This window comes from Acinetobacter legionensis, from assembly GCF_048551735.1.
Taxonomy (GTDB): Bacteria; Pseudomonadota; Gammaproteobacteria; order Pseudomonadales; family Moraxellaceae; genus Acinetobacter.
In genome coordinates, this window is sequence record NZ_JBIMBV010000003.1 from 173014 (window position 1) to 230684 (window position 57671).

The 57671-nt window shown below is 39.4% G+C and carries 46 protein-coding genes (1 of these 46 running past the window's edge); 31 read left to right on the forward strand and 15 right to left on the reverse strand.

Translation table 11 applies throughout. The features are described 5' to 3' along the window. From ACG9ZL_RS04115 to ACG9ZL_RS04130, 4 genes are all read right to left on the reverse strand, one after another. Positions 1 to 449: the start of a hypothetical protein gene (locus ACG9ZL_RS04115; protein WP_419359179.1), read on the reverse strand. It extends 718 nt beyond the left edge of the window; 449 of the gene's 1167 nt are visible here — the first part of the coding sequence; the start codon lies at positions 447 to 449; the stop codon falls past the left edge of the window. 710 nt (positions 450 to 1159) lie between these two features. After that, positions 1160 to 2443, reverse strand: coding sequence for a ribonucleotide-diphosphate reductase subunit beta (locus ACG9ZL_RS04120; protein WP_004722861.1), 1284 nt, complete (start codon positions 2441 to 2443; stop codon positions 1160 to 1162). Between the two features lie 141 nt (positions 2444 to 2584). Next, positions 2585 to 2716 (reverse strand): preprotein translocase subunit YajC, encoded by a 132-nt coding sequence (locus ACG9ZL_RS04125; RefSeq protein ID WP_004722859.1) that lies wholly within the window; start codon positions 2714 to 2716, stop codon positions 2585 to 2587. A gap of 95 nt (positions 2717 to 2811) precedes the next feature. Continuing rightward, positions 2812 to 5682: a ribonucleoside-diphosphate reductase subunit alpha gene (locus ACG9ZL_RS04130; protein WP_419359180.1), complete on the reverse strand. Its 2871-nt coding sequence runs from the start codon at positions 5680 to 5682 to the stop codon at positions 2812 to 2814. Positions 5683 to 6237: 555 nt separating this feature from the next. On the opposite strand from ACG9ZL_RS04130, the gene bfmR reads away from it, so the two are divergent. Together bfmR and bfmS are read left to right on the forward strand one after the other, a co-directional pair. Next, the gene (bfmR, locus tag ACG9ZL_RS04135) at positions 6238 to 6951 is read left to right on the forward strand and encodes a response regulator transcription factor BfmR (protein ID WP_004722855.1); all 714 of its coding nucleotides are present in this window, start codon (positions 6238 to 6240) and stop codon (positions 6949 to 6951) included. 64 nt (positions 6952 to 7015) lie between these two features. Then, positions 7016 to 8644, forward strand: coding sequence for a sensor histidine kinase BfmS (bfmS, locus tag ACG9ZL_RS04140; protein ID WP_419359181.1), 1629 nt, complete (start codon positions 7016 to 7018; stop codon positions 8642 to 8644). Between the two features lie 671 nt (positions 8645 to 9315). On the opposite strand, the gene ACG9ZL_RS04145 is transcribed toward bfmS, so the two are convergent. After that, on the reverse strand, positions 9316 to 9666 hold the full coding sequence (locus tag ACG9ZL_RS04145; RefSeq protein WP_336952954.1) for a hypothetical protein: 351 nt from the start codon (positions 9664 to 9666) through the stop codon (positions 9316 to 9318). 888 nt (positions 9667 to 10554) lie between these two features. Between ACG9ZL_RS04145 and ACG9ZL_RS04150 the strand changes: the two genes are divergently transcribed. The 16 genes from ACG9ZL_RS04150 to ACG9ZL_RS04225 all read left to right on the forward strand — a co-directional run bounded on the left by ACG9ZL_RS04150 (position 10555) and on the right by ACG9ZL_RS04225 (position 28360). Further along, a complete protein-coding gene (locus ACG9ZL_RS04150) occupies positions 10555 to 11103 on the forward strand; it encodes an NADH-quinone oxidoreductase subunit A (protein WP_004722844.1) in 549 nt (182 codons plus the stop codon). A 7-nt stretch (positions 11104 to 11110) separates the two neighbouring features. Beyond that, positions 11111 to 11788 (forward strand): NuoB/complex I 20 kDa subunit family protein, encoded by a 678-nt coding sequence (locus tag ACG9ZL_RS04155; protein ID WP_004722842.1) that lies wholly within the window; start codon positions 11111 to 11113, stop codon positions 11786 to 11788. Positions 11789 to 11874: 86 nt separating this feature from the next. Beyond that, positions 11875 to 13662, forward strand: a complete 1788-nt coding sequence (gene nuoC / locus ACG9ZL_RS04160; RefSeq protein WP_336952953.1) for an NADH-quinone oxidoreductase subunit C/D — start codon at positions 11875 to 11877, stop codon at positions 13660 to 13662. A 14-nt stretch (positions 13663 to 13676) separates the two neighbouring features. Further along, on the forward strand, positions 13677 to 14186 hold the full coding sequence (gene nuoE / locus ACG9ZL_RS04165; RefSeq protein WP_004722839.1) for an NADH-quinone oxidoreductase subunit NuoE: 510 nt from the start codon (positions 13677 to 13679) through the stop codon (positions 14184 to 14186). Further along, a complete protein-coding gene (gene nuoF, locus ACG9ZL_RS04170) occupies positions 14183 to 15514 on the forward strand; it encodes an NADH-quinone oxidoreductase subunit NuoF (RefSeq protein ID WP_004722838.1) in 1332 nt (443 codons plus the stop codon). Before nuoE ends, nuoF begins: the two co-directional genes overlap by 4 nt. Positions 15515 to 15525: 11 nt before the next feature. After that, a complete protein-coding gene (gene nuoG, locus ACG9ZL_RS04175; protein WP_419359183.1) occupies positions 15526 to 18210 on the forward strand; it encodes an NADH-quinone oxidoreductase subunit NuoG in 2685 nt (894 codons plus the stop codon). A 2-nt stretch (positions 18211 to 18212) separates the two neighbouring features. Next, complete coding sequence (gene nuoH / locus ACG9ZL_RS04180; protein WP_336952951.1) at positions 18213 to 19226, forward strand: NADH-quinone oxidoreductase subunit NuoH; 1014 nt, start codon at positions 18213 to 18215, stop codon at positions 19224 to 19226. A gap of 18 nt (positions 19227 to 19244) precedes the next feature. Further along, positions 19245 to 19787 (forward strand): NADH-quinone oxidoreductase subunit NuoI, encoded by a 543-nt coding sequence (gene nuoI, locus ACG9ZL_RS04185; RefSeq protein WP_004722835.1) that lies wholly within the window; start codon positions 19245 to 19247, stop codon positions 19785 to 19787. Continuing rightward, positions 19787 to 20305, forward strand: coding sequence for an NADH-quinone oxidoreductase subunit J (gene nuoJ / locus ACG9ZL_RS04190; protein ID WP_336952992.1), 519 nt, complete (start codon positions 19787 to 19789; stop codon positions 20303 to 20305). Before nuoI ends, nuoJ begins: the two co-directional genes overlap by 1 nt. Further along, positions 20305 to 20613: an NADH-quinone oxidoreductase subunit NuoK gene (gene nuoK, locus ACG9ZL_RS04195; protein WP_004722831.1), complete on the forward strand. Its 309-nt coding sequence runs from the start codon at positions 20305 to 20307 to the stop codon at positions 20611 to 20613. Before nuoJ ends, nuoK begins: the two co-directional genes overlap by 1 nt. Further along, positions 20610 to 22499, forward strand: coding sequence for an NADH-quinone oxidoreductase subunit L (nuoL, locus tag ACG9ZL_RS04200; RefSeq protein ID WP_419359185.1), 1890 nt, complete (start codon positions 20610 to 20612; stop codon positions 22497 to 22499). Before nuoK ends, nuoL begins: the two co-directional genes overlap by 4 nt. 7 nt (positions 22500 to 22506) lie before the next feature. Next, the gene (gene nuoM / locus ACG9ZL_RS04205; RefSeq protein ID WP_336952990.1) at positions 22507 to 24111 is read left to right on the forward strand and encodes an NADH-quinone oxidoreductase subunit M; all 1605 of its coding nucleotides are present in this window, start codon (positions 22507 to 22509) and stop codon (positions 24109 to 24111) included. Positions 24112 to 24113: 2 nt separating this feature from the next. Continuing rightward, positions 24114 to 25670, forward strand: coding sequence for an NADH-quinone oxidoreductase subunit NuoN (nuoN, locus tag ACG9ZL_RS04210; protein ID WP_336952948.1), 1557 nt, complete (start codon positions 24114 to 24116; stop codon positions 25668 to 25670). Positions 25671 to 25791: 121 nt separating this feature from the next. Next, positions 25792 to 26427 carry a uracil phosphoribosyltransferase gene (gene upp, locus ACG9ZL_RS04215; RefSeq protein ID WP_004722821.1) on the forward strand — a complete coding sequence of 212 codons (636 nt, stop codon included), beginning with the start codon at positions 25792 to 25794 and terminating at the stop codon, positions 26425 to 26427. 61 nt (positions 26428 to 26488) lie between these two features. After that, positions 26489 to 27562, forward strand: coding sequence for a hypothetical protein (locus tag ACG9ZL_RS04220; RefSeq protein WP_419359187.1), 1074 nt, complete (start codon positions 26489 to 26491; stop codon positions 27560 to 27562). A gap of 57 nt (positions 27563 to 27619) precedes the next feature. After that, positions 27620 to 28360, forward strand: a complete 741-nt coding sequence (locus tag ACG9ZL_RS04225) for an excalibur calcium-binding domain-containing protein (protein WP_336952946.1) — start codon at positions 27620 to 27622, stop codon at positions 28358 to 28360. A 48-nt stretch (positions 28361 to 28408) separates the two neighbouring features. Here the strand turns inward: ACG9ZL_RS04225 and gigC are convergent, their stop codons facing one another. Next, a complete protein-coding gene (gigC, locus tag ACG9ZL_RS04230) occupies positions 28409 to 29290 on the reverse strand; it encodes a LysR family transcriptional regulator GigC (RefSeq protein WP_419359189.1) in 882 nt (293 codons plus the stop codon). Positions 29291 to 29372: 82 nt separating this feature from the next. Here gigC and ACG9ZL_RS04235 point away from each other — a divergent pair, with 82 nt between their 5' ends. Continuing rightward, positions 29373 to 30134, forward strand: a complete 762-nt coding sequence (locus tag ACG9ZL_RS04235; protein WP_419359191.1) for a ferredoxin--NADP reductase — start codon at positions 29373 to 29375, stop codon at positions 30132 to 30134. Between the two features lie 113 nt (positions 30135 to 30247). Here the strand turns inward: ACG9ZL_RS04235 and thiO are convergent, their stop codons facing one another. Together thiO and hemB are read right to left on the reverse strand one after the other, a co-directional pair. After that, a complete protein-coding gene (thiO, locus tag ACG9ZL_RS04240; protein WP_419327556.1) occupies positions 30248 to 31369 on the reverse strand; it encodes a glycine oxidase ThiO in 1122 nt (373 codons plus the stop codon). A gap of 158 nt (positions 31370 to 31527) precedes the next feature. Further along, a complete protein-coding gene (hemB, locus tag ACG9ZL_RS04245) occupies positions 31528 to 32541 on the reverse strand; it encodes a porphobilinogen synthase (RefSeq protein WP_171500326.1) in 1014 nt (337 codons plus the stop codon). A gap of 99 nt (positions 32542 to 32640) precedes the next feature. On the opposite strand from hemB, the gene ACG9ZL_RS04250 reads away from it, so the two are divergent. From ACG9ZL_RS04250 to ACG9ZL_RS04270, 5 genes are all read left to right on the forward strand, one after another. Next, positions 32641 to 33174: a thioesterase family protein gene (locus tag ACG9ZL_RS04250; RefSeq protein WP_419327557.1), complete on the forward strand. Its 534-nt coding sequence runs from the start codon at positions 32641 to 32643 to the stop codon at positions 33172 to 33174. A gap of 324 nt (positions 33175 to 33498) precedes the next feature. After that, on the forward strand, positions 33499 to 34656 hold the full coding sequence (locus tag ACG9ZL_RS04255) for an HlyD family secretion protein (RefSeq protein WP_004819348.1): 1158 nt from the start codon (positions 33499 to 33501) through the stop codon (positions 34654 to 34656). Between the two features lie 6 nt (positions 34657 to 34662). After that, positions 34663 to 36189: a DHA2 family efflux MFS transporter permease subunit gene (locus ACG9ZL_RS04260; protein ID WP_419327558.1), complete on the forward strand. Its 1527-nt coding sequence runs from the start codon at positions 34663 to 34665 to the stop codon at positions 36187 to 36189. 144 nt (positions 36190 to 36333) lie between these two features. Further along, positions 36334 to 36627, forward strand: a complete 294-nt coding sequence (locus tag ACG9ZL_RS04265; protein WP_004819352.1) for a cold-shock protein — start codon at positions 36334 to 36336, stop codon at positions 36625 to 36627. 305 nt (positions 36628 to 36932) lie between these two features. Then, entirely contained in the window at positions 36933 to 37271 is a 339-nt protein-coding gene (locus tag ACG9ZL_RS04270) for an endonuclease domain-containing protein (protein WP_419359210.1), read from the forward strand. A 189-nt stretch (positions 37272 to 37460) separates the two neighbouring features. On the opposite strand, the gene metH is transcribed toward ACG9ZL_RS04270, so the two are convergent. Further along, positions 37461 to 41150 (reverse strand): methionine synthase, encoded by a 3690-nt coding sequence (gene metH, locus ACG9ZL_RS04275; protein ID WP_419359192.1) that lies wholly within the window; start codon positions 41148 to 41150, stop codon positions 37461 to 37463. Between the two features lie 739 nt (positions 41151 to 41889). On the opposite strand from metH, the gene ACG9ZL_RS04280 reads away from it, so the two are divergent. Together ACG9ZL_RS04280 and ACG9ZL_RS04285 are read left to right on the forward strand one after the other, a co-directional pair. Next, positions 41890 to 43512 carry an inorganic phosphate transporter gene (locus ACG9ZL_RS04280; RefSeq protein ID WP_336952934.1) on the forward strand — a complete coding sequence of 541 codons (1623 nt, stop codon included), beginning with the start codon at positions 41890 to 41892 and terminating at the stop codon, positions 43510 to 43512. A gap of 200 nt (positions 43513 to 43712) precedes the next feature. Next, positions 43713 to 45185 (forward strand): capsule assembly Wzi family protein, encoded by a 1473-nt coding sequence (locus ACG9ZL_RS04285; RefSeq protein ID WP_234622535.1) that lies wholly within the window; start codon positions 43713 to 43715, stop codon positions 45183 to 45185. 595 nt (positions 45186 to 45780) lie between these two features. On the opposite strand, the gene ACG9ZL_RS04290 is transcribed toward ACG9ZL_RS04285, so the two are convergent. Then, on the reverse strand, positions 45781 to 46197 hold the full coding sequence (locus ACG9ZL_RS04290) for a GNAT family N-acetyltransferase (RefSeq protein ID WP_419359194.1): 417 nt from the start codon (positions 46195 to 46197) through the stop codon (positions 45781 to 45783). A gap of 147 nt (positions 46198 to 46344) precedes the next feature. Between ACG9ZL_RS04290 and cysD the strand changes: the two genes are divergently transcribed. The 3 genes from cysD (at position 46345) to ACG9ZL_RS04305 (ending at position 49575) form a co-directional block, all read left to right on the forward strand. Then, positions 46345 to 47253 carry a sulfate adenylyltransferase subunit CysD gene (gene cysD, locus ACG9ZL_RS04295; protein WP_419359212.1) on the forward strand — a complete coding sequence of 303 codons (909 nt, stop codon included), beginning with the start codon at positions 46345 to 46347 and terminating at the stop codon, positions 47251 to 47253. A 153-nt stretch (positions 47254 to 47406) separates the two neighbouring features. Further along, the gene (gene cysN, locus ACG9ZL_RS04300; protein WP_419359196.1) at positions 47407 to 49020 is read left to right on the forward strand and encodes a sulfate adenylyltransferase subunit CysN; all 1614 of its coding nucleotides are present in this window, start codon (positions 47407 to 47409) and stop codon (positions 49018 to 49020) included. A gap of 369 nt (positions 49021 to 49389) precedes the next feature. Continuing rightward, a complete protein-coding gene (locus ACG9ZL_RS04305) occupies positions 49390 to 49575 on the forward strand; it encodes a hypothetical protein (protein WP_419359198.1) in 186 nt (61 codons plus the stop codon). Positions 49576 to 49668: 93 nt separating this feature from the next. Here ACG9ZL_RS04305 and ACG9ZL_RS04310 read toward each other — a convergent pair whose 3' ends face one another. Further along, on the reverse strand, positions 49669 to 50217 hold the full coding sequence (locus tag ACG9ZL_RS04310; RefSeq protein ID WP_336952928.1) for a DUF2239 family protein: 549 nt from the start codon (positions 50215 to 50217) through the stop codon (positions 49669 to 49671). 434 nt (positions 50218 to 50651) lie between these two features. Here ACG9ZL_RS04310 and ACG9ZL_RS04315 point away from each other — a divergent pair, with 434 nt between their 5' ends. After that, positions 50652 to 51644: an NAD(P)H-quinone oxidoreductase gene (locus ACG9ZL_RS04315; protein WP_419327562.1), complete on the forward strand. Its 993-nt coding sequence runs from the start codon at positions 50652 to 50654 to the stop codon at positions 51642 to 51644. Between the two features lie 83 nt (positions 51645 to 51727). Here the strand turns inward: ACG9ZL_RS04315 and ACG9ZL_RS04320 are convergent, their stop codons facing one another. Both ACG9ZL_RS04320 and ACG9ZL_RS04325 read right to left on the reverse strand, forming a co-directional pair. Then, complete coding sequence (locus tag ACG9ZL_RS04320) at positions 51728 to 51880, reverse strand: hypothetical protein (protein ID WP_419327563.1); 153 nt, start codon at positions 51878 to 51880, stop codon at positions 51728 to 51730. Between the two features lie 153 nt (positions 51881 to 52033). After that, positions 52034 to 53044, reverse strand: coding sequence for a zinc-binding alcohol dehydrogenase family protein (locus tag ACG9ZL_RS04325; RefSeq protein WP_419327564.1), 1011 nt, complete (start codon positions 53042 to 53044; stop codon positions 52034 to 52036). A 926-nt stretch (positions 53045 to 53970) separates the two neighbouring features. Here ACG9ZL_RS04325 and ACG9ZL_RS04330 point away from each other — a divergent pair. Further along, entirely contained in the window at positions 53971 to 54471 is a 501-nt protein-coding gene (locus ACG9ZL_RS04330; protein WP_336952925.1) for a hypothetical protein, read from the forward strand. A gap of 96 nt (positions 54472 to 54567) precedes the next feature. On the opposite strand, the gene ACG9ZL_RS04335 is transcribed toward ACG9ZL_RS04330, so the two are convergent. After that, on the reverse strand, positions 54568 to 55908 hold the full coding sequence (locus ACG9ZL_RS04335; RefSeq protein ID WP_004722773.1) for a CitMHS family transporter: 1341 nt from the start codon (positions 55906 to 55908) through the stop codon (positions 54568 to 54570). A 395-nt stretch (positions 55909 to 56303) separates the two neighbouring features. Continuing rightward, a complete protein-coding gene (gene paeA / locus ACG9ZL_RS04340; RefSeq protein WP_336952922.1) occupies positions 56304 to 57632 on the reverse strand; it encodes a polyamine export protein PaeA in 1329 nt (442 codons plus the stop codon). Positions 57633 to 57671: the final 39 nt, after the last annotated feature.

The following is a 57671-nucleotide window of genomic DNA, read 5'->3' on the forward strand; positions in this document are numbered from 1 at the left end:
TGTGAATAGAGTTTTTTTAGTAAATCTAGTGGAATTTCGATAGAAAGAAGCCGTATTGATGTTTTGTTTTTGGTTTTCAGCTTAGTATTCTTGATTTTAAATTTTTGGGTAATGCCACCGCCATATTGGAAATCATTCAAGGTCACAAACGAAGGAACCTTGATGTCCGTAACCTCAAGATCAGTGTTTATATCACTACTCATATCGAATTCAACATAAGGTAATATCAATTTCCCCGTGTCTATATACTCTTGTAGAGATAAATGGGCATCATAATATTCAGGGTAAAATCTATGCCTTACATCCGTGATCACGATTGAATCAGGAGTGCTCAGAAAGTGTCTAATAGTTTCATATAAATCTTCAAAAACTGTTGTTTTTTTTCGTGCAAGATTTTTCAAACATAACTCTAAAAAGTGATCTTCTGAAAATTCGTATCTCAATTCCATATTATCTTCCTTACCAATTTCAAATATAACTAAAAGAATATTTAGATTGATTTTTATTAAAATTATTTAATAAAAATCAAGTAAATTACTTTCAATATTCTTGCTACTTTTAACTTCGGTTATTTATGGGAGGATTACCATTGCTTTTTATACTTATCTTTGACCTCTGATAACTCATTTTCTAACTCTATCCTGAGCTTCTTAAAGTTTTATATCACGAATAGGTTAATTAATACTACTTCTAAATGGAACTAATCAATCATTTAGAGATATGTCTTTTATGAAAAAATTTCTCATTATTTGAAAGAATTTTTTTTAACATATTCTTTAAATGAGGGTACATTTATTAATCCAAATTTCACTAATTCTAAAAATATATTCAAATTGAGTTTTCAATCTTGTAAGGTTGATGTATTAAAAAATGCTGGTAATAAAGAGCTATTCGTTAAAAGCTATCTTGATCAAAGACAAAGATTGTATTTAAAGATTTCAGAGAAAATTTGGGGAGATTTTTGGAAATAAGATTTTCTAAATGAATTCTATACACATAAGGATTTGTAATTATATTCCAAGCTTAATTTTCAATAAAAAATAGAGCCATTAGGCTCTATTTTTTTATGCTTTAGCATAGCTGATTAAATTTGTAACAATCTCGAAATATGTGTCAAAAATCTCGCATTATCTGTCATTCAGCGGTTTTGTGTCACTTTTTACCAGCTCAACGCACCACCAGTTTGATAATCAGTTACACGCGTTTCAAAGAAGTTCTTCTCTTTACGCAAGTCCATCATCTCAGACATCCACTGGAATGGGTTATTTACACCAGCAAACTGTTCAGGTAAACCTAACTGTGCCAAACGACGGTTACAGATGAATTTCAAATACTCTTCCATCATTGCTGCGTTCATACCCAATACACCACGTGGCATTGTGTCACGCGCATATTCGATTTCAAGCATGGTACCTTCAAGAATCATTTGAATGATTTCTTCTTGGAATTCAGCAGTCCACAAGTTTGGATTTTCGATCTTGATTTGGTTAATCATGTCGATACCAAAGTTCAAGTGCATAGACTCATCACGTAAGATGTATTGGAATTGCTCAGCAACACCATTCATCTTGTTACGACGACCCATAGACAAGATCTGGCTGAAACCACAGTAGAAGAAGATCCCTTCAAGTACGCAATAGAATGCGATCAAGTTACGCAATAAGATTTGATCGTTTTCAGGTGTACCTGTTTGGAAGGTTGGATCACATAAAGACTGAGTATATTTCAAGCCCCACGCTGCTTTACGAGCAACTGACGGAACTTCACGGTACATGTTGAAGACTTCGCCTTCATCCATACCTAAAGATTCGATACAGTATTGGTAAGCATGCGTGTGAATCGCTTCTTCAAATGCTTGACGCAAGATATATTGACGGCATTCAGGGTTGGTAATGTGACGGTAAATTGCCAACACTAAGTTGTTTGCAACCAAAGAATCCGCAGTAGAGAAGAAACCTAATGAACGCATCACGATGGTACGCTCATCTTCGGTTAAGCCATTTTCAGACTTCCAAAGTGCGATATCGTGGTTCATGTTAACTTCTTGTGGCATCCAGTGGTTTGCACACCCGTCTAGATACTTTTGCCAAGCCCACTCGTATTTGAATGGTACAAGTTGGTTTAAGTCAGCGCGACAGTTGATCATGGCTTTATCATCAACTTGTACACGTTGTGCACCCATTTCAAGCTCTTCTAAGCCAGGTGCAACGTCTAACTTTTCTAAGGCGTGAGATGCTCTTGCCAACGAATCGGTTGGATTTGTTGATCTTGCTGTATAGGTTCCAGCGGATTGTGTAGTTGCCACATTCTGCGATGACTGCTTTGTATCAGATACCACTTGCGAATCAGTCGTTTTTTTCTGTTCGACGGGCGCAGGCTGGTGAGCTTGTGCAGCTTGTTTCTGTTCATCATCTTCAAAATCGTCCCAACTTAGGATAGACATCGTTGTTCTCTCTTCGTTGTTAATATCTATGTTCGACATCTCACAATGGAAGATGTCACTACTATACGCTTATTCTGTGCAAGCAAAATTAAGTTTTGCCGATAGTTGTTTTGTTCTTGTTCGAAAGAACAGATATCCACACTACTTATTTTGCTTACGCTTTTGCTGCTTACGGATCGCAAAGAATGCATAGACCGCAGGCACGTAAAAAACTAAAAAGGCTAAGATCAGCACGATTACGCCTAACTCATAGTTATGACTTAAATGGAACATTTCTTCGCCTTTTATAATTTCAGATTTTTTGAATCCCCCTAAGTCCCTCTTTTAAAAGGGGGACTTTATTCCCCTTAAGGATTGGGGAGGATTACTTACTGACAAGCTTCACAATCTGGATTATCGATTGAACATGCTTGTGGTACTGGTGCTGCTTGAGCGAAACCATCTTCTTCAGCAGGCGCTTCAGGTTTAGTTTCTTGAGCAACCGCAGCCACTGGTGCAGCAACAGTTGTTGCTTTTACTGCGTTTAAAGCACCCGTGTTAATGGTTGATTTTTCCGCAGAGGTTGCACCTAATGCACGGAGGTAATAAGTGGTTTTAAGACCACGTAACCAAGCCATCTTATAAGTGATGTCTAGTTTCTTACCATTTGCACCAGCGATATAAAGGTTCAATGACTGTGCTTGGTCGATCCATTTTTGACGACGTGATGCAGCATCTACGATCCAACGTGTATCGACTTCAAATGCAGTCGCAAAAATTGCTTTTAACTCTTCAGGGATACGTGCAATTTTTTGTACTGAACCCTCAAAGTGTTTCAAGTCGTTAACCATCACAGAGTCCCAAAGACCACGATCTTTTAACGCACGTACCAAGTACGGGTTGATCACTGTAAATTCACCAGAAAGGTTAGATTTTACATAAAGGTTTTGGAAGGTCGGTTCGATAGACTGTGAAACGCCACAAATATTTGAAATGGTTGCTGTAGGGGCAATCGCCATTACATTTGAGTTACGCATACCATCTTTTTGAACTTTAGTACGTAATGTATCCCAGTCCAAACGTTGAGTGCGGTCAACTTCAAACATACGCTCTGGACGTGATTTTGCAACGATATCTAAAGAGTCGATTGGCAAGATACCTTGATCCCACAATGAACCTTTAAATGTTGAATACACACCACGTTCAACAGCAAGGTCGCTTGATGTTTGAATCGCGTAGTAGCTGATCACTTCCATTGATTCATCAGCAAAATCTACCGCTGCATCAGAACCATAACCCATACCCAATTCATATAAAGCATCTTGGAAGCCCATGATACCCATACCGACAGGGCGGTGTTTCATATTTGAATTACGTGCTTGTTCAACTGCGTAGTAGTTGATGTCAATTACGTTGTCGAGCATACGAACAGCAGTTTTAACTGTACGCGCTAATTTTTCACGGTCTAATGCGCCACCTTGAACATGTTGTACAAGGTTGATCGAACCTAAGTTACATACTGCGATTTCATCTTTATTGGTATTTAAAGTGATTTCAGTACATAAGTTAGATGAATGCACTACACCCACGTGTTGTTGTGGTGAACGTAAGTTACATACGTCTTTGAATGTGATCCAAGGATGACCTGTTTCAAACAACATCGATAACATTTTGCGCCATAAGTCTTTCGCACGGATTTTCTTATGTAGCATGTTGTTTTCTTTTGCAATGCCTTCGTAGTAAGCATAGCGCTCAGCAAATTCACCGCCAGTTAAATCATGCAAATCAGGCGTTTCAGATGGTGTGAACAGTGTCCATTCAGCATCTTCAATCACACGTTGCATAAACAAATCTGGAACCCAGTTAGCCGTGTTCATGTCATGGGTACGACGACGGTCATCACCAGTGTTTTTACGAAGCTCTAGGAATTCTTCAATGTCCAAGTGCCAAGTTTCTAGGTATGCACATACTGCACCTTTACGTTTACCACCTTGGTTTACTGCAACAGCAGTATCGTTAGCAACTTTAAGGAAAGGTACAACACCTTGTGACTTACCGTTAGTACCTTTGATATATGAGTTCAAGGCACGTACTGGTGTCCAGTCATTACCTAAACCGCCTGCCCATTTAGAAAGAAGGGCATTGTCACGCATCGCACCATAGATGTCATAAAGATCATCTTGAATGGTGGTTAAGTAACAGCTTGACAATTGTGGACGTAATGTACCTGAGTTAAACAGGGTCGGTGTAGACGCCATATAATCGAAGCTAGACAATAAGTCATAGAACTCGATTGCACGATCTTCACGCTGTTCTTCATTTAATGCAAGTCCCATTGAAACACGCATAAAGAACAATTGCGGAAGTTCGAAACGTACATCATTTGAGTGAATGAAGTAACGGTCAAATAAAGTCTGTAAACCTAAATAGGTAAATTGGTTTGAGCGTTCTGGTTTGATTGCAGCTGCCAATTTTGCAAGGTCAAAGTTTAAAAGCTCAGGAGAGAGAAGCTCAAGCTCGATACCTTTGTTTAAATAAGTTTCGAGCGCATCGCCTTCGATAGTATCTGTCGCTAAACCTAAGAATTTTAAACCTGTCGCAACCAAGTCATCACGTAATAGACGTGCAGTTACATAAGTATAGTTTGGTTCTTGTTCGATACGGGTACGTGTCGCCATCATCATCGTGGTTGAGATGTCTGACTGTTTTACACCGTTATATAAGTTTTTAACTGTTTCATCGACAATGGCTTGAACATTGATGCCTTCTAAGCCTTCACTTGCTTTTTCAATCGTGGCTTGAAGTTTGCTCAAATCTAGAGGCTGAAGCTGACCGTTCGCATCTGTGATTTGTAAGGTTGGGTGATGATGAGCACCAGTTTGTTTACGTGCATCAGAACGTTGTTCACGATAGATTACATATGCACGTGCAACTTTTTGTTCACCTGTACGCATAAGCGCCAATTCAACTTGGTCTTGAATTTCTTCAATATGAATTGTTCCGCCAGAAGGTAAACGACGATTAAAAGTATTCATCACCATCTCTGTTAGCTGAGTGATGCGATCATGAATACGGCTTGAATCTGCACTTTGTTGACCTTCTACAGCCAAAAAAGCTTTACCAATTGCTACAGAGATTTTATCTGCATCAAAAGCGGCAACATCACCAGTGCGTTTAATCACTTGTAGTTGACCTGGGGTTGTAATGGCGTTCATTGTCAGCGTAGCTCCATTGTCATCATTGTTATGTTTATGGACCATTTGAATCGTACAAACTGCAAAATTTGTTGTCACGATGTTTGAGGACTAAACACAATACTTAGTGGTTTAATTTAATTTAGAACACAAGATACGGTAATTTTAAGGGTAGATCAATATTGACATTTCAAGAATATTTTATCCGTGAAAAGTAAATTTTTATTTGCATCTTTTTGCCTCAAAGTGTCATTTTTGTTATATGCCTTATGAGACAAGCACATAGCATAGCAAAGACTCAGTAGAGTGCTTATAGATAAGTGTGTGGATAACTAAAAAAACGATAAACTGATGAGACAGAATATGAACAATGAAATATTTTGTATAAAAATTAGTCCAGCTATTGATTGTCTTAGAGAAATTTAAAAATGATGTGTATTGAATTTATAAAACTGCCTACAATTCAATAGTTAATAAAAATATAACAAATTGATACGCTCATGTATCAGTTTGGTGAATGAGGTCTTGTTTACATTGTAAACGTGTGTATATTGCAAAACATAGTGTGTTGAATCTGCGAGCTTTGTAGCAGACTCCAAAATCAAATATAGGGGCAAATAGATGAGCCAAGAAGAAAAGTTACCAAAGATTCTGATTGTTGAAGATGACGAGCGCCTAGCTCGCTTAACTCAGGAATACTTAATTCGTAATGGATTAGAAGTTGGGGTAGAACCAGATGGTAACCGTGCGATTCGCCGCATTATTGCTGAACAACCAGACTTGGTTGTATTGGATGTGATGTTGCCGGGTGCAGATGGTTTAACCGTTTGTCGTGAAGTTCGTCCACATTATCATCAACCGATTTTGATGTTGACTGCACGTACCGAAGATATGGACCAAGTTCTTGGTCTAGAAATGGGTGCAGATGACTACGTTGCAAAACCTGTTCAACCGCGTGTACTGCTTGCGCGTATCCGTGCGCTATTACGTCGTACAGATAAAGCGCCTGAAGATGAAGTTGCACAACGTATTGAATTTGACGATCTTGTGATCGACAATGGCGGTCGTTCAGTGACACTCAATGGTGAGTTGGTTGACTTCACCAGTGCTGAATATGATTTACTTTGGTTGTTGGCATCCAATGCAGGCCGTATCTTATCGCGTGAAGACATCTTTGAACGTCTCCGTGGTATTGAATATGATGGTCAAGACCGTTCGATTGACGTACGTATTTCACGTATTCGTCCAAAAATTGGTGATGATCCTGAAAACCCGAAACGTATTAAAACTGTACGTAGTAAAGGTTATTTGTTTGTTAAAGAGACTGGTTTATAAACGATGGGTCGGTCATCCAAGATGCTTGTCCATCACCGGACAAGCATAAAGAAGGTTAGTTTGCGTGTCTAAACACAGTATATTTTTGCGCATCTATGCAGGATTAGTCATTCTTGTTGTGTTGGTTGCCTTGTTTGGATATTTACTTGTCCAAATAATTAATTATCAACGTGCGCAGGAATATCGTGAGTCTCTCACAGATGGAATTTCATTTGTGATTAGTGAGGGTGTGGCACGTCAGCAAACTGAGCAGCAGCGTCTAGATTGGATTTCAGATGCTTCTGATTTGTTAGAGCTTCCCATTTATTATCTCGAAGCAAGAAAGGTTGATTTATCTCGTACTGAAGAAAAACGCATAGAAAATCAAAAAGCGGTGGTGCGTTATGATGCAGAACAAGGGATTGCTTATCTAGTTTTAGGGATCAGAAACGATCCAAAGCATTATTTATATATCAAAGTCGACCAAATCGGCGAACGCCAAATGAAGGCGCTTCCTGTGTTCATTCTGGATTATTTGGTTTATTATCCCGGTCAAGAACAAGAATATCTTAAAAAAATTCAACAACATTTTTCCTATCATGTAGGTGTTGAAAAGATTTCTCAGCTCAATCTCGATTCAGAGCAAATTGGACGTTTAAGATCAGATCAAAGTGTAATTTTATGGCGTGACAGTGCAACTGTACGTGGTACAACCATTTCGATTGTTTCTCCATTGTCAAATTCGCCTACAGATGTCTTGGTGCTGGGACCTGTTCCAATGTTTAACTGGATGCCTGTTAAATTGGCTGCTGGAATAACATTGTTGAGTATGTTCTTGCTGTGTTTGGGGGTTTATGGCTTGATTGTGCCAATGCAACGCAAGTTGAAACAGGTGAATGAAGCCTTGGATGTGATGAGAACAGGGGATATGTCGCAACGTGTACCTGTTGAAGGTTATGACGAGATGGCAAGTCTGGCCACCAGTTATAACAGCATGTCTGATCATATACAGCGTTTGATTGAAGCACAGCGTGAGTTAATGCGTGCCGTATCGCATGAGTTACGTACACCTGTAGCGCGAATCCGTTTTGGTATGGAAATGCTGGCAGACGAAGATGACCATGAGTATCGTTTGCAACAGGTCGAGATGATTGATAAAGACATCGAAGCGTTAAATACACTGATTGATGAAATCATGACTTATGCGAAATTAGAGCAAGGTACACCTTCTTTAGATTTTGAAAAAATTGTATTGATTGATGTATTAAAGCAGGTTGCAGTAGAAACAGAAGCATTAAAAACCCAAAAGATTATCCACCTCAACCCACTTTCATCTGATGTGATTGTCGATGCAGAACGTCGTTATTTACATCGAGTTGTACAAAACTTGGTGGGGAATGCGATACGTTATTGTGATCATCAGGTCAATATTAGTGGTGGTGTTAATCACCAGACTAGTATGGCTTATGTCTGTGTGGAAGATGATGGCCCTGGGATTCCAGAGGAAGACCGTAAACGTGTATTTGAGGCATTTGCACGTTTAGATGATAGCCGTACCCGTGCTTCAGGTGGTTATGGTTTAGGACTTTCAATTGTGAGTCGTATTGCGTATTGGTTTGGTGGGACGATTGAAGTTGATCAAAGCTCAGATTTGGGTGGTGCAAGATTTACCATGTCTTGGCCGGTAGAGCGCTTTAAAAAGAAAAAAGTTTAGACGTTAAATCGTGCCATTAAAATATATGATTAAGATCCATTCGATTTATTTTATCAGTCATCTTTAAAGCCATCATTTAAGATAAAACCACTTTCATCCTTTCCTTTATTCAGAGGAAGGGATGGGGCTTTCAATATGATTTAATTTCCTATAATTATTTTTGATTTATAGTTAAACCACCTAATTATTTATACCAGTGATTTTTATCGGCTGATTGATCAGAAATGAAGCTTATGTTTTTGTATATACTTTTAGAAACTATTGGTTATCAATTGGTTTGCTGTACTTTTGAATCATAGATGGTTGTTCTATCGTGTGGCGACATGGATGTCTCTCCTTGTGCCGAGGAATACGGGGGGGGGTATAGGATGAACCCCTTGCTTATGAGCAAAAACAAAGCACTGCTTTGTTTGTGGCGTAAGGTTTGGCATCCCCTACGCAAAGGTATTTAAACTTTGAATGTAATATGAGGTATTGCAAGCTTTTTTATAATTAAAAAATTTTTTATGTAATTGATTTATTTAGAAAATATTAATTAATAGAAATTCTATTCTAGTGCTTGAGTTTTTTGACAGGCTGACTATATAAAAAAATCTATTATTAAACTCAATAAAAAAACCACCGAAAATTTTCGGTGGTTTTTTATGTCTGGCTGTTGCTCAGTCTAGATCCTATTGTTGAAGCGTTGCATCAGGCGCAATGATTGGCTTGCTGTCTCGCAATGCTTGTAATGCATCATGATTAAAATCAATCAATAAGCTGTTTTGTTCAGCGTCAATTTTATAACTGCTAATGATTTTTTGATCACCTTGAATGGTGTCAATACGATATTCATCCGCGATATTTAAAATCCCTTCTAGATTTGTCGTGGTTGCGGCAAGATCTTGGCGGAAAAGCTCATACACATCTCTTAGATCAAAAATGGCATTTTGTGCATCAACGTGTTTTTTGACATAATTTTCAATATGACGAATCAGTAATTGTGCAAATAAAAAATAGTTTGGCTTGCTGCTGAATTCCATCTTGTTTTACCCCTAAATTTTTGATTTAAAGTTGTTCATATTGAATAGCATATACATAAAAGTGGTTCAATGTGTATAGGCTCTGTAGACAATTCGTCTAAGTTTGCGACAACGAACACCTTTTTCTATAATTGGGTGCTAAATATACAATTTACTGATTTAAGCGACGATAAGTTATTCACCTTTCAACTGGCTTTAGTTTTGGAAAACTTGGGTTTGTTGTATATGCGAAAAATGACATGATCGACAGTGCTGACTGTTTTGAAAATTCAAATCAGAAAATCATAAGAGGGCACAAGGTAGGTCAAAAGTAGGCATTGGGCATTTGGCGTTGGATGGTTTAAAGCGGGTTATTTCATTGAAATAAGTTAGTTTTGATAATAGTGAAGTATAAAAAATTATAAATAACTTTGTAATATTTAAAAATTATCACAATAAGATAATTTTTATCACTTGATTGATCTAATGTGACTATTTTACCACATAGAATGTAACAAAATATTTTAGATGGTAAATCCTTATATTTGTAGAAATTAGCCAATTAAATCGCAGAAATACATGCATAAATCATGGCTTTTACTTGGGCTGAATCGGATTAAGCTACTGATTTGTCATTTTTAATTCATGATTAAAAAATAAACTTCGGAAAAACTAATAAGAATAGGGATAGAAATTTGATAAAACGATAAGTCAGCGCTGTATCGCTGTGAATCAGGAAAAAATATGGTTTTTGTCTAAAAAATCATCCGAAAGACTTAGAGCTATTAACTAGCAACAGATGACATCAATCGGGTACAATTGACCAGATTTATTTTGTGTTTGGTGTATTTGCAAGGCCAATACATACATTCTTTGTTAAATAATAGGCCTGCCAGGAGTTATCCCCGCATGAGTGCCATTACTCCATACGATTGGGCAATCATTGCCTTCGTGATCGGCGTGACATTTTTATGTGTCTTTATGCTCACCGTTCCTTTGCTCCTTGGGGGTAAATCATGGGGACGTGCGAAGCAAGAGCAATTTGAATCAGGTGTGGTTAGTGCTGGTGGTGCACGTATCCGCTTGTCTGCGAAGTTCTACCTTGTTGCAATCTTCTTTGTTGTATTCGATTTGGAAGCCCTCTATTTATATGCATGGGCGACATCTGTACGTGAAGTAGGTTGGGTTGGGTTTTCAGCTGCAGCTGTATTTATTTTAGTTTTACTCGTTGGTTTGATTTATGAATTATCTACAGGTGCATTGAACTGGTCACCTTCAGATAAACGTAAAATCGCAGGGATTAAACCTAAAATTGGTTCACCAAATATGGACCTTGCAGAAATTACTCGCTTCAATTCAATTGAAGAGTTGGTGATGGATCCTACAGGAACTATTCCAGCTCAATCTTCTGGTCGTGTGAAAGATAAAACACCGACCATGTCTCTGAACAAGGAGTAACTCGGGAATGAAATATACTTTAACCCGTGCGAATCCAGAAGCTGAACAATATCCGCTTCAAGATCGTCAAATTGTGACAGATCCACTTGAAGAAGAAGTGAATAAAAATGTGTTCATGACTCGCTTAGAGGATGTGGTACACACAGCTGTAAACTGGGGCCGTAAAAACTCAATATGGCCTTTTAACTTTGGTACATCTTGCTGCTACGTTGAATATGCAACCACGTTAACCGGTGTGCATGACTTGTCACGCTTTGGTGCCGAGGTTATTCGTGCTTCGCCACGTCAGGCAGATTTGATGATTGTTGCAGGGACTTGCTTTGTTAAAATGGCGCCTGTAATTCAACGTTTGTATGAACAAATGCTTGAGCCTAAATGGGTGATTTCAATGGGTGCTTGTGCAAACTCTGGTGGTATGTACGACATCTATTCTGTTGTACAAGGTGTGGATAAAATCATTCCTGTTGACGTGTACGTTCCAGGTTGCCCACCACGTCCAGAAGCATTGATTCAAGCCTTGATGTTATTGCAAGACCAAATTCAATTAGAACGTCGTCCGCTCTCTGCGGTAATCGGTGATGATCTTCAGCCAGTGTATAAGCCAAAGATGATGCCAGAACGCGACCGTAAGAACGCTGAACGTATTGCAGTGAAAAACTTACGCTCTATGGATGAAATTGAGTAATTTTTTCTGATGAATATTTGACATATCTGATGGATATGGTCATCAGGGAATTTGACAGAATTTGTATTAAATAGGAAGCCAAGCCAATGGCTGAAACTGAAATTGCTATGCCAGAATCGACTCCAGTTGATTCCCGCCCAGCATTTGCAATTGTAGAAGATCTCAAAGCCAAATTTGGCGAGAACTTTTACGTGCAACCGACGTTTGAAGATTTTCCGACGGTCTGGGTTGAGCGCGCACGTGTACAAGAAGTTCTAATGTACTTGCGTAAAGTACCACGTCCTTATGTGATGCTGTTTGACTTATCTGCGGTCGATGAACGTTTGCGTAACAACCGTGATGGTTTACCTGCATCTGATTTCACAGTGTTCTATCACTTACTTTCATTAGAACGTAATAGTGATATTCGTATCAAAGTGGCGTTGAGTGAGAACGATATTAACGTTCCAACGGCGACCAATATTTGGCCAAATGCCAATTGGTACGAGCGTGAAGCTTACGATATGTTTGGGATCAATTTCGAAGGGCATCCAATGCTTCGTCGTATCTTGTTGCCAACCTATTGGGAAGGTCATCCACTGCGTAAAGAATATTCTGCACGTGCGACTGAATATACACCGTATATGCAAGACAAGGCTAAACAAGATTTCGAACAAGAACATCTTCGTTTCGTTCCAGAAGATTGGGGTCTAACACGCGGTAACGCGGATGAAGACTTTATGTTCTTGAACTTAGGTCCTAACCATCCATCTGCGCATGGTGCATTCCGTGTGATTTTGCAGCTTGATGGCGAAGAAGTGAAAGATTGTGTGCCTGATATTGGCTATCACCACCGTGGTGTGGAAAAGATGGCTGAACGTCAAACTTGGCATTCATTTATTCCATATACAGACCGCGTTGACTACTTAGGTGGTTGTGCGCAAAACATGCCTTATGTCATGGGTGTTGAACAACTTGCAGGGATTACCGTTCCTGATCGTGCACAATGTATCCGTGTCATGATGTCTGAATTATTCCGTATCAATAACCATTTATTGTATATCGGTACTGCGATTCAGGATGCTGGTGGTATGACACCAGTATTCTATATGTTTGCGGATCGTCAAAAAATCTATGACGCAATTGAAGCGATCACAGGTTTCCGTATGCACCCAGCATGGTTCCGTATTGGCGGGACAGCACATGACCTTCCAAACAACTGGCAAAAACTGATTCGTGAAATTCTCGAATGGATGCCAAAACGTTTGAAGGAATATCATACTGCTGCGCTGAAAAACTCAGTATTTGTGGGGCGTACCCGTAATGTTGCGCAATACGATGCTAAATCGGCATTGGCTTGGGGTGTAACAGGTACAGGTTTACGCGCAACAGGTATTGATTTTGATGTTCGTAAATATCGTCCATACAGTGGTTATGAAAATTACGACTTTGAAGTGCCGTTAGAGTATGAAGGCGATGCTTACGCACGTGTGATGGTTCACTATCGCGAAATTGAAGAGTCATTAAAAATCGTCAAACAGTGTTTGGATAATATGCCTTCTGGTCCTTATAAAGCGGATCATCCATTGGCAGTTCCACCACCAAAAGATAAGACTTTACAAGATATTGAAACTTTGATTACGCATTTCTTGAGCGTGTCATGGGGTCCTGTAATGCCAGCTGGTGAAGCCTCTGTAATGGCAGAAGTGGTGAAAGGTGCATCTAACTATTACTTGACTTCAGATAAGTCAACGATGAGTTACCGTACACGTATTCGTACACCTACTTTTACCCACTTGCAGCAAATTCCTTCCGTGATTAACGGCAGTCTTGTATCTGACTTGATCATTTATTTAGCGACAATTGACGTCGTTATGGCTGACGTGGATCGCTAAGGGGTAAACGCATTATGATGATTTTGACTGATAAAAAGCCACGTGTGAATGTTGAAGGGATTCTGACTAGCGAAGAAATCCATGAAATTGAACATCACATGGGTCACTACCCATACCCACGCGCAGCGTCTTTGGATGCTTTAAAGTGTGTACAGCGCCGTAATGGTTGGGTGGATGACGCGCAGTTACATGCAATTGCTCAATTATTGACAATTACAACTGCGGATTTAGAAGGTGTTGCAACATTCTATAACCGTATATACCGTCAGCCTGTAGGTCGTCACGTAATTTTATTATGTGATTCGATTGCATGTTTCTTGATGGGTGCGGAAACTTTAGCAGAAGCTTTCCAACGTGAACTGGGTATCCAATTTGGTCAAACGACAGCTGATGGTCGTTTTACTTTATTGCCGATCTGCTGTCTAGGGAACTGTGACAAAGGTCCAACCCTGATGATTGATGAAGATACACACGGTTTGGTTGAAGTGACTTCTGTGAAACAGTTATTGGAGAAGTATGTATGAATACCGAACCAAGACCAATTTATGGCGAAGGAAACCCTGAAACTCACCCATTAACATGGCGTTTGAGTAAACAGGAATTTGTTCGTAGTGCTGATGACTATGAAGCTTTAGAAGGCTATGCAGGCTTTAAAAAAGCGCTTTCTATGCCACCTAAAGACGTTCTTGAAGTCATTAAAGCAGCGACTGTAAAAGGTCGTGGTGGTGCAGGTTTCCCAGCAGGGATTAAATGGTCATTGATGGCACCCAATGATGGTGGTCCTCGTTACCTAATCTGTAATGCCGATGAAATGGAACCGGGAACATTCAAAGACCGTTTATTGATGGAAAAACTTCCACATCAATTGATCGAAGGGATGTTGATTGCAGGTTATACCCTCGAAGCGACTCAGGGTTATATCTTCATTCGCGGTGAATACATTGAAGCTGCACAATACTTAAATGAAGCTTTAGAACAAGTGCGTGCTAAAGGTTATTTGGGTGACAACATCTTAGGCACAGGTTGGAATTTTGACCTGCATGTGCATACCGGCGCGGGTCGTTATATCTGTGGTGAAGAAACTGCATTGATTAACTCACTCGAAGGTCGTCGTGCAAACCCACGTACTAAGCCGCCATTCCCACAAGTTGCAGGTGCATGGGGCCGTCCGACTATCGTAAACAACGTAGAAACCTATAACAACTTACCAGCAATTATGTTGCGTGGGCCTGAGTGGTATATCGGTTTGTCTGCGGGTAAATCTAAAGATCCAGGCACTAAAATTTATGGTGCATCAGGTAAAGTGACTTTCCCTGGTCTTTGGGAATTACCGTTTGGTACGACTGCACGTGAAGTGATTGAAGACTATGCTGGCGGTATGCGCGATGGTCTTAAACTGAAAGCATGGTTACCGGGTGGGGCATCGACTGACTTCTTGGCTGCTGAACACATTGATCTTCCAATGGATTCAGAAAGCATTATGAAAGCAGGTTCTCGTCTAGGTACATGTTTGTTAATGGTCGTTGATGAAACCCAGTGTATGGTTTCTGCAACGCGTAACTTAGAAGAATTCTTTGCACGTGAATCATGTGGATTCTGTACGCCATGCCGTGATGGTTTACCTTGGGCGGTCAAAGCACTTGTCGCAATTGAGAAAGGTGAAGGGAAGATGGAAGACATTCAACATCTTCAAGAACTGACTCGCAAATTGTGGATTGGTAAAACATTCTGTGCTCACGCACCAGGTGCGATGGAACCATTGATGGGTGCACTCAAATATTTCCGTAGCGAGTTTGAAGCTAAAGTGACAGATCGTCCTGTAGCCCAAGCCAGCCACGTAGAACAAGTTTAAGGAATTCGACTATGGCTACAATTCATGTCGATGGAAAATCGTATGAAGTCAATGGCTCGGAAAACTTGCTACAAGCATGTTTGAGTCTTGGCATCGACATCCCATATTTTTGTTGGCATCCAGCTTTAGGTTCTGTCGGTTCTTGCCGTCAATGTGCTGTTACTCAATATGCGAATCCAGAAGATACTCGTGGTCGCTTAGTAATGTCATGTATGACTCCTGCATCTGACAATACCTTTATTTCGATTGAAGACAAAGAAGCAAAAGATTTCCGTGAATCGATTGTGGAATTCTTAATGACCAACCACCCACACGACTGTCCAGTCTGTGAAGAGGGTGGTCACTGTCATTTACAAGATATGACAGTAATGACGCAACATGATCGTCGTCGTTATCGTTTTACCAAACGTACGCATCACAACCAAGAGTTGGGTTCTTTCATTGCACATGAGATGAACCGTTGTATCGCATGTTACCGTTGTGTTCGTTACTACAACGATTATGCCGGTGGTACAGACTTTGGTGTTTATGCCAATGCATCACGTGTCTACTTCGGTCGTCCAGAATCAGGCACTTTAGAGTCTGAGTTCTCTGGTAACTTGACTGAAGTGTGCCCAACAGGTGTATTTACCGATAAAACTCATTCAGCACGTTATAACCGTAAGTGGGACATGCAGTATGCGCCTAGCGTATGCCAAGGCTGTTCTTCTGGTTGTAACATCTCTCCGGGTGAGCGTTATGGCGAATTACGTCGTGTAGAAAACCGTTTCAATGGTGACGTTAACCAATATTTCCTTTGCGATAAAGGTCGTTTTGGTACGGGTTATGTGAACCGTGAAGATCGTCCACGTCAGCCGCAATTCCGTGCTGCAACAGAAGTTAAAACTGTTTCTGTTGATGTGGCACTGGATTCAGTGATTGAAAATGTTCAAGGCAAAAAAGTCTTGGGTATTGGTTCTCCACGTGCATCATTAGAATCAAACTACGCGTTGCGTGAGTTGGTTGGCCAAGAAAATTATTCAACAGGTCTTTCTCAAAAAGAACAGAGCTTGGTTGAACTTGCTGCATCGATTATGCAAGCTGAGGGCGTTTACAACCCGAGTATGCGTGAAATCGAAAGCTATGATGCAGTCTTGATCTTGGGTGAAGACTTAACACAAACTGCACCACGTATGGCATTGTCTGTTCGCCAAGCTGCGAAAAATAAAGCCAAACAAATGGCTGCAGACCGCCGTACCCAAGATTGGTTAGCTGAACCGGTAAAACGTATTGGTCAGGATGCAAATTCTCCAATCTATATCTTGGCTGCAACACAAACACGTTTAGCTGATATTGCTGAGGGTGAAGTTGTTGCTTCTCCAAATGATATTGCACGTTTAGGTTTTGCGATTGCTGCCGGTGTAAACGGTGATGCGATTCTTGGTTTAGATGATGATGCTAAAGCATTTGCACAAACCATTGCGGATACGTTAAAAGCTGCGAAAAAACCATTAATCATCTCGGGTACGAGCTTACAAGATGCTGCCATCATGGAAGCTGCTGCACAAGTTGCACAAAACCTAGGTGGAAATGCCGGCTTAACCTTGACAGTTCCAGAAGTGAACTCGATGGGTATGGCTTTGTTTGGTGGTTTAAGCTTAGAACAAGCATTTGCTCAAGATTATGAGTCAATCATTATCGTTGAAAATGATTTGTTCCGCCGTTTACCTGCTGTACAAGTTCAGGCTGCTCTAGACAAAGCGCAAAGTGTGATTGTGCTTGATCACTCTGAAACTGAAACCGTAAAAGCGGCTGATGTCGTCTTGTCTGCTGCAAGCTTTGCAGAAGGCGATGGGACAGTGGTCAGCCAAGAAGGTCGTGCGCAACGCTTCTATCAAGTTTATGACCCAAGCTATTACAAACCAGAATATGCCATCAAAGAATCTTGGCGCTGGTTACATGCCATTGAAACGGGTGTGAAAGGTAAAGCGATCTCATGGACATTGCTTGATGATGTAATTGAGTCTGTGGTCAAAAATGTTCCAGTTCTTGAAGCAATTCAAGATGTTGCACCTGATGCGGGTTACCGTGTTCATGGCTTGAAAATTGCTCGTGAACCACGTCGTTATTCAGGTCGTACTGCAATGCGTGCACCATTAAACGTACATGAACCGAAACAACCTGTCGATGTCGATTCCGCATTAACATTCTCTATGGAAGGTTATGTTGGACCGCAAAATGCATCGTCATTGGTTCCATTTGCATGGGCACCGGGTTGGAACTCACCACAAGCTTGGAATAAATACCAGGATGAAGTGGGTGGTCACCTTAAAGGTGGTGATTCAGGCGTCCGTTTATTTGATCGCTTAGTAAAACGTCCTGCACGTAGCTATGTGGCGCCAACTGCGGTTGTGGCAAATCCAGAGAGTTTCCGTCTAGTTCCAATGCATCATATTTTCGCTTCAGGTGAATTTACGATTAAAACGCCGGTGATGGAATCGCGTATTCCAGAAGCGACTTTTGCCGTGGGCGAGCAAGATGCAGCACGTTTAAATGTTCAAGATGGTCAACAACTGACAGTTAAAGCAGGCGAAACGACGATTAGTCTTCCTGTGCATGTAATTGAATATTTACCAACAGGTTATATCGGTTATCCAGTCGGCCAAGCACCAACAGTTTCACTTGCTGAACCTGTATCTGTAACGGTAGGAGTGTAATCATGAATGAATCTTTACGCGCACTACCGACATGGGCACAAGACTGGCCAATCGCTTATTCAGTGATTCAAGCCATCGTAATTTTGTTGGTTGTGGTTTTACTGGCCGCTTTGATGTCATTTATTGAGCGTCGTTTGCTGGGTTTATGGCAAGACCGTTATGGACCAAACCGTGTTGGTCCTGGCGGGATGTTCCAGATCGTTGCTGACATGTTGAAAATCATGTTCAAAGAAGACTGGACACCAAAGTTTGTAGATAAGTTAACCTTCCGTTTAGCACCAGCAGTAGCAATGGCGACTGCAGTACTGTCATTCATGGTTATTCCTGTTTCACCTTACTTAGGTGTTTCAGACATGAGTATCGGTCTATTGTTTTTTATGGCAATGGCAGGTATTGCAGTATATGCGGTGTTATTTGGTGGTTGGGCATCCAACAACAAATATGCACTATTAGGTGGTCTACGTTCAGCAGCACAAACCATTTCTTATGAAGTCTTTTTAGGGATTTCATTGATGGGTGTGGTGGCAATTGCGGGTTCATTTAACTTGCGTGAAATCGTAGAAGCACAACGTGATGTATGGTTTGTGATTCCACAATTCATTGGTTTCATGATCTTCGTGGTTGCTGGGGTTGCGGTAACGCATCGTCATCCATTTGACCAACCAGAAGCTGAACAAGAATTGGCAGAAGGTTACCATGTCGAATATGGTGGTATGAAATGGGGGATGTTCTTCGTTGCTGAATACGTCAACATCATTCTAATTTCTGCACTGATCGTGACTTTATTCTTTGGCGGTTGGTTAGCACCATTTAATTTAAATATTCCATTCATTCCAGATGCGTTCTGGTTCATTGCGAAAACAGCATTCTTTGTAATGATGTTTGTCTTGGCACGTGGTTCTTTAATGCGTCCACGTTATGACCAAGTTATGAATTTTGGTTGGAAAGTGTGTTTACCACTTGCATTGGTCAACCTTTTGGTGACTGGTGCTGTGATTCTGATGAATCAGGCCTAGGACAGCAGGGAGTACAAAATGTATAAAATTCTAGCTGGCGTAGGATCAATTGTTCGTTCGTTGTGGATGGTATTTAGCCATGTCACACGCAAACGCGATACGATTTTATATCCAGAAGTGCCAGCCGAACAAATCGTACCTCCACGCTATCGTGGTCGTATCGTATTAACACGTGACCCAGACGGTGAAGAGCGTTGTGTTGCGTGTAACTTATGTGCGGTTGCATGTCCTGTTGGTTGTATTTCATTGCAGAAAGCTGAAAAAGATGATGGACGTTGGTATCCAGAATTTTTCCGCATTAACTTCTCACGTTGCATTTTCTGCGGTATGTGTGAAGAAGCATGTCCAACAACTGCCATTCAGTTAACACCAGATTTTGAGTTAGGCGAATATGTCCGTCAGGATCTTGTTTATGAGAAAGAAAATTTACTCATTTCAGGACCAGGTAAATACCCAGACTACAATTTCTACCGTGTAAGTGGTATGGCAATTGATGGTAAAGAAAAAGGTCAAGCGCAACGTGAAAGTGCGCCTGTAGATGTACGGAGCTTATTACCATGATGTGGCCATTTTATTTAATGGCTCTTGTGGCCATTGTTTCGACGATTCGTGTTGTGACCAACACCAATCCAGTACATGCTTTATTAAGTTTGATCGTTTCTTTACTTGCTGTTGCAGGGATCTTCTTAATCATTGGTGCACCATTTGCAGCTGCACTTGAAGTGATTGTTTATGCGGGCGCGATCATGGTGTTGTTCGTATTCGTAGTAATGATGCTCAACCTTGGTCAACATACAGTTGATCAAGAGCGTAAATGGTTGACTTCAGATGCTTGGGCCTATCCAGCACTCATGAGCTTCTTAATCGGCTTATGTTTGGTTTGGGTATTAGGTTCAGACTACACGCAATCTGGTGCAGTACTTGGAACTCAAGTGATTGGACCTAAAGCAATTGGTCAAGCACTCTTTACCCACTATTTATTATTGGTTGAAGTTGCCGCAATGTTATTGCTTGCAGCATTGGTTGCAGCATTCCACTTAGGCAAACGTGAACCGAGTGCAGCAGAGGATAAACAGTAATGGGCAACATTCCTTTAGAACATGGTTTGATCGTCGCAACTATCCTTTTTGCACTGGGTTTTTACGGTGTAATGGTGCGACGCAACCTATTATTTATGTTAATGAGCCTTGAGATCATGATGAATGCAGCAGCATTGGCATTCGTTGTGGCAGGAAGTGCATGGGCACAACCTGATGGTCAAATTATGTTTATTTTGATCCTCACACTTGCTGCGGCAGAGGCTTGTATCGGTCTAGCGATCGTCCTCCAGTTCTATCATCGCTTCCATCATCTGGATGTAGATGCTGCTAGTGAGATGCGCGGATGAGTTATTTATATTTAACGATTTTATTTCCGCTGATTGGCTTTGTACTTTTAGCGGCAGGACGTAATAAACTTCCTGAAAATGTAGCAGCAATTATTGGTGCGGGTTCTGTTGGCCTTTCTGCTTTATTTGCACTGATTGCAGGCATGGACTTTGTTAAGCAGGGTTCAGTTGCGCAAGCACAGCATTTATGGACTTGGTTCAATGTAGGCGGTTTTGCACCGGGTGTAAGTTTGCATCTTGACGGCTTGTCATTATTAATGATGGGCATGGTGACAGGTGTAGGTTTCCTGATTCACATCTTTGCAACTTGGTACATGCGTGGTGAAGAAGACTTCGCACGTTTCTTCTCATACTTCAACTTATTCGTTGCAAGCATGTTGGTGCTTGTATTGGGTGACAACTTAGCGTTGTTATTCTTAGGTTGGGAAGGCGTAGGTCTGTGTTCTTACCTGTTGATTGGTTATTACTACCAAAACCCTGCAAATGGTTTTGCGGCAATTAAAGCATTTACAGTAACGCGTGTTGGTGATGTATTCTTACTGATCGCATTGTTCTTGCTTTACCAACAATTTGGTACTTTACACATCGGCACGATTGTTGCCAATGCTTCACAAGTTCTGGCACTTGATCATAACTTGGCATTGATCACGTCATTGATGTTGTTCTTGGGTGCAGCTGGTAAATCTGCGCAAATCCCATTACAAACATGGTTGGCAGATGCAATGGCTGGTCCGACACCAGTATCTGCATTGATCCATGCTGCAACAATGGTTACCGCTGGTATCTACTTATGTTGCCGTATGTTCTCTGTATTTGAAATGACACCAGAAGTGATGCAGTTCATTTCGATTACAGGTGCTGTAACATTGTTGGTTGCTGGCTTTGCGGCTTTGGTTCAAACAGATATCAAACGTATTCTGGCTTACTCTACCATGAGTCAGCTCGGTTATATGTTTATGGCTGTGGGTGCAGAAGCGTATCAAGCAGGTCTGTTCCATATGCTTGCACATGCATTCTTTAAGGCATTATTGTTCTTGTCTTCGGGTGCAGTGATCTTGGCTTACCATCATGAACAAAACATCTTTAAAATGGGTGGCTTGTTCTACAAAAACAAATTCTTATTTGCTTGCTTCGCGATTGGTGGTGGTGCACTTGCTGCAATTCCATTTATTACGATCGGCTTCTTCTCAAAAGATGCAATCTTGGGTGCTGTTTGGGCGCAAGGTCAATCTGTGGCATTGTATAACTCATTGTATTGGGTGGGTGTTGCGGGTGCATTCTTAACTTCGATTTATACATTCCGTTTAATTTGGGTTGTATTCTTTGGTGAAGAAAAAACACATTATCACGAAATCAAAGGTGCAACGTATTGGGCGCCTTTAGGTATCTTGGCTGTTCTCTCAACAGGTTTGGCTTACTTCTTAAAAGCGCCAGTGATGAACATTTTAAATGCAGCACATATCCCAGCATTTGAAGTTTCTCAAGCGATTGAAGAAGGGATGCATGGTGCAGAACACCTTGCAGTCGGTATCGCATTGGTCGGTTTAGCTGTAGGTGTGGTGTTATTTGCTTTCGCTTATAAAGCGGTGCAAGGTTTTGCAGCCACTTCATTTGGTGCTGGACTTGCAAATATCTGCCGTAATGCATTTGGTTTCGATTCTTTATACAACCTTGTTTTTGTTCAACCTTATTTACTCATTGCGAAAATTTTAGGTCGTGACCCAGTTGATGGTTTATGGCTGTTATTACCTGCAATCGTAAATAGTGGAAATAAATTTACAAGTACCCGTCAAACAGGTTCATTACGTGAATATGCATCAAGTATGTCACTCGGTGTGGTGGTATTGCTGATGATCTTGATCGTGATTCAGGTAGTGGGGAAATAAGATGGAAATCACAAACAATTGGATTTTACCCGCACTGATTCTTGTACCTTTTATTGCAGGTTTCGTGTGTTGGTTGGTCGATAAACTTGATAAACATTTGCCACGTTATATCGCATTAGTCGGTATGCTCGTTACATTGGGCTTAACACTGATTTTGTGGAAACAAGGTGGCTTTAGCTATGAGTTGGGGGCGAAGACTCCAACTTGGGCAGCAGAATTTTATTTACCTTGGATTAAATCACTCGGTATTAACATTCATTTGGCTGTAGATGGTCTTTCATTGCTGATGGTGGGCTTGACTGCATTACTGGGTGTACTTGCAGTGGGTTGTTCATGGGGTGAAATTCAAAAGAATGTCGGCTTCTTCCATTTAAACCTTTTATGGTCTTTGGGTGGGGTAATCGGGGTTTTCCTTGCAATTGATATGTTCTTGTTCTTCTTCTTCTGGGAGATGATGCTGGTCCCTATCTACTTCTTGATCGCACTTTGGGGTCATAAAGGCGCAGACGGTAAATCACGTGTTTATGCTGCAACCAAGTTCTTTATCTACACCCAAGTCGCTGGCTTAATCATGCTCATCGGTATCTTAGGCTTAGTGGTCTATGGTTCTCAGATGTCAGGTACGATTAGCTTCGACTATAACTACTTACTTGCTGTTGCAAATACTTTAGATGCTCAGGCACCACATATTGCCTATGCGTTGATGATCTGTTTCTTTATTGGTTTTGCAGTCAAGTTGCCAGTATTCCCATTACACGGTTGGTTACCAGATGCCCATGCACAAGCACCTACAGCAGGTTCTGTAGACTTAGCGGGGATCTTGATTAAAACTGCTGCGTACGGTTTATTGCGCTTTGTATTGCCATTCTTCCCAGCAGCATCTGCACAATTTGCCGATATTGCGATTATTTTAGGTTTGATTGGTATTTTCTACGGCGCTTGGTGTGCTTTCCAGCAAACAGATATGAAACGCCTGCTTGCTTATACTTCTATTTCGCATATGGGTTTCGTATTACTTGCACTTTATGCCGGTAATATTCTGACATTCCAAGGCTTAATGATCATGATGTTGGCACATGGCTTGTCATCTGCTGCATTGTTCATTATGTGTGGTCAAGTGTATGAACGCTTACATACCCGTGACTTACGTTTGATGGGTGGTATTCGTGGTCAATTCCAGTATTTACCATTCTTCTTGATGTTCTTTGTCTCTGCACTTGTGGGCATTCCAGGTTTAGGTAACTTTATTGGTGAATTCCTGATCTTGATGGGTTCATTCGCTAAGTTCCCTACATTTACCATCATTGCTGCTATTAGCTTGGTCTTTGCTGGTCTTTATGGCTTGATTCTGATCCACAAAGCTTTATTTGGTACGCCAAATGAAGAACAGAAAAAGCATTATGAAAGTCCATTAAAAGACTTGAATGTACGTGAAACAGTAATTCTATTGATCTGTGCATTTGGCTTATTATGGTTAGGTGTATATCCACAAAGCTTCCTTGATATTTCTCACTCAAGTATGGCGTGGTTATCAAATAGCTATATTCCAGTTCAAGAAGTTGTTGATGCGGCACAACAAGTCGTATCTCAACAAAATGTGGAGATCCAATAGTCATGAACTTCACTATGTCATTTTCGGGTCTCATGCCTTTAGCACCAGTTTTTATTGTTGCTTTAACCGCTGTAGTGGTGATGATCCTAACCTCGATCAAGCGTAATCATAATTTGATTGCAACTGCATCGGTGGTGGGTTTAAACCTTGCTGCAATTGATATTTTATTCATGATGTTTGGTGGTTCATTTGCACCATCAAATGTGATGAACATGTTTGTGGTTGATCCATTTACATTGTTTTATCAATTTATTGCAGTAGTTGCTGCACTCGCATGCTGTACGTTATCTCACGCTTATATTGAAACTTATAAAGATAATCGTGAAGAGCTTTATATCTTGATGTTGATCTCTGTAACAGGGGCAATGTTAATGGTGGCAAGTTCTCACTATGCGTCGTTCTTTATTAGTTTGGAGCTTTTGTCAATTCCTGTGTATGGCTTATTGGCATATACGCATCAGCGTGGAAAATCGCTAGAAGCTGGCGTAAAGTATTTGGTACTTTCTGCAACCGCTTCAGCAATTTTGTTGATGGGTATGGCATACGTTTATGCTTATACAGGTACATTGTCATTTACTGACTTCCCAGGTTTGTATGGAAATCAGTTAGCACAAGTGCAACAAATTGCATCTTTGGCTGACTTTATTGAACAGTTAAAAGGTTTCCTTGCTCAACCAATGATTTTGTTGGGTTCAGGATTAATCGTGATTGCGATTGCGTTTAAATTATCATTGGCGCCATTTCATAAATGGACACCAGATGTTTATCAAGGTGCGCCTGCGCCAATCGCTACTTATCTTGCAACTGTTGCTAAAGTCGCAACGATTGGTTTATTAGTACGCTTTATTTTAAGTTCAGGTTTCATTCTTGTACCGTCTATCGTGACTGTATTAACAGTGATCGCTGTGCTTTCGATTTTAGTCGGGAACTTCCTTGCATTACGCCAAGTCAACTTAAAACGAATTTTAGGTTATTCATCAATCGCCCATTTTGGTTATTTATTGATTGCTTTGATTAGTTTAGGTTATGCAAGTTTAGGCAGCGTAAGCGTCTATGTGGTGACTTATACCTTAACTACGATTGGTGCTTTTGGTGCTGTCGCGTTAATGTCGAGCCCATATAACAATGTTGATGAAGCTGAGTCTCTTGCGGATTACCGTGGTTTATTCTGGCGTCGTCCAGTACTGACTGCGACATTAACAGTGATGATGCTTTCTCTTGCAGGGATTCCATTAACCGCTGGTTTCATTGGTAAGTTTATGGTGGTGATTGCTGCTGTAACCACAGAACATTGGTTCTTGGCTGCTATGGTAGTGGTGGGTAGTGGTATTGGTTTGTATTACTACTTACGTGTGATGATCGTGATGTATATGACGCCACCAGATAATCCTCGTATTGATGCTGTTGATCATTGGGGACAAAAAGTGGGTGGTCTTATGGTGCTCGGTGCTGCTGCTTTGGTATTGATCATTGGTGTTTATCCAGATCCAATCATCAGCTTGGCGTTGAAATCAGAAATTTTATCTCCTTTACATTTCTTGATGAGCCAGCAACACTAATCGCAATAAAACCCTGCTATTAACAAAAAAAGCCCTCATTCATTGAGGGCTTTTCTTATCTCAGATATAAAAAACATTTATAATAATGGAAATTTACTTTTATCCTTTTAGGTGTCCTCCCGTGTCTATTCAAGAAATTCGTCATCCACTTATTCGTCATAAATTAGGTTTATTACGCCGTGCTGACATTAGTACTAAGAATTTCCGTGAACTTGCTCAAGAAGTAACCATGCTTTTAACTTATGAAGCAACCAAAGATTTACCTGTGTGTGATCACGAGATTGATGGTTGGAACGGTAAAGTCACAGTGGACAGAATTGCGGGTAAAAAAATCACTGTAGTGCCGATTTTACGTGCTGGTATTGGCATGTTAGAAGGTTTTTTAAATCTTATTCCAAGTGCAAAAGTTTCAGTTCTCGGTTTAGAACGGGATGAAGAAACCTTGGAAGCACGTACTTATTATAAAAAATTGGTTCCAGATGTACAAAATCGTTTAGCTATGATTATTGACCCGATGTTGGCAACTGGTTCATCTTTGGTTGCTGCGATTGACGTGTTGAAAGCAAGTGGTTGTAAAGATATCCGTGTTATGGTGTTAGTTGCAGCACCTGAAGGCATTAAACGTGTGGAAGCAGCTCACCCAGATGTGACGATTTTTACTGCTTCAATTGATCAAGGTTTAAATGAACAGGGATATATCGTGCCAGGTCTAGGAGATGCTGGTGATAAAATTTTTGGCAGTGTGCAAAAAGATTAAAATTTAGTATGATCAAAGGAGGCTATAGGGGCCTCCTTTTTTAATTATAAGAGAATAAAAAATGTTCAGAAAAGGGACAGTAACCTTTTTCGATAATGATTTAGGGCAAGGTCTAATTGAATTAAATGATAATCATCAACAAGTTGTTTTTAAATTAGAAGATTTTTCAAATCAATCCATTCTTCCTCAAATTGGCGAGCGGATTAAGTGTGTTGTTTTAGAACAATATGGTGCAACCTTAGCTAAATTTATTGTGCGGTTTGATTATAAAAATTATGCGAATGATCAAAATAAGTTACCTAATACGCGTCTCCATTCAGAAAATGGCTATGAACAAATTAGAACTATTCGAAAAGCGCTTAAAAAGAGAAGGTTGGTAGCTGATAACGATTTAGCTAATATCAAAACACAAACTCAAACAGAGCAATTGGTTTCAGTAGAAGCTATTCCAGCTATTGACTTAGTTGTAGAGGAGCAACAAGTAATCTTTGTCGAGCCCATACAAACTCTAATTAGTAATCCTATGATAGAAGAAGGTAGCATAAATTTATACCAAAACAATCAAATTGAGCCTGTAGCGCAAACACAAGTTGACCTTTCTATTAAAGTTATCCAAAATACTGAATCCCAAGACGAAATTCATACAGTTAATAACATTAAAACCACTGAAGGAATTTGTGAGGTTATGCTTTCTGATTTGGGAGAGGCGTATCAAAATATTGAAATTGCGGGGGACTCTAAGAAACAAGAGTTGGTTAAGCCTGTAGAGATGTTGGTAGAGGGGCAATGTTTTAAAGAACAAGATTTATATTTTGATAGGCAAATGAATCAGCAGTTGCTTGAAAAAAATATGCGTTTAAATGCGATCCAAAGTTTAATTCAAAAGTTAAAAGTTAAATTTTTATACTCAAAACGCAAACAGCCTATAAAGAAAATTAGACTTGAAAAACGTCTAGCATTGAATCCTTGGGTGGTGACCGTTGCTGTAGTGATATTCATTGGGGTAAGTTCTGTAATGTATGCAAGAGATCGTTATAAGCAGTACAAAATCGAAACTGAAATGAGATTTCAACAATATCAACAACAACAAAAGGACAAGATTAAACAGCAAAAACGCAAGGCATACTCACACTAAACATCTGAAACGAGTTGAATTTATTGTGGTTCAAACTTATTTTAAAAGAGAAGTTTTATGTTTTATTTGGGGCAAATCATTGAATATCATCATGATAAAGGTTACGGACTTTTATTGGATCATAATTCAGCGCAATCTGTCGTATTCTACATCGCTGATTTTCCAAAACTAGGTGGTCAACCGAAAAAAGGGGAAACTATAAAGTATGTAATTATCAATGAGCAAGGAACATTAAAAGCACATCAAATGATTCGTTTGGATGTAGCGATGAGTAATGAATTAAAAAATAAAAACATCAATATTGATAAGCAAAAAAATATATTAAGACGAAGTAAAAGTGAAGGACAGAAATTTGGTTTTATGTCTGTGGTAATTTTAGTGATTGTTTTTGGCTTCGTTTATTTTAGTTTTGCGACATGGAATCAATACCAAACCTATCAGGATGAACAGCATAATAAACTTACCTTGTTAGAACACCAGCAGCAACAAATTATTGAGCAACAACGCAAAGAAATTGGTTATGTCAAACCAGTAAAGTTTAGTGAAAAATCGCAAAATGCTTTAATAAATGGTGATCATAACTTAGTAAGGACTGAACATGCTCAGGTAACAGTGCAATCTAACGCAACTGTAGCGACATCATCAATGGTAAAATCGCCTTATCAATGTGATGGGCGGACACATTGCAGTCAAATGACATCCTATGATGAAGCTGTATTTTTTATTAAAAATTGTCCTAATACGCAAATGGATGGCGATCATGATGGTCAGCCATGCGAAAGACAATTTGGTAAATAACTTTATTAAGCTAAAAATTATATAAAAGCTCCAAGAGGAGCTTTAGTTTTATCCGTGTTCACAGAATTTTAAGAAGGCTCTTAAACCAGGACCTTGGTACTTTTGACGATGTACAAGCATGTACAAAGGACGTGCAAGTTGCCAAAAAGGAGTCTTTAAAATTACCAATTGCCCTTTGTCCAGCAAAGGCTGAATGGCTAATTTAGAAATACATGACATTCCTAAACCACCTGCGACAATTTTTAAAATCGCTTCATTATGACCCAAAGTTAAGCGGATATTGGCATTTTCTAGGTCTTTTAGAATGGCATTGTCAAAAACTTCACGTGTGCCAGAACCTTCTTCACGCAAAATCCATTCAACATGTTGAAAGTCAGACTGTTTTAATTCACGATGTAAATTTGCAAGTGGATGATTAGGTGAACAACATACCGCAAGTTCGTCATCTCGCCAGTGAATACATTGAAGTTGTGGTAAGAAGCATGAACCTTCAATCAATGCTAAATCCAGTTGGAATTGGTTGACGGCTTCAATCATTTGACGGGTATTGCCAACTTGGAGTTGCAAATGTGCTTGAGGTTGAACTTGTAAAAAGTTTGCCATTAAGTCAGGCATTAAATAATCACTGATAGTCAGTGTTGCACCAATGCGTAAATCAATACTTTGTAATTCGCCTTTGGCTGCTTGTTCAAAAGCTTCACAGCGGCCTAAAATTTCTAAAGCTTGGGGAAGTAAGAAGCGACCAAGATCATTGAGCTGTAAGCGCTTACCAAGACGATCGAAAAGGGGGGCTCCCAGCCCATCTTCTAAATCTGCCAAAGCCATACTTGCCGCACTTTGAGTCAACCGAACCGCATCACTTGCTTTAGTCACGGTGCCTTCTTGAGCGACAGCAACAAAAACCGCCAACTGGCGTAAAGTCATTCGCATAAGTAGAGCCTTAACATTTTAATATTCATAGATTATATAGTCATGCTACCATGAGGACTATGTTTCATGCCACGAAGAAATCATGTCAATTGAAAAATTTAGCATAGAAAAGGTTTTGTCTGTTCAGCGTTGGACCAATACACTTTTCAGTTTCACCATGACTCGACCTGCTCATTTTAAGTTTACCGCTGGGCAATTTGCTCGCATTGGTTTAAAAGTGGGTGATGAATTGGTGGTAAGGGCATATTCCGTGGTTTCATCCCCGTTTGATGAAACACTCGAATTTTTTTCAATCGTTGTTCCTGATGGTGCATTTACCTCCAATTTACAGCATTTACAAGTCGGTGATGAGCTTTATTTGGAAAAAATCCCCTATGGATTCTTAACTTTAGCACGTTATCAATTGCCGTTGCCTAAAGATTTGTGGTTGTTGGCAACGGGCACAGGTTTAGCGCCTTTTATTTCGATGCTACAAGATTTTGAAACTTGGTCAAAGTACGAAAAAATCAACTTGGTGTATAGCGTAAGAACTGAATCTGAATTGGCTTATGTCGATCGGATCCAAGAGATTGCCCAGCTTTTTGGGGAGGGACATACAGGTTTTAAATTTATCCCGATTGTTACGCGTGATCCCAATGCCACCTTGCATGATCGCTTACCAATTTTGATTGAAAATGGTGAATTGGAAAAAGCCGCTGATTTAAAATTCAATGCAGATACCACTCATGTCATGCTATGTGGAAACCCACAAATGGTGGATGACACCAAAGCCGCATTAAAATCCCGTGGTTTAACGATGAATCGTCGGGGTGAAGGTAATATTGCTGTAGAGAATTATTGGTAAATCACTTGTCGGCATCAGCAATTTTATCAATCGTTTTCGATGAGAGAAGCGGCTAAGCGTCTTCTCTTTGATTGTTTCATGCCAGAACCTAACACTTTTTAGCTAAAAGATGATTACTGAGTGAGAGGTGTATATGCAGTTAATCGCTCGGTTGAATAAGCTGTTGAATCAACATGTGTATCTTGATTGAGCATCAATTGTCTTAATAACTGTGCAGAAGCAGGCCCCATACATAAGCCATTACGGTAATGTCCAAAATTTGCCCATAAATTGTTCAGTTTAGGCATTTTTCCTATATATGGAATGCCTGTCGGTGAACTGGGACGTAATCCTGCCCATTGCTTAACAATAGGGAAGTTTGTCAATTCAGGGACCATCTCGATACAGGCTTTATAAATATTTTGCTGTGTTTGTACATTTGGACGCTTATCAAACCCGATATTGTCCATGCTTGAACCACATACGATATGACCATCTAGGCGTGGGATCAAATACATGACATTGTTCATACACATGGTGGGTAGCCAGTTTTCAGGGGTTTTAAATAACATCATTTGTCCTTGAACTGGCTCTACTGGGATCGAAAGCTGTAATTGTTCTGCCCAGCAATTTGACCATGCGCCTGTGGTAATCACAAATTGATCTGCGAAAAAACGTCGCCCATTGGTACTTTCAACAGACTGAATTTTTTGATTTTGAATATTAAATTTTTCGATCCATGTATTTTCATACACTTCAACTTGAGGGTGTTGTTTGAGATAGCTGATCAGTGATTTAAGAAGTCTTGGATTTCTAACATTGGCTAAATGTGGAAAATAAATTGCATGTTGAAATTGTGCTGAAATATGTGGGTTGATGGTTTCAAGCTGCTCTCTTTGCAGGTATTCACAATGCTGCATCGGTTCTTGATGTTGGTCTTTATAACCGAGTCCAAGCTCAAAATCTGCTTCGTCAAAAATTAGCATTCCAGTTTCATGGATTTGAAAGTCTATCCCTGTTTTAGGCTGTAGTTTCTCATTCCATTGTTGGTAAAGTTGTTTGCCATGTTGTGCCAGATGATTGACTTCATTTGGATATCTCCATGGATACATGGGTGACAAAATACCGCCACCCGCCCATGAAGCAGCATGTCCAGCATGTTGTTGATCGAACAGAGTGATGGTGCAACCTTGTTCAACAAGTTCAAGCGCGCTGAGTAAGCCACTTACTCCTGCACCGATAATGGCGATATGCATTGTGTATTCTGTACCAATTTAGAATTTTAATCCCCACCTACAAAAGCAATACTGCTTATCTTTTGAAAGAGGGGACTTTCCTTCCACGACCGAATCAGTAATGGACACTTCCCTTTCTAAAAGGTAAGGAACCATGAATTCAGTAAGGGAGGAATTTTTTACTTCATCTCTTTTAATTGACGTGCTGCATCTTCTGCATAATAGGTCCAAATACCATCTGCACCTGCACGACGGAAGCACATCAATGATTCCATGATCACGCTTTCTGATAACCAGCCATTTTGGATGGCTGCAGCAAGCATGGCATATTCACCACTGACTTGATAAACAAAGGTTGGGACACCAAAGGTATCTTTAACTTCACGTACCACATCCAAATATGGCATACCTGGTTTAACAATCACCATGTCTGCGCCTTCTTGAATATCGAGGGCGATTTCATGCAGTGCTTCAGCACGATTACCGACATCCATTTGGTAGTTATACTTATTACCACCTTTTAGGTTGGATGATGAGCCAACTGCATCGCGGAAAGGACCGTAGAAACTAGACGCATATTTTGCAGAGTACGCCATGATACTGGTATAAATAAAATCGTTACTTTCTAAAGCTTGGCGGATTGCACCAATACGGCCGTCCATCATGTCACTTGGCGCGATCACATCTGCACCTGCTTCAGCATGGCTTAAGGCTTGTTTGATCAGGCATTGGACTGTTTCATCATTTAACACATAACCTGTATTGTCAATAATACCGTCCTGACCATGGGTGGTATAAGGATCTAATGCACCATCCGTGATGAGCACCATCTCAGGCAATTCTTTTTTTAGCAAACGTAAAGTATTTTGAACTAAACCGTCTTCATGCCACGCTGCTTCTGCTGTTAAACTTTTGTCTTGTTGTGGTGTAACGGGGAATAAGGCAAGTTTTGATACACCAAGTTCTAATAGTGTTTCTGCTTTTTTCAACAATAAGTCTGCTGACAATCGTTGAACATTTGGCATACTTGGTACATCTTGGCTTTGGTTTTGTCCCGGAAGCACAAATACTGGATAAATGAGATGATCTGCTGTGAGTTGAGTCTCTCTTACCATTGCTCGAAGCTTATCGTTTTTACGGATACGGCGCATACGTGTAGCTGGAAAAGCAGGACGATTGAACGTATAAGTCATAACAATCTCGATGTTCAGTATTAAACTAGGCATATATTGTAGCCCTTTCATATATTTTTTGGGAAAAAGCTGAAAATTTTTCTCAATATTGGTTTCGAAATGATGATGAGTGATTCTTCTAAAATTGATTCTGCGCCTAGCGAATCGCAAAAAAAGTGGACTGGTAATTTACATTTAGGCGCGAAAGCAGATCTAAATGTGGTGCTTAACCAACTCACTAAAGCGTTTAATGGTTCGCCTTATTTTTCACATAACAATATGCAAATGCGTGTTGTCAATGATGAGATTGAAGGCTACATCGAAATGAAACCGTATTTGATTGGCAATGTCGCATTTCAAATTTTACATGGTGGTGTGGCCGCGACATTGCTGGATAGTATTGGTGGAATTGTGGCAATGGGGGAGCTATATAAACGTGCAGAGCCAGATCAATTGCCAGACACGTTAAAGAAAGTTTCTCGTTTAGCGACAGTTGATATGCGTGTGGATTATCTTGCACCTGGGCGCGGTGAATACTTTATTGCCAAAGCTGAAACCTTGAGAATGGGGCGTAAAGGTTGCACCATGCGTATGACCATGCTCAACAATGAAGGTAAGGCGATTGCGACAGCTATTGCTTCTTATGCTTATTGATTAAGCTGAAAAGTGTACTAATCAGTACACTTTTGTATTCTTTGTGTCAATATAAGCCAGCAAAATAGATATTTTGTTGGCTTTTTTTTTTCAAAAAAATATGAATATCAATAAGATCATCCTATTTTATAAAGATAAACTATAGAGTAATATTTTTATTCTCATAATATGATTTTTACCTGTAAAATTGAGCACCACAATTTTAAGAAGTTGACTTATTCAACCATCAAGCAATGTCATATAGATATGATTAAGCAGTTTTTCAGTTTATATCTCCAAAATGCAAAGATGTTTTGACAAGTCCAAGTAAGCTAGGAACATGCGATGACTGACGCGCAAACGACGAATGCCTCTCCAAATGATGAAAATCAAGCGCAAGCGGATTTGGAAGCCAAACAAAAACGTAAAAAAATGCTGAAGATTTTTGCCATTATTGTTGTTGTAGCTGCAATTCTATATGCAATCTGGGCTTTTATTTTTGGCAATATTGTTGAAACAGACAATGCCTATGTCGGTGCTGAAACTGCTGAAATCACTTCGATGGTCAGCGGACAAGTTGCTGAGGTTTTGGTCAGTGATACTCAACAAGTGAAAAAAGGCGATGTGCTTGCAATTATTGATAATCGTGATGCAAAAATCGCTGTTGCAGAAGCTGAAGCAGCGTTGACCAAAGCCAAGCGTCAATATACGCAAAGCTCGGCAAATAGCAGTTCATTGTCCTCACAGATTTTAGTCAGTGCAGATGATATTAACAGTGCTAAAGCACAAGTGGCACAAGCCGATGTGGCGTATCAACAAGCACAACAAGAGTTTGCACGCCGTCAGCAGTTAAGCGCGACAGGTGCAATTTCTAAAGAAGAATTTAGCAAAGCACAAAGTGCTTTAAACAATGCCAAAGCAAATGTCGATGTGGCAAAAGCAGCATTGGCGCAAACGGAATCTAAACGTAAAGCTGCACAAAGTAATTTAGATGCCAATGAAGCTTTAATTCGGGGTACCTCACAAAGTTCAACCCCTGATGTATTGGTGGCTCAAGCCAAACTTGATCAAGCACTTTTAGATTTACAACGTACAGAAATTAAAGCGCCGTTAGATGGTGTGATTGCCCGCCGTAGTATTCAAGTCGGTCAGCGTATTGCACCAGGGACAAGTCTGATGAAAGTGGTTCCTTTGGCTGAACTTTATGTGGATGCAAACTTTAAAGAAAGTCAGTTGCAAAACGTGAAAGTTGGTCAGAAGGCAACCCTCACTTCAGACCTCTATGGGAAGAAAGTAGAGTATCACGGTACGGTGATCGGCTTTTCTGGTGGTACAGGTTCAGCATTTGCGTTGATTCCTGCACAAAATGCGACAGGTAACTGGATTAAAGTGGTTCAACGTCTACCTGTACGTATCAAACTCGATCCTAAAGAGTTGGCTGAGCATCCATTACGTGTGGGTTTATCCATGAATGCTGAGGTTGATACCTCTTCAGCGAAGTAATCACTTATGAATACAGCAACGTTTCAAAGTGAGCTTAAAGGTGGGCGTTTACTTCTTGCCGCCTTCTTTTTAGCACTTGCCAATTTTATGGTCGTACTGGATATGACCATTGCCAATGTTTCTGTGCCTCATATTACTGGAAGTTTAGCAGTATCAAGTTCTCAAGGGACTTGGGTGATTACTTCCTATGCTGTTGCTGAAGCCATCTGTGTACCTTTAACGGGGTGGCTCGCAGGACGTTTTGGTGCTGTTCGGGTATTTACCATCAGTCTGATTGGCTTTACCACATTTTCAATTCTTTGTGGCTTATCCAATAGCTTGGCGATGTTAGTGATCTGCCGGATCGGACAGGGTTTATTTGGTGGTCCAATCATGCCACTCAGTCAAACTTTGTTGATGCGTATTTTCCCACCCGAAAAGCATTCTCAAGCAATGGGGATGTGGGCAATGACGACCGTTGTTGGACCGATTCTAGGTCCTATTTTAGGCGGTACGATCAGTGATAACTGGTCATGGCATTGGATTTTCTTTATCAATATTCCAGTGGGTGTGATCTGTGCTGTTGGGGTGATGCGTCTATTAAAAGTTGCTGAAACACCGATTGCTAAACTCCCGATTGATACCATTGGCTTAACGCTGCTGATCATTTGGATTGGCGCATTACAGTTAATGCTCGATTTGGGGCATGAGCGAGATTGGTTTAATAACAGCTTTATTTGTATTTTGGCTGTGATTTTGGTAGTTGGATTTATCGCCTTTTTCATCTGGGAATATTATGAAAAACATCCTATCGTCAATATACAAATTTTCCGATACCGTGGTTTTACTATAGCAACAATCTCATTGGCTTTTGCCTTTGCAGCATTCTTTGGCAGTATTGTGCTCATTCCACAATGGTTACAGATTAACTTGGGCTATACCGCATCTTGGGCAGGTTATCTGACTGCGACGATGGGCTTTGGTAGTTTGATGATGTCGCCAGTGGTTGCCAAACTTGCGACTAAATACGACCCCAGAGCCTTGTCGAGTTTTGGTCTGATGATTTTAGGTGGCGTTACATTAATGCGTTCATTTTGGACCAGTGATGCTGACTTTATGGCGCTGGCGTTACCACAGATTATTCAAGGTTTCGCGGTACCGTTCTTCTTTATCCCACTGTCTAATATTGCTTTAGGTGTGGTACGTCCAGATGAAGTGGCTTCTGCTGCAGGTTTGATGAACTTTATGCGAACTATGGCAGGGGCTATTGGTGCATCTATTGCGGTGACCATTTGGGATGATCATACCAAGCTGGCACGTAGTGAAATCGTGTCGACTATGCATGTTGAGGAAACTCAACGTAACTTGGTCAACAGTGGCTTTAGTCCTGAAATGGCGTTGGGTACCATTTCAAATTTGGTCGATAAAGAGGCTTTAACGCTTTCGGTTAATCATGTGTTTTTAATTTTTGCGATGATTTTTATTTTCGCAGGATTGATTATTTGGTTATGTCCAAAACCGAAAGGGAATGTCGGCGCAGGACATGCGCATTAGAACTCAAGTTGTATAGAAGCCTGCTGAAAAGTGGGCTTTTTTATCGCTGCAATTAGGATGAAGCAAGACTATTTTTTGCTATTTTATCTATTGATCAAGATCAGGGTATAATACAGCGATTGTGTACCGCGATGAGTAATATGTATGAAGCCTGAATTCCAACAAGGAAAAATTAAACAATACGATGCCGATAGAGGCTTTGGCTTTATTGGTGGACTTGAACAAGATATTTTCTTTCATATTTCGGATTTTCCGCTTGCAGAGGGTGAGCCAAAGCGAAATGAAAGAGTTAAATTTATCGTTGTTGAAAATAACGGCAAGTTAAAAGCAACCAAAATTGAACGCGTTGAAGATCAATCAGCAAAGGCCAAAAAGACCAGAATCGTTGAAAATAATAAGTCGATTACCAATAATTTGTTGTCTAATTTTAGAAAGTAATAGGTATAGATTCAGGCCATTTTTTTTTGGGGGGTTATTGGATCGTAGTTTTTTTAGATAAATCCCTTTAATTGACGGGATTTTGTATGAGGGAATTGGTTTTTTAATATAAAAATATTCCTTTGTGCTGCTAAAATCGCAGTTTCCCTCTTTTTTGAAGAGGGGAATGTTGCGAATTTTATGATGGTATTGGATTTGCAATATTGCTTGCTGAAAATGAAGTGTAAGAACGGGCAATTGGAAAAGATTAAATAAATTTAAAAAGAAGAACAGCAATGCAACCCGATAACAAAAACTTAAAATAACTGTCTCGTGATCTTAGGAATAATATGACGGATGCAGAATTATTGCTTTGGTTAAAGTTACGACACAAGCAAATTTTAGGTTTACAGTTTTATCGTCAGAAACCGATTTTAAATTACATCGTCGATTTTTACTGTCCTGCTATAAATTTGGTGATTGAATGCGATGGTGGGCAGCATTATACGGATGAGGGTTTAGAAGCTGATCGTATCCGTGATGAAGCATTGACTCAGCAAGGCTTAGTTATTTTAAGATTTGATAATGGAAAAATTTTGCTGGAAATTGATAGGGGGATTTCGAAGGTTTTTGATGTGGCGAGTCAGCATTTGGAATCCCCCTAAATCTCCCTTTGATAAAGGGGGACCTGCCGTGAATTGGATGATGGTCTTCGATTCGAGCTATTCCCTCCTTCTTGAACTTCGTTTTAAAGTAATACTTTAAACTTGTTCAGGGACGAGCTTTCACGTAATTCAATCGAGACGTGCAGTTCCCCTCTTTGAAAAGAGGGGTTAGGGGAGATTTAAATAAATCTAAGCAATCGAATCATCCAAATTCGGTGCTAACCAACGTTTGGCTTCATCCAAAGTCCAATTCTTACGCTTTGCATAATCTTCTAGCTGATCCAACGCAATTTTACCCACGTTAAAGTATTCAGACTGTGGGTTGGCATAGTAGAAACCACTGACACTTGATGGTGGCCACATTGCAAAACTGCTGGTCAATTGCGTACCAATCTTATCCGTGGTGCCTAACCAATCAAACAAAGATGCTTTTTCAGAATGCTCAGGACAAGCTGGGTAGCCCGGTGCAGGGCGAATACCGACATACTTTTCTTTAATTAATTCTTCATTCGACAGTTGCTCATCGGCTTGATAGCCCCAGAACTCTTTACGAATACGCTCATGCAAATGTTCAGCAAATGCTTCAGCAAAACGGTCACCTAAGGACTGAGCAAGAATGGCAGAATAATCATCACCTTTGGCTTTGTACTCATGCGTCATTTCTTCCGCACCAAAAATTGAAACGGTAAAACCACCCAAGTAGTCTTCGGCTTGTGCTTTGGTTGCAACAAAATCAGCCAAAGACAAATTAGGTTTACCTGTAACTTTATCTGATTGCTGACGAATATGATGGAAGGTATGGGTTACAGATTGACCATCTTCATTAAAGACCTCAACAGAGTCTGCGGCTGAACGGTTTGCAGGATAAATCCCAAAAACGGCACGCGCATCGAAACGCTTATTGTCAATAATGTCTTTGAGCATCGCTTGAGCTTGATTATACAAATCAGTCGCAGCTTCACCGACCACGTCATCTTGTAAAATTTTCGGGAATTTACCCGCCAAACTCCAAGAAATAAAGAATGGCGTCCAGTCAAAATATTCTACTAACGTATCAAGAGGGTAATGGGTTAAGGTTTGCAAACCAATAAAGTTAGGTTTTACTGGTGGATTGGCGGCAAAGTCAATTTTTAGACCATTTTCAATGGATTCTGTATACGACAATTTAGCTGCTTTCGGTTGCTTGTTGGCAATACGTTCACGTACTTTTTCATATTCAGCACGATGTTCATCCACAAATTTAGGCTTCATTTCGGGAGACAACAGGGTGGTTGCAACACCCACCGCACGAGAAGCATCGGCAACATAGATCACTGCATCATTTGAGTATTGAGGATCAATTTTTACTGCAGTGTGTGCTTTCGATGTAGTTGCGCCACCAATCAACAGTGGAATTTTAAAACCCTTGCGCTGCATTTCTTTTGCAACAAACACCATTTCATCAAGCGATGGGGTAATCAAACCTGATAAGCCGATAATATCGACTTTTTCATCAATTGCAGTCTGTAAAATTTTCTCGCAAGACACCATGACACCAAGGTCAACAATGTCATAACCATTACACCCCAGTACAACACCGACAATGTTTTTACCAATATCGTGTACATCGCCTTTTACAGTCGCCATCAACACTTTACCTTTGGATTGGCTGCCTGTTTTTTCGGCTTCAATGTACGGGTTTAACCATGCTACGGCTTGTTTCATCACCCGTGCAGATTTAACCACTTGAGGTAAGAACATTTTACCTGAGCCGAATAAGTCACCGACCACATTCATACCGTCCATCAATGGACCTTCAATCACATCAAGTGGACGTTTGGACTTTAAGCGGGCTTCTTCAGTATCTTCATCGATAAAGCTGGTAATCCCTTTGACCAATGCATATTCAAGACGCTTTTCAACAGGTTCATTACGCCATTCAAGGTTTTCAACCTGTTTTTGGGCAGCACTTTGACCACGGTACTGTTCAGCAACTTCAAGCAATTTTTCTGTTGCATCTTGACCGCTGTCACCTTGATTCTGGTTGAGAATGACATCTTCAACAGCGGCTTTCAGCTCCTTAGGAATATCATCATAGATGGCCATTTGACCCGCATTGACAATTCCCATGGTCATGCCTTGTTTGATGGCATAGTAAAGGAATACAGAGTGAATGGCTTCACGGACAGGTTCATTGCCACGGAAAGAGAACGACACGTTAGACACACCACCAGAAATCATGGCATGTGGTAAGTTTTGTTTAATCCAGCCGGTTGCTTCAATAAAGTCCACAGCATAGTTATTGTGTTCTTCAATCCCCGTTGCAACAGCAAAAACGTTCGGATCAAAAATAATGTCTTCCGCAGGAAAACCAACTTCATTGACCAACACATCATAAGAGCGCTTACAGATTTCACGTTTACGTGCGGCAGTATCTGCCTGACCTGTTTCATCAAATGCCATCACAATGACAGCTGCACCATATTGGCGACACAAACGTGCTTTATGGACAAACTCATCATAACCTTCTTTTAAGGAAATGGAGTTAACAACAGGTTTACCTTGTACACATTTTAGACCTGCTTCAATGATTTCCCATTTAGAGGAGTCAATCATGATTGGTACTTTAGAGATTTCAGGCTCAGATGCAACCAGATTTAAGAAATGTACCATCGCGTTTTGCGAATCGAGCATTCCTTCATCCATATTGATGTCAATGATTTGTGCGCCTGAAACTACTTGTTGTAATGCAACATCGAGTGCTTCTGCAAAGTTTTCTTCACGGATTAAACGGAGGAATTTTTTAGAACCAGTGACATTGGTACGTTCACCAACATTGACAAACAATGAGTCGTCATAAATATTAAATGGCTCTAAACCACTGAGGCGACATGCAGGTTTGATGTCTGGAATTTTACGCGGTGGGATGTCTTTAACCGCATTATAAATGGCACGAATATGGTCAGGTGTGGTACCACAACATCCACCAGTGATATTGATTAAGCCACTTTCAGCAAATTCTTTTAAGAAGGCAGCTGTTTCTTCTGGTGTTTCATCATAGCCACCAAATGCGTTTGGTAAGCCAGCGTTTGGATGCGCTGAAACAAAAACATCCGCAACATCTGATACAGTTTTGACATGTGGACGCATGGCATCTGCACCTAAGGCGCAGTTAAATCCAATTGACAATAAATCGCCGTGACGAACAGAGTTCCAAAATGCTTCTGCAGTTTGTCCTGTTAAGGTACGACCAGAAGCATCCGTAATTGTGCCTGAAATCATCAGCGGTAATTCACGGCCAAGTTGTTTAAAGACTTCTTTTACCGCAAAAATTGCTGCTTTACAGTTTAAAGTATCAAACACAGTTTCAATGAGAAGGATGTCTGCACCACCTTCAATTAAAGCATGTGTGGCTTCAATATAATTTTCTTTGAGTTCATCAAAGGTAATGTTGCGAAACGCTGGATCATTTACATTCGGTGAGATCGAGCAGGTACGTGATGTAGGCCCCAATACTCCAGCAACAAAACGTGGTTTGTCAGGGGTTGAGTATTTTTCACAAGCAGCTTTGGCAAGTCGGGCTGCTTCAAAGTTGATCTCATGGACTAAATCTTCCATGTGATAGTCAGACATTGAAACACGTGTACCGTTAAAGCTATTGGTTTCAATAATGTCAGCACCAGCATCTAGGTAAGCTTCATGGATGCCTTGAATAATTTGGGGTTGAGTTAACACTAAAAGGTCATTGTTACCTTTTAAGTCAGATGCCCAATCAGCAAAACGCTCACCACGGTAATCAACTTCTTCCAGTTTATGGCGTTGGATCATAGTTCCCATCGCACCATCAATAATTAGGATGCGTTGGGCAAGAAGCTCTTTTAACGTGGTAAGCGTGGACATTAAAACTCTCAATAAAATCGGATTTTAAAAATAGCCGATATGTTATCAGAATGTAGACTTTCAAGGTACCAGTCTTGATGTACTTCCTGATTGTAGATTTTTGATCTGTAAAATTATAAAAAATCATTGGGTTAGGTTTTTTTTGATCTTTTTATATCATTGGTATTTACAATATACTAGGTTTTGTTCGTAATCATTTTATGTATCGATTGAAAAGTAAATGATTGATCGGCGTGTTAGCGCAAGGTTTTTAAAATGGGTGGGATATTGTTCAGATGATCTATTTATTGGTCTGGCACATTTAATTTAAGACGATTCGTTGAAGATATAGGATACTTTTTTAGTGTAGGGCAATTGTTGGCGTTAAACTTGCTTGGATTAGGTAAGCGGGATTTATTGGAACATATGTAAAAATAAAGTTAAAAGTATGTTTGTTTTTTCATCAATTTGTCATAAATTTCATGAAAAATAGCAATACCAAATGATAAATAGTTCAAATTGATCTGAAATATTACAAATATTATTTCAGATTAAAATAAAATATTTTGCTCAAGTTATATTGGTTTTATTGGTTTAAGATACTAATTATAAATAATAAAAATATTAATTTTGTCGCTTATGTAGCGAAACACTGAGGTGAAATAATTATAAATTTCACTTCATATGACCTCTATTTGTCATATAATTGTCACAATTTAATTGAACAATAAGCGCATTCTAATATTCGCTAACTTTCTGCATGAATTCGAATTTACCTCCCGTCACAGATTCTGCACAGTCACCTAAACCCGTTCAATCGACGAATGTGCACGTCCCTACACCGAAATTTTTTATGCCGGTGTTTCTGACGATTATCATTGCTACCTTAATCTACATTGGGGTGCAAGTTAGTGCAGATTTAGCACATGTTCCACCGTTAAGCCTCTACTCAGTGATTCTTTTAGCGACAGCGTTGTTTATCGCTTTGGGTTTTGAGTTTGTAAATGGTTTTCATGATACAGCCAATGCTGTAGCAACCGTGATTTATACCAATGCATTGCCTGCGCCTGTAGCAGTCATGTGGGCAGGCTTTTGTAACTTCCTTGGGGTAATGGTTGCCAGTGGTGCAGTTGCGTATGGAATTATTGCATTGCTTCCTGTTGAACTGATCATGAATGTAGGCAGTGGCGCTGGTTTTGCTATGGTTTTTGCCATGCTAATTGCGGCGATTCTGTGGAATTTAGGCACTTGGTTCTTAGGTATTCCGGCATCAAGCTCTCACACCTTGATTGGCTCAATTTTGGGTGTAGGCATCATGAACTACATTTTGCATGCTTCAACGGGTGCAAGTGGTGTAGACATGGATCAAGTGCTTAAAGTGGGTAAAGCATTACTGTTTTCTCCTTTGATTGGTTTTGCATTTGCAGCAATTGTATTTTTGATTGTTAAAAAAATATTTAAAAAGCAACTTGAGTTGTTCCAACCCCCTGAAGGCAATAAACCACCACCACCATTGATTCGTGCGGTTCTGATTTTCACCTGTACAGGTGTGAGCTTTGCACATGGTTCAAATGATGGTCAAAAAGGTATGGGGTTAATCATGTTGATTTTGATTGGTATTGTGCCTTTGGCTTATTCGTTGAATAGAGGATTAGACCAACAGCATTTACAGTCATTCTCACAATTATCTGGTCAAACTGCGACGGCAATTTATGCACAGCATGCCGATATTCCAGATGAACAAGCGCGTGTAACCATCACTAAATTTATCCAAACCAAAGAAATGAATCCTGAAGTTGTTCCAGCATTGGCCAGTTTGACTGATCATTTGGGCGAGCGTGTTGGTAAATTTGGTGATCTCAAAGATATTCCAGAAGCTGAAGTATCTTCATTACGTAATGATATGTACTTAAGCACCACGGCTTTTAAACGCTTGGATAAAGCGGATCAACTTCCAAAAATGGATGAAGCTCAAGGCAAAGTGGTAAAAGAGTATCGCAAAAACTTAGATTCTTTCCTCCAATATATTCCAAACTGGGTAAAAGTTGCTGTGGCATTGGCATTGGGTTTAGGAACAATGGTGGGATGGAAACGTATTGTGGTTACTGTGGGCGAGCGTATTGGTAAACATCATATGACCTACGGTCAAGGGATGTCTGCTGAGCTTGTGGCAATGTCGACAATCGCTGCTGCAGATGGCTTTGGTTTACCCGTTTCAACGACTCATGTACTCAACAGTGCGGTTGCAGGAACCATGGTCGCCAATAAAACTGGATTGAATTTTGCAACAGTCAAAACGATTCTTTCTGCATGGATTTTTACCTTACCTGCAACGATTTGTTTATCAGGTGGTTTATTCTGGCTATTTTTAAAAGTATTTTAATTTAAAAGTTAGAGATGGCGATTTTTTAAAAATTGAATGATCGTTATTATCTGAATTTAAAAGAAAAAGAGTGCACTTTGGTGCACTCTTTTTCTTTTGGATAATGGAATTTTAAAATATGAATAACACAATTTCACCATTGAAAAAAACTTATAAAAAAATTAAGGTGTGTTTGTAAATCAAACTTGAGAACAATGAGCATGTATTTAAGAAAATCACTTTGTGCTGCTGTATTACTTGGAATGTCTTTACCTGTATTTGCACAGGGAATCGTATTAAATAATGAAGATCTTCGCACAGATTTGAACTGGTTAAATCAACAAGGTGTGATACAAATCAGTACATCGACTTGGCCGATGAGTGGGGATGAAATTCAACGTGCCTTATCTCAAGCAAAAGTTTTAAACAATACTCAACAAAAAGTTATTGATTCAATTCAAAATGCCTTAAAAGCAGATAATCAAACTGCAAAATTAGGTTTATTTGCCGAAACTGATCAAAAAAATATTCCTCAAGCTTTTGGGGATAGTGCAAAAGCACAATATGTGGGTTCATTAGAATTCAATGCGGGTGGCGAGAATTGGGATGCAAAGCTTCGTGTCAATGGTGAAAAAGATCCGCAAATTGACAATGGTCAAGATGTCAATGTGGAAGGTTCATATATTGCTGGGAAGTTATGGAATCAATGGGTTATTGCGGGTCAAATCCCAACATATTGGGGGCCGGGACATGATGGTAGTTTGATTCGTGGTGATGCCAGCCGTCCTGTGTATGGCTTTACTGTACAGCGTGCTGAACAAAAGGCTTTTGAATCTAAATGGTTGTCTTGGATTGGTCCTTGGCAATATCAAGCATTTGCTGGACAGTTAAATGATTATACGGCTGTACCTGATGCACGTTTAATGGGATTGCGCTTAACTGCTCAACCTTTACCTTATTTGGAAATCGGTGCATCACGCGCTTTCCAAATTGATGGAGAGGGTCAACCAGGAAGTGCAAAAGCTTATTGGAATGCTTTTATTGGAAAAGACAATGAGTGTGCAGATAGCACTTGTACGGGGGTGGGTAATCCATCCAATCAGCTTGCTGGATTTGATGCGCGTTTAAATCTTCAGTCTTTGCTGAATGTTCCTATGAGTTTTTATGGGCAATATATTGGTGAAGATGAAGCGGGTCTATTACCATCTAAAAAAATGTATTTAGCTGGTGCTGACTATTCATCAAGCTTTAAAAATTTACCATATCAGCTTTATGTTGAATGGGCGAATACAGAAACAAATGGTGATCCATTAGGTGTTTCTTATAGTCACCATGTCTATAAAGATGGTTATTACCAACAAGGTTTCCCATTGGGACATGCAATGGGTGGTGATGGTGAAATGATTTCTGTCGGTGGTGATATTCGTTTTGATGTGATGAATCGTTTATCTGGTCGTGCACTGTATGCCAAAGTTAACCAATCTGCTGCTCTCTTTGGTGATAAGCAAATCAACTTAGCCTTCCCAGAAAAAGACAAAATTAAAGCATTAGATTTAACTTGGACACATTATATTAAACCGACCATGCCATTAAAAATTAATGGTTGGGTCAGTGATTCTGATCTACATGGCAATGATGCAGGTGCTTCTGTAGGAATCGAAATTCCTTTAGATAAAGCATTATTCGGCCATTAAGACCTGAGTTATCGGCTGTATATATCTAATTTTAAGCATATACAGTTTGATAAGTTGGGACTAAGCTAAAATCGCTTCTTTAAATTCTAGAAGCGATTTTTAGTTTTTGATTGTTGATTGAATTATTTGCTACACAGATCTTTAATATTTTTTAAGGCTGACTTGAAAAAGGTGAGCCTTTTTTATGTTTAGGCTTGATCTTTTTGAAGCGTGAGCATTTGACGGTCATTATTAAATGAATTACATCTATTAGGGTCTGTTGACATTTCATAAATGGCTTGCGTTGTAGGTTAAAATTGAGCAGGCAAGGCATGAAACGAAGAGAATAGCGAGACTATTTACGAGTTTCATAACGCAGACTGAGATAATTTTAGCCACAACCCTGAGCAAGAACAAAGCACTGCTTTGTTTGCAGCGCAAGGCGCAGCGGGGGACTAGAGTGTTTTTTGCTGCTACATCGTTACGAACTATTTATTTAGAATGACTAAATTTCATATTTCGTGCCTTGTATCATCTAAAAATCACTCGTAGTCGCAAACGTAGACGAATTGTCAACAGACCCTAGTTATGTTAATACCTTTTTATATTGGATAAATCATGTTTTACTCGCAATACGATCATAAAGGTGTTGGGCGCTAATATTGTATTCTTGAGTGAGCCAATAAACACGGTCAAACTTTGTTGCGCAGACCAGATAACAATGCTCAATTAATTGTCGTGCTAAACCTCGATTCCTAAAAGCTTCATCCACAAATAAATCTTGTAGATAACAATAGGGTAAATCTGTCCACATGCTCATATGTGCAATCAAATGTACAAAGCCAACCACTTGACCATTTACTTTGATGGCAAAACCAAACATATCAGCTTGTTCAGGATTTGTGATTCGCTTCCAAGATAATCTTATTTGTTCATCACTGAGTTGTGATTTATAAAATGTTAAATAGCTGCGCCAAAGTGGAAGCCATTGCTCAAAATCAATCTGTTCTAGTGCAATAATTTGTGTGGTCATGCCGATCTCTTGTTGTTGCTTATGATGTTTTTATATATGAATATAAAAAAACAAGCAAAAGGGTTGAGGTGTAAATCACTATAATGAATATAAATTTTAATATGTGTAATAAGTACACGTTTTTGTGAGCTGGTGCTGTCAATGCCTATATCTGAGGAAAGACTTACTCATCTAAAACAGCTTGAAGCTGAGAGTATTCATATCATCCGTGAAGTTGCTGCTGAGTTTGAAAATCCAGTGATGCTTTACTCAATCGGGAAAGACTCAGCTGTCATGCTGCATCTTGCTTTAAAAGCATTTTATCCTGCTAAACTTCCTTTCCCACTGTTGCATGTTGACACAGGCTGGAAATTTAAGGATATGATTAAATTCCGTGACAACATGGCAAAAGAACACGGTTTTCATCTGATCGTGCATCAAAACAAAGAAGGTAAAGATGCAGGCGTAAATCCATTTGATTATGGTAGTTCAAAATATACCGATATTATGAAAACCCAAGGCTTAAAACAGGCTTTGGATAAGTATCAGTTTGATGCTGCATTTGGTGGTGCACGCCGTGATGAAGAAAAGTCACGTGCAAAAGAACGTGTTTATTCTTTTCGTGATTCTAAGCACCGTTGGGATCCTAAAAACCAACGTCCAGAGCTTTGGAATCTTTATAACGGTAAAGTCAATAAAGGCGAGAGTATCCGTGTATTCCCATTGTCAAACTGGACTGAGTTAGACATTTGGCAATATATCTACCAAGAAAGTATTCCTTTGGTGCCTTTGTATTTAGCAGCTGAACGTCCAGTTGTTGAACGTAGTGGTACGTTGATCATGGTGGATGATGAACGTATGCGTTTAAAAGAAGGTGAAGTTCCACAAATGAAATCGGTACGTTTCCGTACTTTGGGCTGTTACCCGTTGACAGGTGCGGTTGAATCAACGGCAACAACACTGCCTGAAATTATCCAAGAAATGCTTTTAGCCACAAGCTCTGAACGTCAAGGTCGTATGATTGACCATGATGAAGCGGGTTCGATGGAAAAGAAAAAGCAAGAAGGCTATTTCTAAGGATTTTTTATATGAATCCCCCCTAATCCCTCTTTATAAAAGAGGAGGGAACTCCAGCAACAAAATGGAGGAAAGTCCTCTGCTATCAAAGGAGCTTTTAGGAGGATTTAAAGATATAGCAAGAGATTTCAAAATATTGTGGAGCTTTGAGCAATGTCTCATCAATCAGAATTAATTAGTCAAGATATCTTGGCATATTTAAAACAGCATGAAAATAAAGACCTATTACGTTTTTTGACATGCGGTAATGTGGATGATGGTAAATCAACGTTAATTGGTCGTTTACTTTACGATTCAAAATTGATTTACGAAGATCAATTACAAGCAGTCACCCGTGATTCGAAAAAAGTGGGTACAACAGGTGATGCACCTGACTTGGCCTTGCTTGTCGATGGTTTACAAGCTGAACGTGAGCAAGGTATTACCATTGATGTGGCATACCGTTATTTTTCTACTGAAAAGCGTAAGTTCATTATTGCTGATACACCAGGACATGAACAATATACCCGTAACATGGCCACAGGTGCATCTACCGCAGATCTTGCAATCATCTTGATTGATGCCCGTTATGGCGTACAAACGCAAACTCGTCGTCATACTTTTATTGCGAGCCTATTAGGTATTCGTAATATTGTGGTTGCGATTAACAAAATGGACTTGGTTGAATTCTCTGAAGAACGTTTCAATGAAATTCAAGTTGAGTACAATAATTTTGTCAATCAATTGGGTGAGCGTAAACCTGCCAATATCATCTTCTCGCCAATTTCTGCATTGAATGGCGATAACGTTGTAAATAAATCCGCAAATACGCCGTGGTATCAGGGTAAAACCTTGATGGAAACATTGGAAACTGTTGAAATTACACATGATGTAAGCAAACATGAGTTCCGTTTTCCAGTGCAATATGTGAACCGTCCTAACCTCGATTTTCGCGGTTTCTGCGGTACAATTGCTTTAGGTGAAGTGAAAGTTGGCGATGAAATTGTGGCTTTACCTTCGGGCAAGAAATCAACAGTGAAAGAAATAGTCACTTTTGATGGTAACTTAGCGCATGCTATAGCAGGTCAGGCTGTAACTCTAACGTTAAATGATGAAATTGATATTTCGCGTGGTAATGTCTTGGTCAAAGCAGGTGAGCAACCGCTCATTTCACGTTCTGCTCGTGCGACAGTCGTATGGATGACTGATCAGCCATTAGTGTTGGGCAAACTTTATAATGTGAAGTTTGGTACACAAACCATTCCGGCTAAGGTTGCGAAGATTAACTATCGTACCAATGTCAACACATTGGAAAAAATGCAAGTTGAACAGCTTGATTTAAATGCCATTGCAGATGTAACGATTGAGTTTGATGCACCAGTGGTATTTGACCGTTATCATGACAGTCGTTATACGGGTTCTTTTATCTTCATTGACCGTTTAAGTAATGTGACTGTTGGTGCGGGTATGGTTGAAGCTGCGGTTGAATGGACTGCACACAATGAACCTGTCACTGCTGAAGCACGTGCTGCACGTTTAGGTCAAAAACCTGCTGTGGTTGCTGTATCTGCTCAAGTACTTGAACATTCGCAAGCTCTTGAAAGCTTGCTGATTCAACAAGGTGTTGTTGCGATTGCAAAAGCAGGTTTATCAAGCGATCAAGTTGCATTGCTTCGTCAAACTGGTGTTGTGGTGGTGACGAATGTTGAACAAGGTGCTGATGTAGTATTTGCTCAAGAAGCAGTTGAAGAATTGGCTGAAAAAATTGTGGAATTGGTTCGTCTTTAACAGATTGGATTGATTGAGAGAAACCCACCATAAGGTGGGTTTTTTCATGCAAAAAATTTAATATATATAAGATAATACTAATCAACATTATATAGATTAAAGCATTTTGAATTTTGCGTTATTTAATACTTAGAGCGTGTGTTTTGCTATAAATAAAGGGATTTTTAAATTACTATTCTCAGCAACAGTCGACGAGTACTTTTTGCAACGCTCAGCTAAATTTATTTAAAACTAATGAGCGGCACGGCTGTGTAAGCTGTAAGATAAGAAGAATTAACATTTATGGAATGTGATCAAAACAGACTTACAACAGCACAAGCAATAAAATTTATTTTTAAATCAAGTTAAGATTTAATAGTAGGTCATGTAATGAAAATATTTTTACTGATAGGAATGACAAGCGTGTTGACAGCATGTGCTTCAAACCCACCGAAGAAAATACCTGAGCCGACCAAAGAATGCCATAATTATCATGCAATGATGACGGCACCTATGGATCCGATGGCAATGCAACGTTTAAAACAAACTTGTGAAGAGTCCGAACAACAAAAATAATTTAATGATCAATCATGTGCCGATCATTATAAAAAATGCGCTAATTCTATAGGCTTAGCGCATTTAATTTTTATATAGTTGCGAATATTATAGTTAAAAAGCATGTTGCGTTTTTAAAGTCAAATACGCTCGTAAATCTTTTGGATAGTCTTGAATTAGTGCTAAAAACAGCGCTTGATTACCTTGATATAAAGCACGAGTGGCTTCCTCATAATTTGGCATATTGCCTGACATTGCTGACATAAAACGATCAGTTGCCTGTTTTGCCAACATTTTATTGCTTGCTGAATTAGGGTTATTTAACTCTTGGTCAATCAATTTTCGAATCACAGCAGATGCACTAGAACTTTGTTGATCTAACCAATCCCAATGCTTTTGCTGCAAAGTGATTTCACGAGAAATCACCCCTAATTTAGGACGGCCAACTTTTTTAACCGCTTCAGGTTTAGCATAACGTTGTTGAATATCTGCTGTAGATCCGATGGTATTAACATCAATGGCTTGGCCCGTTTGATCATTAAAAATCAACACAGGTGTGGAGGTGTTTTGTTGAGTCTTAATGGTTAATGCTACGTTTAACAAAGAATCAGTGATTAAACGCTCATTGCCAACAAAGGCAGAGTAGGTGTTTTCAGTATTCATTTTAAAACCTTTGAATATTTTTATCAGGGTAAAACTAATTCGTGTTTGAATATTATCAGGGTAAAATTAAATTAGCAAACAAAAAATGATCAATATAGTTTTTTGATGCCAAAAAACGGTAATAAAAAAGCATGTAAATCTTTAAGAATTAAATGCTTAATTGTCAAAAATATAACGATTAAAAGCGATAACCTATTTTTAAATCATAAGTGAGCGCATGGTGATCTGTAATTAACAACATAGTTTGTTTTTTTCATCTTTGTTTTTATGTCTTTATCCGTTTGGTGCCATTTGTATAAATATTTGAAAATTATATTTTTGTAAGGATACCCACGATATTTTGTAGACATTGGTGGTGAAATATTTGCACATGCACTGGTTTATGTTCAAATACAGAAAACATGAAAAGTAATGAATGGAATAGGAAAGAAATTATGTCTACAAATAATATGCAACAGGTCATTATTACAGAACCTGGTGGTATAGAAAAACTGGCTTATGAAACGGTAGAAATTCCTCAACCCAAAGTAGATGAAGTTTTGATTAAAGTCCATGCATTTGGGATTAATCGCCCCGATATTTTACAGCGTCAAGGCTTATATCCTATGCCAAAAGGGGTGACACCTGTTCCTGGTTTGGAAGTTGCTGGAGAAGTGATTGCAGTGGGCGAAGATGTTACTTTATTTACTGTGGGCGATAAAATTTGTGGATTAACCAATGGTGGTGGCTACGCAGAATATTGTGTCGTGCCAGAATCTCAAACCATTCATATTCCTGAAGCTGTAAGTTTTGTTCAAGCTGCAGCAATACCTGAAACTTTCTTTACGGTATGGGCCAATGTTTTTCAAATGGCACATGCCAAAGCAGGTGAAACACTATTGGTACATGGTGGTACAAGTGGTATTGGTACAACCGCATTAATGTTAGCGCAATCATTCGGTTTGAAAAGCTTTGCAACTGTAGGTTCAGATGAGAAAGTTCAAGCTATTCGCAATTTGACTGATGCAATTAATTATAAAACTCAGGACTTTGAACAGGTCATTACTGAAAAGACCCAAAATGAGGGTGTTGATATTATTCTTGACATGGTTGGGGCGCCTTATCTAGATCAAAATCTAAACCTACTCCGTAGAGATGGGCGTTTGGTCTATATCGCATTTTTGGGCGGTGCAAAGGCCAAAGAGGTAAAATTGGGACAGATTATGATGAAACGCCTCACTATTACCGGTTCAACTATGCGTGCACGTACAACTGCTGAAAAAGCTGAAATTGCCAAAGGTTTGATGCAACATGTCGTCCCATTGTGGGCAAAAGGGGAATGTTTACCAATGATTTATAAAACATTTAAGTTTGATCAAATTCAGGCTGCGCATGCATGTATGGATACAGGTGAGCATATTGGTAAAGTTGTGGTGGAAGTGATTTAAGATAAGTTTTCTATTTAACTTTGTGATTAAACTATTTCTCTAAAAGTTGATTCTCATTATTAAAGAATTAGCACTACCTCGTATTAGCTTGAAAAGTTTACATAGTTTTGCGTAGGCGATGGCTCGCTTTTCGTAGGGATTGTCAAACCTTGCGCTGCAAACAAAGCAGTGCTTTGTTTTTGCTCATGTTGAGCGAGGGGTATAGGGCGTACCCCTCGCTCAACCGCGACATCCATGTCGCTAAGCTATAGATACACTATGTATGATTAAATGATGAAAAAATGTTCAATTTATATTTAATTCATTAAATTAATTGATATTCACAGGGTCATTTAAATCTTTTTATAAACCTTTAAGCGATTCTTAAAAATTAAATTTTATTCGAGTGGTTAAAAGCCTGCTAATACGATCTTACCAATGCTTTTACCTGACTCAATCAGTGTATGAGCTTGGGATATATGTTCAACATTGATTTGACCGAGGTTTTGTCCCAAAGTGGTTTTGAGTCTTTGGTCATCAACTAATTTTGAAACTTTATTTAAGATATCACCTTGTCGGCTGAGATCTTTGGTCAGGAATGTAGAGCGAGTAAACATCGATTCCCAATGAACTGAAACAGACTTAACTTTAAACGGGTTAATGATAAAGTTTTCAGGATCATCAATTAAACCAAAATGACCTTGGGGTGCGATCAAATTTGCAATGGCTTGTGTATATCGCCCTGTACCGTTAATTGAAAAAATATAATGAGGTAGCCCAATATTCAAGTCTAGGATTTGCTGTTCTAAAGGTTGGCTATGATCCACAATATAATCTGCGCCAATTTCAGTCAGCCATGCTTTAGATTCAGGGCGGGAAGCTGTAGCAATCACTGTGAATTCAGTCAGTACTTTTAACAATTGAACTGTAATAGAGCCAACACCTCCTGCAGCGCCAATGACTAAAATCACAGGTTTTTCAACTTTGGTGTCTTGGATTTTTAAACGGTCAAATAACATTTCATATGCGGTGAGCGACGTTAAAGGCAACGCTGCGGCTTCTGCATCACTCAATGATTTCGGTTTTAATCCAACGATACGTTCATCAACCAATTGGAATTCAGCATAAGAGCCTTGTCTTTGGTTTGAACCCGCATAAAAAACTTCATCACCCACTTTAAAATTTTGAACATTTTCTCCGATTGCTTTCACAATTCCAACCGCATCATGACCCAAAATTTTCCAAGTATCATTTTCTGGCGAAGTACGCTGTCGCATTTTGATATCGACTGGGTTGATTGAAATGGCTTTAACCTCAATCAGTAAGTCATGACCAGTTGCAACTGGCTGTTCGATTTCGATTTCGGAAAAAACATGGGCTTCTGAAATTGCGAATGGTTTTTTATAAGCAATAGCTTTCATAAGGTTTCACTTTTTATTGGCATATCAAATCAATAGCAAAAAATCCTCAATTAAGAAAGAAAAAAATTGTCAGTTTATGCTTATTGATAAGATTTTATCAAATGATCTTAATCAAGAAATTTGGACAGTAACAAGCGTATACGCAAGATAAACAATTGCCAGTATATGTAAAACGGTAGAGTCAACCAATTTTCATGATTCAAGGTGCGGTTAAATGTTTGTCGTCCCTTTTGATAAGCCGCAGGGTAGCAAAATATATTCAAACCACCTAATTATTTATACAGGCGATTTCTATTAAGTCATAGATCATAAATGATGCTTATGTTTTTATATGAACTATTAGAAACCAATGATTATCGATTCATTTTTTGTACTTTTGAATCCTAGATGATTATCCTAGCGCGGGGCGACAGGGATGTCGCCATTGAGCGGTGGTGTAGGATGTACCCTCGCCCAATATGAGCAAATACAAAGCACTGCTTTGTTTGCAGCGCAAGGTTTGACAATCCCTACGAAAAGCGAGCCATCGCCTACGCAAAACTATTTAAACTTTGAATGTAAGGTATGGCATGGCAAGTTTTTTTATAATCAAACAATTTATTTTCCATGCGATTGATTTAATTTAAAATATTATTTAAGAGCAATTATATTCTTTTGGCTGAGCTTTTGACAGGTTGACTATATGAGTAAAACTGTTGCCAGCACAAGGACAGAGGTTAAGGTTGTTGAGCAAAATAAAAATAGATAAGATATAAGGCAGAATAAAAACTAATACAGGCAAGTAGGGCTAAAACAGCATTAAAATATTATCCTTTATTGTTATTTGATCAGCTAGAGATACATCGCCACAGATTAACATTATCTCTGACTTAATTTTAAAATTGTGCGAAAATAGGATTTCTATTTATTTTTGTTTTAGGACTCCCATGACAGATTCTTCTGCTTCATTAAGTGATATTGAAATTTTAGACATTCTTCAGTCGATGAAATCGGATGAATTGAATGTTGAAGCACAAAAAATCATTCGTGATGGTGGAAAAGCTGGGCGTCAAGAAGCACATAAACAGGCATTGGTTGCTTTACATCAAAGCTTTGAAGACAAATTTGTTGAAGCTGTGACTTTGGCTTTAAATTTAAATGAAGCGCAGGCCAAGAAAATTCGTTATAAGAAAGATCGAATCCGTATTTTAAAAGCAAAAGGTATCGATTATTTAGCTCTTGATGGGGCAGAAACCGCTCAAGTGTTATCACAAGTTGCTCAAGCGATTATTCGTGAAGATGCAATCGTGACGCGTGACCTGCATAATATTTTTCCTTTCTGGAAAGAAGGCTGGCCAATGGTGCAGTTTGATAGCGCTTATAAAATTTTAGAAGATGATATTTCAATTCATTATCAAGCATTGCTTGATGTATTGATTCATGCTTAATTGGATTTGATTCTAAATAAATCATTATTTTAAATAGATGATGAAAATAATCTATTTAAAATGAAAAAAGCCGATATTTATATCGGCTTTTTTCTATTAGTGTAGTGTTGAATAGAGTGGGAATACACCGAGCAGCATGGCTGCAACAAGCATTACCAAACAGGTCAGAATCGCCCATTTAATAGTGAACTTTTGATGCTGTCCAAATTCGATACCAGCCAATCCACATAATAAATATGTTGAAGGAACCAATGGTGAAAGTAAGTGTACAGGTTGGCCGACAATTGAAGCACGCGCCATTTCTACAGGTGTAATACCATAATGACTTGCCGCTTCAGAAAGAATCGGTAACACTCCATAATAGAAAGCATCATTCGACATAAAGAAGGTCAAAGGCATACTAATCACAGCAGTAATGGGCGCTAAAAAAGGACCCATACTTTGTGGAATAATCGCCACCAATTCTTTAGACATCGCATCAACCATGCCTGTCCCTGAAAGAATCCCAGTAAAAATCCCTGCAGCAAAAATAATACCCACAACGTTTAGAGCACTACCTGCATGATGAGCAACTAAAGATTTTTGCATATCGACATCTTTATAGTTGACCACCAATGCAATACAAAGTGCAATCATAAATAAGATCGGTAAAGGCAACACGCCTTTCACCAAACAAATCATAAGGACAACTGTCAATAAACCATTGAACCATCTTAAATGTGCACGATTTGCTTCTGGATTACTTGAAATTTGAATGTCATCACCATGACTAACATCAAGTTCAATAATACCTAAGCGTTTACGTTCCATACGGCCATACATAAAACCGACAAAGTAGAGCCAAAGAATAGCAGCGAGCATTGGTAAAACCATTGGCACAAAGATTTCACTGGCTTCTACATGCAGCGCGCTTGCAGCACGTGCCGTTGGTCCACCCCACGGGGTAAGGTTCATGATTCCGCTTGCCAGCATCATTAAACAAGCCATGATCAATGGGCTCATACCTAACTTTTTATAAAGTGGGAGCATTGCTGCTACACAAATCATGTAGGTGGTAGAACCATCGCCATCAAGAGAGACGATGAGTGTCAGGGTAATGGTACCAATAACGACTTTAAGTGGATCACCTTTGACCAGCTTCAAGATAAATTTTACAGAAGGATCAAACAATCCCGTATCAATCATGATGGCAAAATAAAGAATTGCAAAAAGTAGCATTACGCCTGTTGGTGCAAGTTTTTTTACACCATCAAGCATCATTTCACCGAGCTGTTTGATTTCTAAATGCCCAAGGCTGTCGAAATAGAAGCTAAGACCGTAAGCGATTAATGCAAATAAAATTGGAATAAGTGTGAGTGCTGCAAGAGCAGTCATTCGTCTAGACATAATTAAGTACATAAAGCACAAAATCATGCCCAAACCTAATACGGTTAGCATAGTTCGATCCTTGAATGAGACTTGGGTAACAGAAGTCTTTTAATTTTTTAAGCAGAAGCATGCTAATAGTTATTGGATTAAATTAAAATATCCTTGTAGAAATACTGAATTCAGTACTATTTTTTAAATAAATAGAGTATTCAAAACAGATATTTAAAAATGAATATTATAATTGCACCAAAATGGTTATAAAATTTAAGATATTGATTTATATGTTTATTATATTTTATGATTTTAAAAACTGTATTCATGTTAATTTTCATATTTTTAAAATTTATAAATCAAAAGGCTATAATCTAATCAATAGCGTTCTGGATCTTGCAATATTAAAGCGCCACTTTTCATAAAAAAAGCTTAGCAAGGTGATTGCTAAGCTTTAAATGAGCTAAAGAAGCTTATTGTGAAGAGTCTTCTGATGTCGAGGGTTCTGCTTTTTCAAGTAAGCGTGTGACAAGTAGCTGGTCAATTTTAAAATGATCAACATCGACCACTTCAAATTTATAACCACCAAAAATCACGGTGTCAGCTGGTTTAGGAATTTTTCTTAACTGATACATCATAAAGCCTGCCAGTGTCTCGTAGTTCTCTTCATCTGGCATCTCATCAATTGCTAAAGCATGCTTCATGTCTTCAATTGGTGTACTACCATCAATTAACCATGAGTTGTTATCACGTTTAATAATTTGTAGTTCTTCATCCATTGGTGTAACCCAGTCACCCATCACAGTGATCATGATATCTGACAGGGTAATAACGCCAACGACAAGGGCATATTCATTAAATACGACTGCAAATTTTTCTTTGCTAGATCTGAAGCGATCAAGGACTTCAGATAGTGTTAATGTATCAGGAATGGTCAATACTGTACGAATAGTTGACTCATGTAACTGATTAATTTTCTGGTTATTGAGAATACGAACTAGAATATCTTTGGCATCGACATAACCAATCACTTGGTCAATGGTTTCGTTGCAAACAAGGAACTTAGAATAAGGGTATTCAGCTAGCTTTTGGCGAATACTTTCTTCTGGTTCTTTTAAAGTAAAAAACACTACGTTTTCACGTGGGGTCATACTGGATGGAACATTACGTTCTTCAAGTTCAAATACATTTTCAATAAAGTGATGTTCTTGCTTTTGTAAAACACCCGCTTGTGCACCTGCATCCATCACCGCTGAAATATCATCAAAGGTAATATTGTCTTCACGCGTTGTATTGACTTTAAACAAGCGGAATAACAAGTTAGCAACAGCATTGATAAACCAAGCTAATGGTTTACATACCACGATAAAGATCTGGATGGGATTGATGACTGAAACTGCAATTTTTTCGGGTGCAATCATCGCCATACGTTTTGGCATTAAATCGGCAAAAAGAATAAAAAGTGAGGTGACTAAAGTAAATGAGAGGACAAAACTGATGGTTTCAGTCCAATTTCCGACATAGAAACGAGAAACAAATTCAAGAAAATAAGGGCGAAATGCACCTTCACCTAAAATACCGCCAAGAATAGCAACAGCATTTAAACCGATTTGGGATGCGGCAAAGAAATCGGCAGAGTTTTGCTGTAAGTCTAGGACTTTTTGTGCTCGCTCATCGCCAGATTCGGCAAGAATTTTGAGTTTAACTTTACGCGCACCCGCAAGTGCGATTTCAGTTAAAGATAAAAAACCAGCTCCTGCGATGAGGACAGCGATGATTAGGATATTCTGGAACAGGCTCACGAATCCACCTATGGATCATCATTATTATGAGATATTTTT

Bases quoted from the DNA above. Each gene is read 5' to 3' on its own strand.
- ACG9ZL_RS04120 (WP_004722861.1), bottom strand. From the start codon at position 2,443: ATGTCTATCCTAAGTTGGGACGATTTTGAAGATGATGAACAGAAACAA.
- ACG9ZL_RS04125 (WP_004722859.1), bottom strand. From the start codon at position 2,716: ATGTTCCATTTAAGTCATAACTATGAGTTAGGCGTAATCGTGCTGATC.
- ACG9ZL_RS04130 (WP_419359180.1), bottom strand. From the start codon at position 5,682: ATGGTCCATAAACATAACAATGATGACAATGGAGCTACGCTGACAATG.
- bfmR (WP_004722855.1), top strand. From the start codon at position 6,238: ATGAGCCAAGAAGAAAAGTTACCAAAGATTCTGATTGTTGAAGATGAC.
- ACG9ZL_RS04145 (WP_336952954.1), bottom strand. From the start codon at position 9,666: ATGGAATTCAGCAGCAAGCCAAACTATTTTTTATTTGCACAATTACTG.
- ACG9ZL_RS04150 (WP_004722844.1), top strand. From the start codon at position 10,555: ATGAGTGCCATTACTCCATACGATTGGGCAATCATTGCCTTCGTGATC.
- ACG9ZL_RS04155 (WP_004722842.1), top strand. From the start codon at position 11,111: ATGAAATATACTTTAACCCGTGCGAATCCAGAAGCTGAACAATATCCG.
- nuoC (WP_336952953.1), top strand. From the start codon at position 11,875: ATGGCTGAAACTGAAATTGCTATGCCAGAATCGACTCCAGTTGATTCC.
- nuoE (WP_004722839.1), top strand. From the start codon at position 13,677: ATGATGATTTTGACTGATAAAAAGCCACGTGTGAATGTTGAAGGGATT.
- nuoF (WP_004722838.1), top strand. From the start codon at position 14,183: ATGAATACCGAACCAAGACCAATTTATGGCGAAGGAAACCCTGAAACT.
- nuoG (WP_419359183.1), top strand. From the start codon at position 15,526: ATGGCTACAATTCATGTCGATGGAAAATCGTATGAAGTCAATGGCTCG.
- nuoH (WP_336952951.1), top strand. From the start codon at position 18,213: ATGAATGAATCTTTACGCGCACTACCGACATGGGCACAAGACTGGCCA.
- nuoI (WP_004722835.1), top strand. From the start codon at position 19,245: ATGTATAAAATTCTAGCTGGCGTAGGATCAATTGTTCGTTCGTTGTGG.
- nuoJ (WP_336952992.1), top strand. From the start codon at position 19,787: ATGTGGCCATTTTATTTAATGGCTCTTGTGGCCATTGTTTCGACGATT.
- nuoK (WP_004722831.1), top strand. From the start codon at position 20,305: ATGGGCAACATTCCTTTAGAACATGGTTTGATCGTCGCAACTATCCTT.
- nuoL (WP_419359185.1), top strand. From the start codon at position 20,610: ATGAGTTATTTATATTTAACGATTTTATTTCCGCTGATTGGCTTTGTA.
- nuoN (WP_336952948.1), top strand. From the start codon at position 24,114: ATGAACTTCACTATGTCATTTTCGGGTCTCATGCCTTTAGCACCAGTT.
- ACG9ZL_RS04220 (WP_419359187.1), top strand. From the start codon at position 26,489: ATGTTCAGAAAAGGGACAGTAACCTTTTTCGATAATGATTTAGGGCAA.
- ACG9ZL_RS04225 (WP_336952946.1), top strand. From the start codon at position 27,620: ATGTTTTATTTGGGGCAAATCATTGAATATCATCATGATAAAGGTTAC.
- gigC (WP_419359189.1), bottom strand. From the start codon at position 29,290: ATGCGAATGACTTTACGCCAGTTGGCGGTTTTTGTTGCTGTCGCTCAA.
- ACG9ZL_RS04235 (WP_419359191.1), top strand. From the start codon at position 29,373: ATGTCAATTGAAAAATTTAGCATAGAAAAGGTTTTGTCTGTTCAGCGT.
- thiO (WP_419327556.1), bottom strand. From the start codon at position 31,369: ATGCATATCGCCATTATCGGTGCAGGAGTAAGTGGCTTACTCAGCGCG.
- hemB (WP_171500326.1), bottom strand. From the start codon at position 32,541: ATGACTTATACGTTCAATCGTCCTGCTTTTCCAGCTACACGTATGCGC.
- ACG9ZL_RS04250 (WP_419327557.1), top strand. From the start codon at position 32,641: ATGATGATGAGTGATTCTTCTAAAATTGATTCTGCGCCTAGCGAATCG.
- ACG9ZL_RS04255 (WP_004819348.1), top strand. From the start codon at position 33,499: ATGACTGACGCGCAAACGACGAATGCCTCTCCAAATGATGAAAATCAA.
- ACG9ZL_RS04260 (WP_419327558.1), top strand. From the start codon at position 34,663: ATGAATACAGCAACGTTTCAAAGTGAGCTTAAAGGTGGGCGTTTACTT.
- ACG9ZL_RS04265 (WP_004819352.1), top strand. From the start codon at position 36,334: ATGAAGCCTGAATTCCAACAAGGAAAAATTAAACAATACGATGCCGAT.
- metH (WP_419359192.1), bottom strand. From the start codon at position 41,150: ATGTCCACGCTTACCACGTTAAAAGAGCTTCTTGCCCAACGCATCCTA.
- ACG9ZL_RS04280 (WP_336952934.1), top strand. From the start codon at position 41,890: ATGAATTCGAATTTACCTCCCGTCACAGATTCTGCACAGTCACCTAAA.
- ACG9ZL_RS04285 (WP_234622535.1), top strand. From the start codon at position 43,713: ATGTATTTAAGAAAATCACTTTGTGCTGCTGTATTACTTGGAATGTCT.
- ACG9ZL_RS04290 (WP_419359194.1), bottom strand. From the start codon at position 46,197: ATGACCACACAAATTATTGCACTAGAACAGATTGATTTTGAGCAATGG.
- cysN (WP_419359196.1), top strand. From the start codon at position 47,407: ATGTCTCATCAATCAGAATTAATTAGTCAAGATATCTTGGCATATTTA.
- ACG9ZL_RS04305 (WP_419359198.1), top strand. From the start codon at position 49,390: ATGAAAATATTTTTACTGATAGGAATGACAAGCGTGTTGACAGCATGT.
- ACG9ZL_RS04310 (WP_336952928.1), bottom strand. From the start codon at position 50,217: ATGAATACTGAAAACACCTACTCTGCCTTTGTTGGCAATGAGCGTTTA.
- ACG9ZL_RS04315 (WP_419327562.1), top strand. From the start codon at position 50,652: ATGTCTACAAATAATATGCAACAGGTCATTATTACAGAACCTGGTGGT.
- ACG9ZL_RS04320 (WP_419327563.1), bottom strand. From the start codon at position 51,880: ATGGATGTCGCGGTTGAGCGAGGGGTACGCCCTATACCCCTCGCTCAA.
- ACG9ZL_RS04325 (WP_419327564.1), bottom strand. From the start codon at position 53,044: ATGAAAGCTATTGCTTATAAAAAACCATTCGCAATTTCAGAAGCCCAT.
- ACG9ZL_RS04330 (WP_336952925.1), top strand. From the start codon at position 53,971: ATGACAGATTCTTCTGCTTCATTAAGTGATATTGAAATTTTAGACATT.
- ACG9ZL_RS04335 (WP_004722773.1), bottom strand. From the start codon at position 55,908: ATGCTAACCGTATTAGGTTTGGGCATGATTTTGTGCTTTATGTACTTA.